This is a genomic window from Mesorhizobium sp. M8A.F.Ca.ET.202.01.1.1 (genome assembly GCF_004791595.1).
GTDB lineage: Bacteria > Pseudomonadota > Alphaproteobacteria > Rhizobiales > Rhizobiaceae > Mesorhizobium.
On record NZ_SRUN01000010.1, the window covers coordinates 223,840 to 279,993 of the forward strand.

General features: G+C 61.6%; 58 protein-coding genes, 1 tRNA gene and 3 pseudogenes (2 of these 62 cut by a window edge). 40 read left to right on the forward strand and 22 right to left on the reverse strand.

The window, feature by feature from the left end; translation table 11 throughout:
* The 16 genes from EN845_RS22075 to EN845_RS22150 all read left to right on the forward strand — a co-directional run.
* Positions 1-567: the end of a site-specific integrase gene (locus tag EN845_RS22075; RefSeq protein WP_127872416.1), read on the forward strand. The gene continues 672 nt to the left of window position 1, outside the view; the window shows 567 of its 1,239 coding nt (coding positions 673-1,239); the start codon falls outside the window, past its left edge; the stop codon is at positions 565-567.
* Positions 560-1,150, forward strand: a complete 591-nt coding sequence (locus tag EN845_RS22080; protein WP_127872415.1) for a hypothetical protein — start codon at positions 560-562, stop codon at positions 1,148-1,150. The genes EN845_RS22075 and EN845_RS22080 overlap by 8 nt, the downstream gene beginning before the upstream one ends.
* Before the next feature lie 81 nt (positions 1,151-1,231).
* A complete protein-coding gene (locus EN845_RS22085) occupies positions 1,232-1,429 on the forward strand; it encodes an AlpA family transcriptional regulator (RefSeq protein ID WP_127872414.1) in 198 nt (65 codons plus the stop codon).
* Entirely contained in the window at positions 1,426-1,608 is a 183-nt protein-coding gene (locus EN845_RS22090; RefSeq protein WP_127872413.1) for a hypothetical protein, read from the forward strand. Before EN845_RS22085 ends, EN845_RS22090 begins: the two co-directional genes overlap by 4 nt.
* Complete coding sequence (locus tag EN845_RS22095; RefSeq protein ID WP_127872412.1) at positions 1,605-1,946, forward strand: hypothetical protein; 342 nt, start codon at positions 1,605-1,607, stop codon at positions 1,944-1,946. The genes EN845_RS22090 and EN845_RS22095 overlap by 4 nt, the downstream gene beginning before the upstream one ends.
* Positions 1,943-2,398 (forward strand): hypothetical protein, encoded by a 456-nt coding sequence (locus EN845_RS22100; RefSeq protein ID WP_127872411.1) that lies wholly within the window; start codon positions 1,943-1,945, stop codon positions 2,396-2,398. Before EN845_RS22095 ends, EN845_RS22100 begins: the two co-directional genes overlap by 4 nt.
* Positions 2,399-2,477: 79 nt before the next feature.
* The gene (locus tag EN845_RS22105) at positions 2,478-2,831 is read left to right on the forward strand and encodes a hypothetical protein (RefSeq protein ID WP_127872410.1); all 354 of its coding nucleotides are present in this window, start codon (positions 2,478-2,480) and stop codon (positions 2,829-2,831) included.
* 193 nt (positions 2,832-3,024) lie between these two features.
* Positions 3,025-3,630 carry a hypothetical protein gene (locus tag EN845_RS35545; protein WP_189522884.1) on the forward strand — a complete coding sequence of 202 codons (606 nt, stop codon included), beginning with the start codon at positions 3,025-3,027 and terminating at the stop codon, positions 3,628-3,630.
* A 1-nt stretch (position 3,631) separates the two neighbouring features.
* Positions 3,632-4,213, forward strand: a complete 582-nt coding sequence (locus EN845_RS22115) for a hypothetical protein (protein WP_127872409.1) — start codon at positions 3,632-3,634, stop codon at positions 4,211-4,213.
* Positions 4,210-4,398: a hypothetical protein gene (locus tag EN845_RS22120; protein WP_127872408.1), complete on the forward strand. Its 189-nt coding sequence runs from the start codon at positions 4,210-4,212 to the stop codon at positions 4,396-4,398. Before EN845_RS22115 ends, EN845_RS22120 begins: the two co-directional genes overlap by 4 nt.
* A 2-nt stretch (positions 4,399-4,400) precedes the next feature.
* Positions 4,401-4,889 carry a hypothetical protein gene (locus tag EN845_RS22125; RefSeq protein WP_127872407.1) on the forward strand — a complete coding sequence of 163 codons (489 nt, stop codon included), beginning with the start codon at positions 4,401-4,403 and terminating at the stop codon, positions 4,887-4,889.
* Positions 4,886-5,626 carry a hypothetical protein gene (locus EN845_RS22130; RefSeq protein WP_127872406.1) on the forward strand — a complete coding sequence of 247 codons (741 nt, stop codon included), beginning with the start codon at positions 4,886-4,888 and terminating at the stop codon, positions 5,624-5,626. The genes EN845_RS22125 and EN845_RS22130 overlap by 4 nt, the downstream gene beginning before the upstream one ends.
* A gap of 202 nt (positions 5,627-5,828) precedes the next feature.
* The gene (locus EN845_RS22135) at positions 5,829-8,216 is read left to right on the forward strand and encodes a phage tail tip lysozyme (protein ID WP_127872404.1); all 2,388 of its coding nucleotides are present in this window, start codon (positions 5,829-5,831) and stop codon (positions 8,214-8,216) included.
* The gene (locus EN845_RS22140) at positions 8,213-8,398 is read left to right on the forward strand and encodes a hypothetical protein (RefSeq protein WP_127872403.1); all 186 of its coding nucleotides are present in this window, start codon (positions 8,213-8,215) and stop codon (positions 8,396-8,398) included. Before EN845_RS22135 ends, EN845_RS22140 begins: the two co-directional genes overlap by 4 nt.
* A gap of 70 nt (positions 8,399-8,468) precedes the next feature.
* Positions 8,469-10,670, forward strand: a complete 2,202-nt coding sequence (locus EN845_RS22145) for a hypothetical protein (protein WP_127872402.1) — start codon at positions 8,469-8,471, stop codon at positions 10,668-10,670.
* Between the two features lie 314 nt (positions 10,671-10,984).
* On the forward strand, positions 10,985-11,791 hold the full coding sequence (locus EN845_RS22150; protein WP_127872401.1) for a hypothetical protein: 807 nt from the start codon (positions 10,985-10,987) through the stop codon (positions 11,789-11,791).
* 127 nt (positions 11,792-11,918) lie between these two features.
* On the opposite strand, the gene EN845_RS22155 is transcribed toward EN845_RS22150, so the two are convergent.
* Positions 11,919-12,008, reverse strand: a tRNA-Ser gene (locus EN845_RS22155).
* Positions 12,009-12,274: 266 nt separating this feature from the next.
* On the opposite strand from EN845_RS22155, the gene EN845_RS22160 reads away from it, so the two are divergent.
* The 4 genes from EN845_RS22160 (at position 12,275) to EN845_RS22175 (ending at position 16,563) form a co-directional block, all read left to right on the forward strand.
* Complete coding sequence (locus EN845_RS22160) at positions 12,275-13,498, forward strand: septal ring lytic transglycosylase RlpA family protein (protein WP_127872400.1); 1,224 nt, start codon at positions 12,275-12,277, stop codon at positions 13,496-13,498.
* Between the two features lie 94 nt (positions 13,499-13,592).
* Complete coding sequence (locus EN845_RS22165; RefSeq protein WP_167531438.1) at positions 13,593-14,756, forward strand: D-alanyl-D-alanine carboxypeptidase family protein; 1,164 nt, start codon at positions 13,593-13,595, stop codon at positions 14,754-14,756.
* Between the two features lie 80 nt (positions 14,757-14,836).
* Positions 14,837-15,511: a dTMP kinase gene (gene tmk / locus EN845_RS22170; protein WP_127872398.1), complete on the forward strand. Its 675-nt coding sequence runs from the start codon at positions 14,837-14,839 to the stop codon at positions 15,509-15,511.
* Positions 15,508-16,563, forward strand: a complete 1,056-nt coding sequence (locus tag EN845_RS22175) for a DNA polymerase III subunit delta' (protein WP_127872397.1) — start codon at positions 15,508-15,510, stop codon at positions 16,561-16,563. The genes tmk and EN845_RS22175 overlap by 4 nt, the downstream gene beginning before the upstream one ends.
* A gap of 61 nt (positions 16,564-16,624) precedes the next feature.
* Here the strand turns inward: EN845_RS22175 and EN845_RS22180 are convergent, their stop codons facing one another.
* Both EN845_RS22180 and EN845_RS22185 read right to left on the reverse strand, forming a co-directional pair.
* The gene (locus tag EN845_RS22180; protein ID WP_127872396.1) at positions 16,625-17,488 is read right to left on the reverse strand and encodes a hypothetical protein; all 864 of its coding nucleotides are present in this window, start codon (positions 17,486-17,488) and stop codon (positions 16,625-16,627) included.
* Entirely contained in the window at positions 17,485-18,531 is a 1,047-nt protein-coding gene (locus EN845_RS22185) for an aminotransferase class I/II-fold pyridoxal phosphate-dependent enzyme (RefSeq protein ID WP_127872395.1), read from the reverse strand. The genes EN845_RS22180 and EN845_RS22185 overlap by 4 nt, the downstream gene beginning before the upstream one ends.
* A gap of 409 nt (positions 18,532-18,940) precedes the next feature.
* Here EN845_RS22185 and metG point away from each other — a divergent pair, with 409 nt between their 5' ends.
* Genes metG through EN845_RS22200 form a run of 3 tightly spaced genes read left to right on the forward strand, consistent with a single transcriptional unit; the run spans position 18,941 to position 22,109 of the window.
* Positions 18,941-20,494: a methionine--tRNA ligase gene (metG, locus tag EN845_RS22190; protein WP_127872394.1), complete on the forward strand. Its 1,554-nt coding sequence runs from the start codon at positions 18,941-18,943 to the stop codon at positions 20,492-20,494.
* Positions 20,494-21,294 carry a TatD family hydrolase gene (locus EN845_RS22195; protein WP_127872393.1) on the forward strand — a complete coding sequence of 267 codons (801 nt, stop codon included), beginning with the start codon at positions 20,494-20,496 and terminating at the stop codon, positions 21,292-21,294. Before metG ends, EN845_RS22195 begins: the two co-directional genes overlap by 1 nt.
* The gene (locus tag EN845_RS22200; RefSeq protein WP_127872392.1) at positions 21,291-22,109 is read left to right on the forward strand and encodes an MBL fold metallo-hydrolase; all 819 of its coding nucleotides are present in this window, start codon (positions 21,291-21,293) and stop codon (positions 22,107-22,109) included. Before EN845_RS22195 ends, EN845_RS22200 begins: the two co-directional genes overlap by 4 nt.
* A 25-nt stretch (positions 22,110-22,134) precedes the next feature.
* On the opposite strand, the gene EN845_RS22205 is transcribed toward EN845_RS22200, so the two are convergent.
* Positions 22,135-22,884, reverse strand: a complete 750-nt coding sequence (locus EN845_RS22205) for a GNAT family N-acetyltransferase (RefSeq protein WP_127872391.1) — start codon at positions 22,882-22,884, stop codon at positions 22,135-22,137.
* Between the two features lie 171 nt (positions 22,885-23,055).
* Positions 23,056-23,715, reverse strand: coding sequence for a DUF1629 domain-containing protein (locus EN845_RS22210; RefSeq protein ID WP_127872390.1), 660 nt, complete (start codon positions 23,713-23,715; stop codon positions 23,056-23,058).
* 332 nt (positions 23,716-24,047) lie between these two features.
* On the opposite strand from EN845_RS22210, the pseudogene EN845_RS22215 reads away from it, so the two are divergent.
* Positions 24,048-24,206, forward strand: a pseudogene (locus EN845_RS22215) (agmatinase); the annotation flags it as partial.
* On the opposite strand, the pseudogene EN845_RS22220 reads toward EN845_RS22215, so the two are convergent.
* Positions 24,173-24,250: pseudogene (locus tag EN845_RS22220) on the reverse strand (PhnA domain-containing protein); the annotation flags it as partial. The pseudogenes EN845_RS22215 and EN845_RS22220 sit on opposite strands and share 34 nt — an antisense overlap.
* Before the next feature lie 309 nt (positions 24,251-24,559).
* Here EN845_RS22220 and EN845_RS22225 point away from each other — a divergent pair.
* Both EN845_RS22225 and EN845_RS22230 read left to right on the forward strand, forming a co-directional pair.
* Entirely contained in the window at positions 24,560-24,832 is a 273-nt protein-coding gene (locus EN845_RS22225) for a helix-turn-helix transcriptional regulator (protein WP_127280787.1), read from the forward strand.
* Between the two features lie 137 nt (positions 24,833-24,969).
* Positions 24,970-25,710: pseudogene (locus EN845_RS22230) on the forward strand (YoaK family protein); the annotation flags it as partial.
* 76 nt (positions 25,711-25,786) lie between these two features.
* Here EN845_RS22230 and EN845_RS22235 read toward each other — a convergent pair.
* Positions 25,787-26,512, reverse strand: coding sequence for a fused MFS/spermidine synthase (locus EN845_RS22235; RefSeq protein WP_127872388.1), 726 nt, complete (start codon positions 26,510-26,512; stop codon positions 25,787-25,789).
* Positions 26,513-26,806: 294 nt separating this feature from the next.
* Here EN845_RS22235 and EN845_RS22240 point away from each other — a divergent pair, with 294 nt between their 5' ends.
* The 10 genes from EN845_RS22240 to EN845_RS22285 all read left to right on the forward strand — a co-directional run bounded on the left by EN845_RS22240 (position 26,807) and on the right by EN845_RS22285 (position 37,015).
* Entirely contained in the window at positions 26,807-27,121 is a 315-nt protein-coding gene (locus EN845_RS22240) for a helix-turn-helix transcriptional regulator (RefSeq protein WP_127872387.1), read from the forward strand.
* Positions 27,121-29,139: a hydrogenase 4 subunit B gene (gene hyfB / locus EN845_RS22245; protein WP_127872562.1), complete on the forward strand. Its 2,019-nt coding sequence runs from the start codon at positions 27,121-27,123 to the stop codon at positions 29,137-29,139. The genes EN845_RS22240 and hyfB overlap by 1 nt, the downstream gene beginning before the upstream one ends.
* The gene (locus tag EN845_RS22250) at positions 29,130-30,086 is read left to right on the forward strand and encodes an NADH-quinone oxidoreductase subunit H (protein ID WP_127278786.1); all 957 of its coding nucleotides are present in this window, start codon (positions 29,130-29,132) and stop codon (positions 30,084-30,086) included. The genes hyfB and EN845_RS22250 overlap by 10 nt, the downstream gene beginning before the upstream one ends.
* A complete protein-coding gene (locus EN845_RS22255) occupies positions 30,086-30,748 on the forward strand; it encodes a hydrogenase-4 component E (protein ID WP_127872386.1) in 663 nt (220 codons plus the stop codon). The genes EN845_RS22250 and EN845_RS22255 overlap by 1 nt, the downstream gene beginning before the upstream one ends.
* A complete protein-coding gene (locus EN845_RS22260) occupies positions 30,745-32,196 on the forward strand; it encodes a hydrogenase 4 subunit F (RefSeq protein WP_127278784.1) in 1,452 nt (483 codons plus the stop codon). The genes EN845_RS22255 and EN845_RS22260 overlap by 4 nt, the downstream gene beginning before the upstream one ends.
* A 10-nt stretch (positions 32,197-32,206) precedes the next feature.
* A complete protein-coding gene (locus EN845_RS22265) occupies positions 32,207-33,724 on the forward strand; it encodes an NADH-quinone oxidoreductase subunit C (protein WP_127872385.1) in 1,518 nt (505 codons plus the stop codon).
* Between the two features lie 12 nt (positions 33,725-33,736).
* On the forward strand, positions 33,737-34,276 hold the full coding sequence (locus tag EN845_RS22270) for an NADH-quinone oxidoreductase subunit B family protein (RefSeq protein ID WP_127872384.1): 540 nt from the start codon (positions 33,737-33,739) through the stop codon (positions 34,274-34,276).
* Between the two features lie 617 nt (positions 34,277-34,893).
* Positions 34,894-35,184 carry a DUF983 domain-containing protein gene (locus tag EN845_RS22275; RefSeq protein ID WP_135894015.1) on the forward strand — a complete coding sequence of 97 codons (291 nt, stop codon included), beginning with the start codon at positions 34,894-34,896 and terminating at the stop codon, positions 35,182-35,184.
* A gap of 94 nt (positions 35,185-35,278) precedes the next feature.
* A complete protein-coding gene (locus EN845_RS22280; protein WP_127872382.1) occupies positions 35,279-35,551 on the forward strand; it encodes a helix-turn-helix transcriptional regulator in 273 nt (90 codons plus the stop codon).
* A gap of 552 nt (positions 35,552-36,103) precedes the next feature.
* The gene (locus tag EN845_RS22285; protein WP_127872381.1) at positions 36,104-37,015 is read left to right on the forward strand and encodes an agmatinase; all 912 of its coding nucleotides are present in this window, start codon (positions 36,104-36,106) and stop codon (positions 37,013-37,015) included.
* A 49-nt stretch (positions 37,016-37,064) separates the two neighbouring features.
* Here EN845_RS22285 and EN845_RS22290 read toward each other — a convergent pair whose 3' ends face one another.
* From EN845_RS22290 to EN845_RS22310, 5 genes are all read right to left on the reverse strand, one after another.
* Complete coding sequence (locus EN845_RS22290; protein ID WP_127280957.1) at positions 37,065-37,949, reverse strand: aldose 1-epimerase family protein; 885 nt, start codon at positions 37,947-37,949, stop codon at positions 37,065-37,067.
* 192 nt (positions 37,950-38,141) lie between these two features.
* Positions 38,142-38,858: a Bax inhibitor-1/YccA family protein gene (locus EN845_RS22295; protein ID WP_127872380.1), complete on the reverse strand. Its 717-nt coding sequence runs from the start codon at positions 38,856-38,858 to the stop codon at positions 38,142-38,144.
* Between the two features lie 24 nt (positions 38,859-38,882).
* Complete coding sequence (locus EN845_RS22300; RefSeq protein ID WP_127872379.1) at positions 38,883-39,656, reverse strand: anti-sigma factor; 774 nt, start codon at positions 39,654-39,656, stop codon at positions 38,883-38,885.
* Entirely contained in the window at positions 39,653-40,171 is a 519-nt protein-coding gene (locus tag EN845_RS22305) for a sigma-70 family RNA polymerase sigma factor (protein ID WP_245511781.1), read from the reverse strand. Before EN845_RS22305 ends, EN845_RS22300 begins: the two co-directional genes overlap by 4 nt.
* 102 nt (positions 40,172-40,273) lie before the next feature.
* On the reverse strand, positions 40,274-40,885 hold the full coding sequence (locus EN845_RS22310; protein ID WP_127872377.1) for a histidine phosphatase family protein: 612 nt from the start codon (positions 40,883-40,885) through the stop codon (positions 40,274-40,276).
* Between the two features lie 129 nt (positions 40,886-41,014).
* Between EN845_RS22310 and EN845_RS22315 the strand changes: the two genes are divergently transcribed.
* Complete coding sequence (locus EN845_RS22315) at positions 41,015-42,199, forward strand: amino acid aminotransferase (RefSeq protein ID WP_127872561.1); 1,185 nt, start codon at positions 41,015-41,017, stop codon at positions 42,197-42,199.
* A gap of 89 nt (positions 42,200-42,288) precedes the next feature.
* Entirely contained in the window at positions 42,289-43,113 is an 825-nt protein-coding gene (mazG, locus tag EN845_RS22320; protein ID WP_127872376.1) for a nucleoside triphosphate pyrophosphohydrolase, read from the forward strand.
* A 62-nt stretch (positions 43,114-43,175) separates the two neighbouring features.
* Here mazG and hflX read toward each other — a convergent pair whose 3' ends face one another.
* The 8 genes from hflX to dusB form a co-directional block, all read right to left on the reverse strand.
* Positions 43,176-44,564, reverse strand: coding sequence for a GTPase HflX (hflX, locus tag EN845_RS22325; RefSeq protein WP_127872375.1), 1,389 nt, complete (start codon positions 44,562-44,564; stop codon positions 43,176-43,178).
* Positions 44,565-44,810 (reverse strand): RNA chaperone Hfq, encoded by a 246-nt coding sequence (gene hfq, locus EN845_RS22330; RefSeq protein WP_006202172.1) that lies wholly within the window; start codon positions 44,808-44,810, stop codon positions 44,565-44,567. It lies immediately after the preceding gene.
* Between the two features lie 144 nt (positions 44,811-44,954).
* Positions 44,955-45,818 carry a D-amino-acid transaminase gene (locus EN845_RS22335; protein WP_127279996.1) on the reverse strand — a complete coding sequence of 288 codons (864 nt, stop codon included), beginning with the start codon at positions 45,816-45,818 and terminating at the stop codon, positions 44,955-44,957.
* Between the two features lie 96 nt (positions 45,819-45,914).
* A complete protein-coding gene (locus EN845_RS22340) occupies positions 45,915-47,276 on the reverse strand; it encodes a sigma-54 dependent transcriptional regulator (protein ID WP_015317919.1) in 1,362 nt (453 codons plus the stop codon).
* Entirely contained in the window at positions 47,266-49,551 is a 2,286-nt protein-coding gene (locus EN845_RS22345; RefSeq protein ID WP_167531435.1) for a PAS domain-containing sensor histidine kinase, read from the reverse strand. Before EN845_RS22345 ends, EN845_RS22340 begins: the two co-directional genes overlap by 11 nt.
* A 129-nt stretch (positions 49,552-49,680) precedes the next feature.
* Positions 49,681-51,141, reverse strand: a complete 1,461-nt coding sequence (ntrC, locus tag EN845_RS22350; protein WP_027142746.1) for a nitrogen regulation protein NR(I) — start codon at positions 51,139-51,141, stop codon at positions 49,681-49,683.
* Positions 51,138-52,280 carry a nitrogen regulation protein NR(II) gene (locus tag EN845_RS22355; RefSeq protein ID WP_127872374.1) on the reverse strand — a complete coding sequence of 381 codons (1,143 nt, stop codon included), beginning with the start codon at positions 52,278-52,280 and terminating at the stop codon, positions 51,138-51,140. Before EN845_RS22355 ends, ntrC begins: the two co-directional genes overlap by 4 nt.
* The gene (gene dusB, locus EN845_RS22360; RefSeq protein WP_127872373.1) at positions 52,277-53,305 is read right to left on the reverse strand and encodes a tRNA dihydrouridine synthase DusB; all 1,029 of its coding nucleotides are present in this window, start codon (positions 53,303-53,305) and stop codon (positions 52,277-52,279) included. Before dusB ends, EN845_RS22355 begins: the two co-directional genes overlap by 4 nt.
* Before the next feature lie 141 nt (positions 53,306-53,446).
* On the opposite strand from dusB, the gene EN845_RS22365 reads away from it, so the two are divergent.
* The gene (locus EN845_RS22365) at positions 53,447-54,676 is read left to right on the forward strand and encodes a bifunctional 2-C-methyl-D-erythritol 4-phosphate cytidylyltransferase/2-C-methyl-D-erythritol 2,4-cyclodiphosphate synthase (RefSeq protein WP_127872372.1); all 1,230 of its coding nucleotides are present in this window, start codon (positions 53,447-53,449) and stop codon (positions 54,674-54,676) included.
* Complete coding sequence (locus EN845_RS22370; RefSeq protein ID WP_127872371.1) at positions 54,673-55,164, forward strand: CinA family protein; 492 nt, start codon at positions 54,673-54,675, stop codon at positions 55,162-55,164. Before EN845_RS22365 ends, EN845_RS22370 begins: the two co-directional genes overlap by 4 nt.
* Before the next feature lie 37 nt (positions 55,165-55,201).
* Here the strand turns inward: EN845_RS22370 and EN845_RS22375 are convergent, their stop codons facing one another.
* Together EN845_RS22375 and EN845_RS22380 are read right to left on the reverse strand one after the other, a co-directional pair.
* Positions 55,202-55,987, reverse strand: coding sequence for a putative phage abortive infection protein (locus EN845_RS22375; protein ID WP_127872370.1), 786 nt, complete (start codon positions 55,985-55,987; stop codon positions 55,202-55,204).
* A gap of 144 nt (positions 55,988-56,131) precedes the next feature.
* Positions 56,132-56,154 carry the end of a type II toxin-antitoxin system RatA family toxin gene (locus EN845_RS22380; protein WP_127872369.1) on the reverse strand. It continues 436 nt past the right edge of the window, so 23 of the gene's 459 nt are visible here — the last part of the coding sequence; its start codon lies off the right edge, out of view; its stop codon occupies positions 56,132-56,134.

The following is a 56,154-nucleotide window of genomic DNA, read 5'->3' on the forward strand; positions in this document are numbered from 1 at the left end:
TTCGTGGCCACCGTCAAAGGAATGGAAGGCGTCAGCCCCCGAGCCCTCGAATTCGCCATTCTCACGGCCACCAGGACGGGCGAGGTAATCGGCGCCCGCTGGTCTGAGATCGATAGCGAAAACGCTCTGTGGACCATCCCTGCCAGCCGCATGAAGGCAAAGCGGGAACACCGGGTTCCCTTATCGAAGCGCGCGCTCGAAATCCTCGCTGGCCTGCCGCGCGAAAAGGATGCCGAGTTCGTTTTCATCGGCGACAAGAAAGGCCAGTCACTTTCGAACATGGCGCTGCTGATGACGCTCCGCCGCATGAAGCGCGACGATCTCACCGTTCACGGCTTCCGCAGCACGTTCCGCGACTGGGCGGCAGAGCAGACCGCCTATCCGAACGAGCTGCTTGAAATGGCGCTGGCCCACGTCGTCAGCGACAAGACAGAAGCCGCGTATCGTCGCGGCGACATGATGGAGAAGCGCCGCCGACTGATGCAGGATTGGGCGGACTTCTGCGCAACGGAAAAGTTTTCCGCTGCGTCCAACGTGACGCCCATCAGGAGCGGCGCCAATGTCTGATGCGCAGCAACAGTTACAGGATCGTGTCATCGATCTGTGCAATGACCTCATTGGACTGGAAGGGCTGTGCCCTGTCGAGGGTCACAAAGATGAACTCGGCCGAGAAAAGGCCTTTGCGGCGCTCAATGCGGTGATCTCCTTTCTGCGCGACATCGGCACCGAGCCGGCTTGGCGCGAACCCTTGCTGCAGCTATCGGCGGCGCTGGACGATGCAAAGTACGGGCGGGCCAATCCGATCACCAAACCCGTTCCAATGCTTCCGGGCACCCCGAACAAGCTTGTGATGGATCGCGCTGACGAGGGTATGGCGGTAGCAGCCGTGGATATCCTGATCACTCATTGTGGGAAAAAGACCGACGAGGCTCTAACCGCCGTTGCCAAGAGGCTCGGTTACAGGAAGGAGGCACTTCGCGCGACGCGAAAGAACCTCAGGGCGCCGAAGGCCAAGGGGCGGCCAGACAAGGCATCAAAAGAGGCTGTGGCCGCCTACAGGTATTGGTTCCAGGAACTTGCGCGACGCGGGAAGTCGCCCGCCATGTTCGTTGAAGCGATGCTAGAAACGCGGGGGTTCAAAAAGGAGTAACCCAGACGGCGAGTTACTCCTGAGCCTCTGATTTCCTGTGAGTGCCAGCAAGTTCTAGCTGGCTTCCAACAGGAGATCATTATGGTTCAGACGATCCTCCGCCGCGACGAGGTAGAGCGTGTCACCGGGCTCCCCCGGTCCACCATCTACGCCAAAATCGCCAGCGGCGAATTTCCGAAAAGCATCAAGCTCGGCGCCCGCTCTGTCGGGTGGCTGGAGAGTGACATCGCCGCATGGCAGCGGTCCCGTATCGAAGCTCGCGACGGGGTGGCTGCATGACCATCGATCATCAGAACACCGCCGCTATCGAGCTTGCCGGTGAGTGGCTGTCCAAGACTTCTCGCGACCGCATCAGCAGGCCGATCGTGCCCACGTTGAAAGAGCGGTTCGGATTGTCCAGCGAGGAAGCCATCGCCGCGATTCGTGAAGCCAACCTCCGGCGTCAGCGTGCAGCATGAGCTACGTTGAAAATGGAGCCGGCGCCCCGATGATTGAGCCCATCGGAAGCGCCGGAAAGGACAACGTTTCACACCGCAAATCTAACCGCTCTCGCTGGCACGCGCAAGAGAAGTGGGCCGCCAATCATCCATTGGAGACTTGGGCCCACTACTGCTTGAACGTCGCAATCCGGCGCGGCCTGGTCGAACGCGAGCCCTGCGAAGTCTGCGGCGATCCCCAGACCGATGGCCACCATAACGAAGGCTATCAGAAGCCCCTGGCGGTCGCCTGGCTGTGCCGGCGGCACCACAAGGCTGAGCATCGCCGGCTGAAAATGAAATGCGAGGCGGTAGGATGAGAAAGAAAGCCGTCCGCCAGTTTCACAAGGTCAGCCCGGACGTATGGCGCTCCAGGCGTTTCCTGGCCCTCCAGAGCGACGAGCGCGAGGTTTGGTTCTATCTGGCCACTGGCCCGCACCAGACTAGCGCCGGCTGCTGCAAGCTGCCTCCCGCCTATGCCGTGGCCGATCTCGGCAACGACTGGACCAAGGAGCGCTTTCTGGCCTGCATCAAGGTGCTGGTGGACGGCGACCTTATCGCCCACGATCCCGATACGGACGAGATCTATGTTTGTCGGTGGTACAAGACCTCGCCACCGATGAACGGCAGTCACGCCGCCGGCATTTACAATCACATCGTGAGGCTCGAAAGCGCCGAGGTGCAGGAGCGGGTTGAGCGTGAATTCGCCGAGACGGAATACGGCGACATGTACATTACGAACCCGTCAATCACCAAGGATCGCCCGTTCTGATGGGACACCGTGCGCACACTGTGTCGAGAGCCTGTCGACATAAGCAGAAGCAGATACAGAAATCAGAAGCAGATTCCAGATGAAGAACCACAAGCAAATCAGAACCAAAAGGCAGACCCCCTGCGGGGCCGCTCTGGAGGGGAAGAACCGGGCTGCTCTCAATGCCTTGAACGAGGTGACGGCAATCCATGGCTTTCGTCAGTTCGGAGTCGAATGGCCAGGATGCGATGTAGTGCTGGTCTCTCAATGGCGACAGCAGTTCTACGCTCACTGCATCGGCAATGCTCCAGAGGCGAAGAAGAAGGCTTTCCAGAGGGCACGTGAAGCACTTCAAGCTGTTGGCCTCGTAGCCATTCACGACGAACACGCTTGGCGATGTCCCGACAGTCCCGGGAAAAATGGGGCTCAAGGATACCTCAAGGATGGCGCCTGACTCGTGCCAAAGCAGCCGATCATTTTTGTTGGCGGCTCTCGATGCCTTCGCAACCGTGCGCCGATCGCTGATTGCAGCCTGTCAGCGGAGCATTTATCCGCCGTTGTCCCTTGATCCACAAGGCGTTGCAATTTGGTTCTTGGATTTACGTACAAACGCGCGTACATTCGAGCGACTGATTTGGAGTCAAAACATGCCCGCAGAAGCCTCTGTGAAAGCCGCACGAAAGCCCCAAGCTCGTACCCGCATCACGAACGGCAAATCCACCGTGGCCGCTGATGGCCGCACGATCTGGGTACGCCGCCTCCGTGACCTGATCGAGGCTCATGAGCAGGATCTTGGCGGGACGGACAATCTCAACCAGGCGCAGCGCTCTCTGGTACGGCGTGCCGCTACGCTCTCGGTTGAACTGGAGCGCATGGAGGCCACATTCGCCACGGCCGGCCAGATCAGCTCCGAAGACCTGGACAGCTACCAGAGGGCCAGCAACACCCTTCGCCGGCATCTGGAGAAGCTAGGACTACAGGAACCGGGTCAGAAGCGGGTGGACGCATCGGACAAGCCCATGATGGATGGGATCAGGATTGCGGACGACATAAGGCTGCACGGCCTGTGCATTGGTGACAGGGCGGCCAGGTACGACTTCGCCCGCCGCATCGCCTATGCCGTGGCCGAGGCCAAGAAGACAGGCGAGCCTGTATCCCCAGAGACCGCCGATCTTGCCATCCAGCTAGGCCTCGCGGTCTATGCCGACACGGATGAGGCGCAGGCCAATGACAACAGCCAGGGGGTTATCTGATATGATGGACCTCGCCCGCCGCCGTGCCGCAGCAGAGACCCGTATCCTTGCCCTTCAGCAGGCCCGTGGTGTGGCATTGCTTGACGGTAAGAGCTTCGACAACCGGGAGCTTACCGCCCTGGAGACCGAACTGGACGCGATCGGTGCCGCCGAGGGTGAGGAAGCCCGACGCTCCAGAGAGGCCGCTATTGCCGCTGAGAAAGCCCGCCTTGCTGGTCTGAGGGAGAAGCTGACCAAACGCAACGAGGAGCGCTTGGAGGCTGCCGCAAAGGCGGAGCAGGCCGCCCGCGACTTCACCGAACAGTGCAAGCTCTGGATTGCTGCCAACCATGACTGTGCCGATACCGTCCGCAAGCTGAACCAGAAGGGCGGCGCCGGCATCATCGACAAGAACGAGACCGAGTTGCGGATTAGCCAGATGCTTGCCTGTGTCCTGAAGCCCCTGACGGGCATGGGCCGGAAGCTTGGCCTTGTCACCCTTCCTGACGCTGTGCCTTCCCGCTTCGGCGGCAAATGGGCCGAGACGGAACGCACCATCACCGAACCCGAGATCATCCTCGCCCTGAAAGGAGCCGAGCAATGAGAAACCCGCTTGAACCGATTTGCGACGGCAAGGCCGCGCTGGAAAGCAGCACCCTGTGTGAGCCGGGCACGGACACACCAATCATGTGGCTGTGCCGTCCCGATGGCGAACGCCTCGAACTCATGCACGGGAGGGAGGCGGCCGAAGCCCGCGCCGCCGCCTTGGTCGAAAAAGGAGTCCTCTGAAAATGGCAAAGACCGAAATTTCTACAGAAATCCCCGCGGCCCCGCGTCTGGCGCCCGTCATCGATCCGGCTCGGGTCGAGCTTCAGCATTCCGGCCAAGTATGGCGGGAATATCTGGTGCGCGTCCCATCTGACTTCGTTGCCGATGATCTGAAGGAGCCCGGTGTGTGGCGCAAGCTGCAAAATGGCAGCCGCAACGCGCTGCGCAAGTTCGACCGCGTGACAGTCGTTGCGTATGACGAAACTTGGCTTGCAGAGGCCATCGTAGCGTCCGCCGACGCCAAAGGCGCGGTGCTGGCAAAACCCCGGATCACGACGATGCCGGCACGTTTCGACAAGCTTTTCGAGGATGACAAGTATCGGGTCGCCTGGAACGGCTTTGGCTACGTCGTTGAGCGCAAGAGCGACGGTCACGTCATGACGCAGGCGACGGCAAATGCCGAACTGGCAACGCGCCTCCTGACCCAGCTCTATCCGGCGAGGGTCGCATGAGCAACGAAATCGTCATTTCCGAGAATCCTGGCGCAGCTGGAGCAGGCTCTGCGACGGGTGAAGGCCTTACGGGTGGGGCTGCGCGGGTGGGATTTGCCTCTCTACCCGCCGACCCCACCCGTAAAGCTGAAATCGAAGCCGTCATGCGCAGCGACTTCGCTCGCTACGAATCCGAAGGCCTGGATCAGGAATATGCGGCTCTGCTCCAGGGCGAGATCGAGGCGGCCAATCCCGACGCCGGCAAGCCTACCGCACCGATGCCGGCCGATGCCTCCCGCGCGACCCTGTGCAGCTCTGTGGAAGGCCAGCGGCTCGTTTACGACTGGTCCCGTGACGGTGCCTTCCAGACCCGCCTGGCGAACGTCCAGAAGGATGTTGGCGAGATCGTGCGGGAAGCCGGCAACAACCGCCGCCAGCGTGCCTTCATGGAGCGCTTTACCCAGGAAGTACCGGCGGCGGTAGAGGTGGCCTTGATGGACGAGTTTGCCACCGGGGCGCCGTGGTCTACGCCCGCCTCATCGGGTGAAATCGATCTGTTCGCCACCACGCCGGCCGGCAAGATCATGGTGCAGCATTGGGGAGCCGAAGCGGCTGAGAAGGTTGGCGTTCTCCGCCAGCGTGCCGCACGTCTGACTGACATGCTGGACGAGGATTCGGCGGCCGATCTGTGGGCCTGGTTTGAAAACCTCGATACCCACGTGATCACCAAGATCTACCGCAAGATGGCGGGAGGCTGACATCGCGAAACTCCCAACGGCCTTAGACCTCAGTGGCCCAGAAAATCTGCGCTCCGGCAGAACGATCGCGCAAATTGACACGAGCGGCATCGGTCGCGGCCTGGAAAACCTCGGGGCTGCTATCCAGTCGATCGGCGCTGAGCGCAAGAAACAGGATGCTCTGCTGGGTGGAACGACCGCTGACGGTATCGCCACCAAGCAATTGAACGACTTCGAGCGCACCTTCGATTCCCAGACGGACTACGCCAATTTTCAGAATCGATTTGAGGATGGCGCCGCAAAGATCGGCTTCGATGCCGCGCAGCATATTGGCGATCCGCAGTCGCGGGCGACATGGCTGGCGGACTTCAACAACCGTGCGTTGTCTGCCCGCAATCGTGTCCTGAACCTTTCCGAAGGGCGGCAGAAGGAACAGCGCCTGGTCAATTACAAGACCGGTCTCCAGGCGTACCAGTCTGTGATTGCGGACCCGGACGCCAGCGAGGAAGCCCGCACCCATGCCCGGCAGAACGCGGAAGCCTCGATTGCTGCTGCGAAGCAGATGGGAGACCTCTCTCCCTCAGAAGCCCAGGACTGGCACGAAAGCGTGATCAACGGCGGCGACTTCGTCTATGGTCAGCGGGAGATCGAGAAAGACCCGGGTGTCATCACTGGTAAGCTCCCGGTCAGCGTTGCAGGGAGGACAAGTGCGGCGCTCTCGTTCTTCATGGGGCGTGGCTACACCAAGGAACAGGCCGCCGGCATTGTCGGCAATCTGCTGGCGGAGAGTTCCCTGAACCCCGGCGCCCGGAACGGTGGCGACGGCACGGACGGTTCCGATTCGATCGGTATTGGCCAATGGAATTCCAGCCGGGCGGTGGCCCTGAAACAGTTTTCTGCCGATCATGGCGCCGACTGGCGGGATTACGGCATTCAGCTTGCCTTTGTGGACCATGAGCTGAACACCAGTGAGAAGGGTGCGGCAGGGCTGATCAAGAACGCCACCGACGTGAAGTCGGCCGCCGAAGGCGCGATCATGTACGAGCGCCCGGCAGGGTCCGACAAGGGGCCGCAGAACGCTCTGCACTACGACAAACGCCTTCGCTACGCCGCACAGGCCGCTGGCGAATCCGTGAAGCCGGAATGGTTCACGTCCCTGCCGGCAGACAAGCAGCTTCAGTTGGAGAAGTACGCCGCCGCTGAGCAGGACCGCCAGAACGTCCAGGCGCGCGGCTCGCTGGATATTGCCGTCCAGAATGCTCCGGCCGCGATCATGACCACTGGCGCCTATTCCGGGCCGTTGCCGACCGTGGAGCAATTCCAAGGGGCCTATCCCCAGGACGGCGCGCAGCGCTACAGCGCCTTTAAGCAAAGCCTCGATGTGGCGCAGTCGGCGCACGATTTTCAAACCATGTCCACCGCGGACATCGTTGCTGCTGTTGCCTCGTCCCGGCCAACGTCTTCGGGCAATGACGCGGCCTTGCAGCAAGAGAAGTACCAGACCCTTTCGCAGGCGGCCGATAATGTCATCGCCGCACGCAAGGCAGACCCGTTCACGGTCACGCAGCAGGCCTTCCCGCGCCTTCGAGACGCATGGCAGGCAGCAGCGGCCAGCCAGAACCCCGCCGACATGCAGGCGGCTCTTTCCGAGACCGCGCAGGCTCAGCAATCGCTCGGGATCGCCCAGCCCGCTCTCTTGCCTTCCACGGTGGCCGACACAGCGGCGGCGGCGTTCAAGAACGAGTCACTTCCCGACGCGGCGCGGTTCGCTCCTGCCGCCGGCCTGTTGATGGCTACGAATGACACCAAGCAGCGGCAGCAAATCTTTGATCAGCTCGTCAAGGCAGGAATGCCGCCCGAGGCGGAGGGCGCCGCCATGGCGCTTGCGCGCGGCGATGAAGGTGCCGCGCGTCGCCTGTTCCAGGCTGCTTTCGTTGATGTCTCGAAGCTGCCCGGTTCCAACCCGACGACGCCTGAAAAGATCGGCACCGAAGTTCAGTCGCAACTCTTCGACCAGGGCAAGGTTGGCGATCTGTTCTATGGCCTCTCGTTCGGCACGGCCGAGAATTACGAGCATGCCACCAGGGCAACCAAGCTGCTCAGCAATGCCGTCATGGTCCGCATGCGCAATGGCGCAACGCTGGAGCAAGCTGTGACCGATGCCGGCCGCGATCTGTTCGGCAATGTCGCGCCGATAATCACCAACCACGCCGAGATACTGTTGCCGACAGACCAAGATCCTCAGCCGGTCGTGGGTGCTTTGTCCGACTTGCTGCCGGAGGTGAAGTCCGCGCTCCAGAAGCAGGCGGAAATTCCGGACGCTGTGCCGGCATCGGACGGCAGTCGGGCGACCGTCAAGGCCGCCTTGGAAAACCACGTCGAGAATGTTCTTCTTCAGGGCAAATGGCGCAACGGCCCGGAAGACGGGACCTATGTGTTCATGGATTCCTACACGGGCCAGGCGATCGGCGATGCCACCGGCAATCCGGTCGTGTTCCGAATTCACCCGGTTATGCGTCCGGCGCCAACGCCATCGATCACCGATCTGGGTCTGCCCTTCGGAGAGCAGAGAGACCTTATCAGCAGCATGCGGAGGACGCAGGGACAATGACCGAATTTGAGCAATTGCTGGAAGACATCAAGGCCATGAGTGACGAGGTGATCGTTGTGCAGGCGCGCGGTCTCAAAGCGAAATGGGCTGACTTCGGAATCGATCCCGAGTCCGAAACCGCAACCAGCATCCTGGAGGCGTACAGGACCGAAATTAAACGTCGGGGGCTTCACCTCGACTGAGCCGATCCGCGCCTTCGGCAAGCGCGCCTGGAACGTCGGATGACGTCCCATCCCTTAGATGGAGCCTACTTTGACCAGCATCACAACTGCCCGCCTTGACGGGCTTTCGTCCAGCACCGCGATCAAAGGCCCATGCAAGGTCGCGACAACCGCAAACATCATCCTGACCCATGAGCAGACCATCGATGGCGTGTCTGTCGTCACGGGTGACAGGGTGCTCGTCAAGAACCAGACGACCGCCACCGACAACGGCATCTACATCGCTGACACGGGAGTATGGCGGCGTTCGGCAGATTTCGCCAAGACCCGCGATGTGCGGCAGGGCAGTCTCGTTCTTGTCGCGGAAGGGTCCGCCAATTCGGGCCTTTGGCAGGTCGCGACCGCAGACCCCATCTCGATAGGCACGACCGAGATATCATTCTCGTTTGGCCCGGCTAAGTTTGCGGGCTCCCTGCCGAGCCGGTCGTTGATCAAGATGCTCGTTCCTCAGCCAGGTATGTCGGTGATCCTGACGGAAGCGGGGCGCACTGGCCCGTTCATCTGGACGACCGGGGATTTCACTGCGCTTGCAGCCCTCGACACACTGGAGGGTGTGGTTATCAAGGCGAATAGCGTTGCCCTGACTGTCGGCGCATGGGTTAGAGATTACGACATCGCCAGACCCGAGATGTGGGGCGCTGTCGGTGCAGCCGCCTCAGCCCCTAACTCTTCCGTGCCTGACGAATACGCCGCCCTTCAATGCATGCTGAACGTGGTGGGCTACACTGGCGGCGCCATCGAGATAACGCCCGGCCGGGCGTTCAAGACGAACACCCGCCTATATGCTCGGATCACGCGCCAGCAAGCGGCACTGAAGACGTTGGCGGCCGACCTCTACATAAGCGACAAATCAAGCTTCAAGCTCTACTCGGACGGCTCTGGCAAGCTGATTGCCGGCGCGGCCATGACAGGCTTGATCACCTTCCAATACAATTCCGCTGCCGTTGGCGGTGTCACCAACAGTCGCGGACCCGATCAATCGGAGGTATGCGGCCTGGTGCTGGACTGCAACGGCCTCGCGGTGGACGCCATCATTTCGGACTACACGTTTGGGGTGAACATCCACGACAACACGATCTTTGATTACACTCGGGCGGCCTGCACTTGGACCGGATACGGCGGCTCCCACGTCGCGCACAACGTCTTCAAAGGGCCGGTCGGTGTGGGCATCTACGCGATGGGTGGCGGCGACATCTACATTGGAGAGAATCAGTATTTCTTCCCGCTGACCGGCGGTCGCGCCGTCTTTGTTCAGGACAGTGCCAACGTGGTGGTTGCCGGCGGGACGGTGAACTCGGAAAGCATCTCCGGGTGCATCGCCGTGGAAATCGAGGCGACCTCGGGGCATTCGGTGCGTCAGGTCGTGGTGCGCGACATGGAATGGTCCGGGCTTCAGGTAGGCGTCTATGCACATACTGCGTCCGCTTCCGAGCGCATCTATGGGCTTGTCATCGACAGCAACCATGCAACTTCCGGCTCTGGCTTTGACAGGCCAGTGATCAATCCCGGCGCCATCTGCCTGCTTCAACGCTGTGATGAGGTCTCCCTCAACAACAACATGGCCAACAGTCGAAACCTGTCAGTAGCCAGCGACGGAGCCTACAGCCTGAGCGAATGCCGTGATGTGGTGGTCAAAGGCGCGATCATTGCGAATTACAGCGGTGAAGCTGCTTACATCCAGGGCTGCGACAATGTGCAGTGGGTGGGGGGATCGGTTCGTGATGTTGGTCAAGCTGGTGCCGGCGGCGCTATCTTCGATCTCGACGGCTCGACAAACTGCAACATCAACCCGGCGCGCGTTGTCCAGACTTCAGGCTCCTATGCCCAGATTGGCATCATCGAGCGGGCCGGCAGTTCTGGAAATACCAGCCTCAGCGTCGACTGGGTGGGTGTGAGCACGCCGTGGCAGAAGACGGGCTCCACCAATGGAGTATTCCGTCGCTTCAAGCGTCCGTTCGCAGAGGTGAAGTTCTTCAAATCTGGATCAACACTGACCCAGTTCGGCGCTTCAGCCAACATCGCTTCGCTGACGAGCGCGGGAACGGGCCTCGTGGACGTTGCTTTCACGACCGCTCATCCCGACGCAAGCAGTTATCGCGTCACCGCGACAGGAGCGAGCTGCAAAGTCTATGTGCAGACACTTACGACCACTGGCTTCCGCGTTGTGATGCTGGATCTGGCCGACAGTCCGGTTGACCAGGGTTGCATGCTTGAAGTGGTGTCGATGCTCTAGGCCAATAGCTCCGCCCCGCGAAGGGCGCGCTTGAAAAATTAACCGAATAAGAGCAACGTGTCCGTGGGCTTGAACACCCGGACCAGTGACGACCGAAAATCGTTGGCGCGATCTAAGTCGTTTTCCCGCTTGCGGGATGACGCGCAGCTTGGCGGCTGCCGCGAACGGCCTTTCTATAGGCCGGGGGCGGTGGTGCTGTCCAGCGGGAAACCGTAAAAGCCATCGGCCTGTCTCACTGGCAGGTGTTCAACCCCCGGCTTTGGCGCCGTCCGCCATGTGGGCCTTGAACAGTCCTTTACCAGTGAGAAACCATCATGAACATCTTGCCAGGATTTCCCCAGCTTCGCCGTCTGTGCGGGTCGCTGCTGCCGCCCGACTCAGTAACCATCGAACAGCGCGCAACGACCCCAACAATCGAAGAAGCAGGGAATGCGATCATGAACCAACAGCTCAGCCGCAGAGCAGCATTTGCAGCGACCACGGCGCTTGCCGCAACGGTGGTACCATTCGAAGCTAGCGCTGCTGACCTCGTCGAAGCCCCGGTGGACAAAGTGAACAGGCTTGCACGGGAATTGTCCTTAGCTATGGATGACTGGATGGCCGATCTTGGTGGCGCCAAAGACCAGTTTGTTGCCGAGATATACCCATCTAAAGCACGAGAATTCGCGATCGGATTCCGGCACAACTTGGGCGGCTGGTCCCCCGACGAAGAACTGATCGCTTTGGCGCGCGAATTCAAGCTCGCGGAGGCAACATGGAAGACCGTCTGGGAGGAATGCGAACGGACCCTGGACGATTTTGAGAGTCGCAATGGTGACCCGCGAGATCACTGCCCGATAAAGGATTTCCCAGAGTACTGGCAAAAGCGGCATGCTGAGTGCGAGCCAAGCATTGAAGCATCGGCCGATATGGCGGAGGTCTGCGACGGCATAAGAAAACGCCTGCATGCAATCCCAGCCAAGACAATTGCCGGCATCGCTGCAAAGGCTGAGACGCTCCAATTTGATACCAGCTTGTATCCAAAAGAGCCTGAGCGGCCCATCAATGAGTGGGACTGGGATGTAGAGTGCCTCCACCTGTTCGTGGAGGAGGTGAGCGCAATGGCGGCCAGAGGCTTCTGACCGTCTGGACAAATTTGTCCGCACGGAGGCCCGGCAGCTTCGGCTTCCGGGCCTTTTCTATGGCTGTTCGCAATCCTGTACGTACGACCAGTAAAACGGAAGAAAATGTAAGTATTTCAATGGCATGTGGCGGAGGGAGTGGGATTCGAACCCACGGTGAACTTGCGCCCACGCCGGTTTTCAAGACCGGTGCCTTAAACCGCTCGGCCATCCCTCCGGTGACTGCCGGCCACTGCTCTAGTGTGCCCGGCAAAGGCCTGTCAACCGGCTTGCGTGAAGCGGCGCTTCTCCAAGCCCCGGGACAGGACAAGCAGCGTCACAATCTTGCCCGGTTCCGGCCACAATCGGTTAATACCGTGATAAACAATTCCTGCGCACAAAGGATCGGGGTCCGAGACGTCGTTGGCATTGTCGAGTGAGCGCGTGGCTCTCTGATGGTCGGACACGATGTTGTTGGTCGAGACTTTAGGGGGGCAATCAAGAATGCAGGCTGTGACGCACCCGCGTCTTCGTCGCGTTGCCACGGTTGCGTTGCTTGCGGCGTCGGCTGCATTGCTTGCCGCTTGCGCGTCGCAGCCCGAGCCGAAGGGCATGGTCTACAAGAAGACCCGCTCCAAGGAATATTTCGCCGAGACCGAATATGGGGTGAAGGCCAGTCCGCGCGCTGCCTTCATGCGGCGCGGCGGCGGCCGCGACCAGCTCGGCAAGCCGTATCAGGTGCGCGGCAAGTGGTATTATCCCAAGGAAGAGAAGCGCTACGCCAAGGTCGGCCTGGCTTCGTGGTATGGCGACGCCTTCCATGGAAGGCTGACCGCCAACGGCGAAGTCTACGACACGGCGCAACTAACGGCGGCGCATCCGACGATGCCGCTGCCCAGCTATGCCCGCGTCACCAACCTCGAAACCGGCAGTTCGGTCATCGTGCGCGTCAATGACCGCGGCCCATACCATGAGGGCCGCATCATCGACGTCTCGGAGCGTGCCGCGCAGATGCTCGACTACGACAAGGTCGGCACCGCGAAGGTGAAGGTCGAATATGTCGGCCGCGCGCCGCTCGACGGCAATGACGACCAGTACCTGATGGCCTCCTACCATCCCGGCAACCGCATACCGGATCCATCGGATGGCTTGCCGACCGGCGTCATGGTGGCCATGAACGGACCGTCGCCGAGCCTTCCGGCGGGTGCTGCCGCCGTGCCGTTTCCAGGTCAGCTGACCGATTCCGCGACCCCGGTCCAGGCGCAGATGTCCGCGCAGTCGCCGGCCTTCGGCGATCTGGCGCTGCCCGATTTCGGACCGATCGTGCCGGAACGTCCCGAGATCGGCTTGCCGCCGCAATCGCCGTTCGCCATGGCCTCGCTGTCCTATGCGGATGAACGCGTCCATCGCGCGGATGTCTTTGCCGCGCTGGACGACAGCGGCATGTCGCCCGCCGACATCCTGCGGTCCTGGAAAAAGACCGATCGCCAAGCGGCGCCGTCCAGCTCCGACTATGTCGCCGCCGGCACGTTCGACGATGCCACCGAGGCCAAACGTGTGGCCTCGGCGCTAAAGTCCTTCGGCAGAATAGAAATCCAGCGCTCCGATCTCGACGGCAATGACTGGTATGCGGTCAACCTCTATCCGGACGGCCATGGCGACCTGGACGAGTTGCTGAAGGCGGCATGGTCCCACGGCGCGCCCGACGCGCTGGTCGTGCGCGACTGATCCGAGAGCCGGCGTGCCGCCGGCAGTTGATCCCTCGCCGAAAAAGCCCGATAGTTTCGGCACGCCGGAGGGGCCGGCCAACGGGTCGCTTTTCATGCAATTTCGCTTGCTACAGCCTTTCGCCGGGTTTGTTCTCCTTGGCCTGCTGCTTATGCTTTCGCCGGCCCAAGCGCAGCTTTTCGAAACCAAGGCCGCACAGGCCTTCATGATCGATGCCGACACCGGCACGGTGCTGTTTTCGAAAGATGCCGACAAACCCATTCCGCCGGCCTCGATGGCCAAGCTGATGACGATGGAAGTGGTTTTCAACGCCCTCAAGTCCGGGCGCCTGAAACTCGACGATACGTTCGTGGTCAGCGAGAACGCCTGGCGCAAAGGTGGCGCGCCGTCGGGGACCTCGACGATGTTCGCCAAGCTCAAATCGGCGATCCGGCTCGAGGACCTGATCCAGGGGGTGACCGTGCAGGCCGCGAATGACGGCTGCATCGTCATCGCCGAAGGCATGGCCGGGTCGGAGGATAATTTTGCCGAAGAGATGACCGAACGCGCGCGCCAGATCGGCCTCAAGACTTCGACTTTCGTCAATTCGACCGGCCTGCCGGCCGATGGCCAGCAGACAAATGTGCGCGAACTGGCGCAGCTCGCGCTCCATCTGCGGCGCGAATACCCCGATTTCTATCGCTACTATGGCCTGAAGGATTTCACCTGGAACAAGATCTCGCAGAGAAACCGCAACCCGCTGCTGGCGATGGACATCGGCGCCGACGGCCTGGCTGTCGGCGCAAGCGAGACATCCGGCTTCGGCATCGTCGCTTCGGTCAGCCACGATGGCAAGCGGGTGATCGCTGCAATGAGCGGGCTGGCCAATGACAAGGAGCGTGCCGAAGAGGCGCGCAAACTGCTCGATTGGGGCGTTCGTTCGTTCGAGAAGACCGAGATCTTCGCCAAGGACGAGGTGGTCGGAGAGGCCCAGGTCTTTGGCGGTGCGAAATCCGGTGTGACGCTGAAGGCAAAAGGTCCGATCGACATCTTCCTGCCGATCACCAACCGCGACAAGCTGACGGCGAGAATCGTCTACACCGGGCCGGTCGCCGCTCCGGTGGAGGAGGGGCAACCGGTGGGCGCCCTGCGCGTCTGGATCGGCGACACGCTGAGCCAGGAGACACCGTTGTTCGCCGCCGAAACGATCGGCGTCGGCACGTTGCCGCAACGCGCGCTCGATGCCGTCAAGGAACTGGCTATCGGCTGGCTTCGATAACACCGACGGCATGGACGTTTTCCCGAACGCGGACTATCTAGAGCGCAACAATCCACTCGAACACGAACAAAGGCCCTCGGTTGGCGCGCGGATTTTTCATCACCTTCGAAGGCGGCGAAGGCGCAGGCAAGTCGACACAGATCGAGCGGCTGGCCACAAAGATGCGCGCCAAGAAGTATGACGTCCTGCGCACGCGTGAACCGGGCGGCTCGCCGGGCGCCGAAGCGGTCCGTCATGTGCTGCTGTCGGGCGCCGCCGAACCGTTCGGGCCGAAGATGGAAGCGCTGCTCTTCGCCGCCGCGCGCTCCGACCATGTCGAGCAGGTCATCCGTCCGGCCGTCGAGCGCGGCTCCATCGTGCTTTGTGACCGCTTCCTGGATTCCTCGCGTGTCTATCAGGGCGTTACGGGCGGGATCGATCCGGCGTTCATGGCCATGCTGGAACAGGTCGCCATCAACGGCATGATGCCCGACATGACGTTGATCTTCGATATCGACCCGGCCGAGGGTTTGAAGCGCGCGACCTTGCGGCGCGGCAGCGATGCCGCCGCCGACCGCTTCGAAAAAGAGACGCTGGCCATCCACCAGGCCCGCCGCGAAGCGTTCCTGGCGATCGCCGCGGCAGAGCCGGAGCGCTGCATCGTCGTCGATGCGTCCGCCGATCCGGATACGGTGGAGGACGTCGTCACCGCGGCCGTGTTCGCGGCACTGGAGGCAAGGGCGCCCGAGCGCAACAGGCAGGTCGCACCGGTATGATCTTCGAACGCATCGCGCCGGAACAGCACGATACGCTGGATGGTGTGCCGGAACCCTCCGAAACGCCGCGTCTGGTCGGGCACGGGCAGGCCGCCGCCATGCTGGCTGCCGCCTATCGGGCGGGAAAGCTGCCGCATGCGCTGATCTTCGCCGGACCTGTCGGAATCGGCAAGGCGACGCTTGCCTTCCACCTTGCCCATCATCTTTTGAAGCACCCGGCCTTCGACCAGGCACCCGGCAACCTGGCGGTTCCCGATCCGGCATCGCCGCTGTTTCGCCAGATCGCCACCGGGGCGCATCCCGGGGTGCTGCACCTGACCCGCCCCTTGAACGACAAGACCAAGAGCTTCAAGACCGTCGTCACCGTCGACGAAATCCGCAAGGTCAGCCGCTTCCTGTCGCTGACGTCGCACGACGGCAGCTACCGGGTGGTGATCGTCGATCCGGCCGACGACATGAATGCCAATGCGGCCAATGCCTTGCTGAAGAATCTTGAGGAACCGCCGGCACGAACCCTGTTCATTCTCATCGTCCATGCGCCGGGCAGTCTGCTGCCGACGATCCGCTCGCGCTGCCAGGTGGTGCGGCTGACACCGCTCGACGCCAACGAGCTGATGGCGGTGCTGGAGACCGCGGAACCGCCGCCGCCGGACGATCCGGCCGCGCGAGCCGCGCTGGTCGAGCGGGCAGGGGGAAGCGCCCGCAGCGCGATCCTGTTGACGCAATATGGCGGGTTGGAGATCGCACAGACGCTCGATGGCCTGGTGGCGAAGGGAAAGAGCGATATTGGCGGCGCCTATCGCCTGGCTGAAGCCGTCGCGGGCCGAGATCAGGCGATCCAGTTCGACATCTTCAACCGCCGGGCACTGGACCTTCTGTCGGACGCGGCAAGCCAGGCGGCGCTGGCCGGCGACCTTGCTCGGGCCAAAACACTGTCGGACAGCTGGCATGAGGCGCTGGACGCCATATCGGAGACCGATACCTACAATCTCGACAAGAAGCAGCATGCCTTGACCATGATCGATCGACTGAATTCGGCGATGCGCGTGTGACGGTCATCTGGGGCGGCAATCGCCAGCCGCTGGCAGCTGTTGGAGGATCGCGGCCGGCTATTCAGGCCGTCATCCGCGCCGGCTTGCTCGCGGCACCATTGAGCGCGGCATCATATTTGGCGCGATTGGCCCAATAGATCGTGGCGAACAGCAGCGCCTGGTCGCGGAAAGGAATGTGGTCTACAGCATCGCTGGCGGCCTCGGCTTCGATCCAGTCGATATGGAAGTCGGCGGCCCCCTTCCTGTCGCCGCCATGTGCCATCTGCTGGAACCGATGCATATGGTCCTCGATGTCGGGATAGCGGTCGGCCCAGACAATCGACCATTGCCGGTTCTGCATGGTGAATTTGCGGATCCAGCGCTCGCTCAGGTCCATGTCGCCTTCGGGCTTTGAGTACATGACGTTTCGCCGCGCTTCGAGCAGCGTGTTGGTGGCGACGACTTCGTTCTCGCGCCATAGAAGCCGCATGGCCGGATCATTGAGAAACCGGTCCGCATAAATGGGATGCGGAAACGCGCTTTCCCTCAGTCCATCGATCTTGAAATAGACCAGCAGTTCGGAAGCCACGCTCGCTTCGAGCTCGTTGCGCTCCATCTTGCCGTGGAACGCCTCGAACCCGATGCCCGGTATGAAGGGCATGTGCGCGGCGTGCCAGATTTCATGCAGAATGTAGAGATCCTCGACGGCCGGAGCGGCATAGTCGTCCCGGCGCATCGTCAGCCCCCACCAGGTGCAGAAGTGCGCGCGTTCCAGGCGGTCGTTGGTGGTCTCGCAGGTGAAGCGCGGCAGGCGGGCGTACTGATCGACGACGTCGTGAATGTAGCCGCCCTCGCGATGCGAGGATCGGAATACATCCGTTTTCCAGTGCGCCAGGCAGTGGGCATGGACGTCATCGCGGGTGACCAGCGGGATTAGATGCTTCATGAAACCGGTCCAGGAGGGGCCATGCCGATCCGCTCCGCCATGCCTGGCGTGAGACACAAGCGGGGCCGAGCACCGATCGCGCCAGGGGCGCGGGTAAGGTAGGAGGCCATGTCCGAATCCCCGTCCGCCCCTGCCGATGCCTGGGCAAGAATGAAGACGTCCGCCGGCACCAGGGCGAGGCCGAGAGCCTGGCCGGCATGTTCCGCAGCGCTATGTTGAACCGCTGTGTAGCGGCGCGCCATGGCGAACACGTCGAACCGCTCCATCAGCCGGATTCCCAGTTGCAGCGACGTCAGGTTCTTGAACCATTGATTGCCGAACAGGCCGAGATTCTCCGATCGGCAAAACACACCGCCTATGCGGTCGTAATAGGTGCCGAACGGTTTGGACAGGCTGATCACCACGGCACTCACGCAAGGGGCGTCGGCGAGGATCGTTTCCGGCGGTGGCTCGGCGGTTGCCCCGACATAGGTCAAATCCAAGACGACCTGGGCCGGGTTCGCGCGTCCGCTGAGCCGGCGAAGAAATGCGTTGGCTTCGGGCCATAACATGCCGTCAATGGCCGAGGGTTGGCTGAGGCACAGCAGATGCTGGGGGTCGATGGTGTCGGCGATGTCGCGCCAGTCATGGCGGTCATATTCCGTCACCGGAATGCCGCAGGCTTCAGCATAGGCTCTGTAGCCCTCATACTCGCCACGAAAGATTGCAAGGCGAGGGGGGAATCCGTCGAGGCGCGCGCGGTTCCCGTAATCGGCAATCAGGTGAAAAAGCGGCTCGCTTGCACCCGCGGTCGGATAGCTGAATGGAAAGTCAGCCGTGTTCAACGGCGCCATCGGCTTCGCCCAACCGAGCCAGGTGTCGAAGAACCGTTTGTGCAGCGCGTTCTGCTTTCCGGTCCAGGCATGGCGAAACTGATCGAGATAGGCCGCACGGACCGGATCAGGGCCATTTCCGGTATTGTTGCCGAGCAATTCGGCCTTTACCGCCTCGATCTCGGAGGTGACGAGGGCGTAGACGGTTTTGCTCGCGCCGGCCTGGCGCAAGCGCAGATCGAGATTCGGTCGCGGATCATATTGTGTGGTCGTGGCCATGCAGGTCTGCCTTTGCCCGTCACGACCCTAAGGGAACGTTGCCCGACTTTGCAACGGCTTGCCGCTGGACCATGGTGATGAATGCGCAGGTCAGGCAGGCGGTCTGGACTTGGCATGAGGCCTTGGACGTTATATTTGAGACCGACACCCCGCAATCTCGACAAGAAGCAGCACGTCCTGACCATGACCGACCGCCTGAATTCTGCAATGCGAATGTGACGGCCTTTTTTGGTGCATGCCGTTGCCCCCGGAAACCGGGGCGACTTTTGGGCGGCATGCATTGGTCTCGGGATGGCAATCGCCATTCCGATGCGATATCCACCGCCACGGCTCCCATTCAGACATTCATGACGGTTCATTCATGTCACGCGACACATTCTACATCACGACCGCGATTTCCTATCCTAACGGCAAGCCGCATATCGGCCATGCCTACGAGTTGATCGCCACGGACGCGCTTGCCCGCTTCCAGCGGCTTGACGGCAAGCAGGTCTTCTTCCTCACCGGCACCGACGAGCACGGCATCAAGATGCTGCAGACGGCCAAGCGCGAAGGCATTTCGGCGCGCGAACTGGCCGACCGCAACTCGGCCGAGTTCAAGCGCATGGCGACCGCGCTCAACGCCTCCAACGACGATTTCATCCGCACCACCGAGGAGCGGCATTACGCGGCTTCGCAGGCGATCTGGAAGGCGATGGCCGCCAATGGCGACGTCTACAAAGGCGGCTATGCCGGCTGGTACTCGGTGCGCGACGAAGCCTATTACGGCGAGGAGGAGACCGAGGTCCGTCCCGACAATGTCCGCTACGGGCCGCAGGGAACGCCGGTCGAATGGGTCGAGGAAGAGAGCTACTTTTTCCGGCTGTCGGCCTATCAGGACAAGCTCATTGCGCTTTACGAAGGCCAGCCCGACTTCATTGGCCCGGCCGAGCGACGCAACGAGGTGATGAGCTTCGTCAAGTCGGGACTGAAGGACCTGTCGATCTCGCGCACCACATTCGACTGGGGCGTGCCGGTACCTGGCGACGAAAAGCATGTCATGTATGTGTGGGTCGACGCGCTGACCAACTACATCACCGGCGTCGGCTATCCCGATGAAAAGGCTGATAATTGGCGTTTTTGGCCGGCCGATGCGCACATCATCGGCAAGGACATTGTGCGCTTCCACGCGGTTTATTGGCCGGCCTTTTTGATGTCGGCCGGCATTCCGCTGCCGAAGCGTGTCTTCGGCCACGGCTTCCTGTTCAACCGCGGCGAGAAGATGTCGAAGTCGGTCGGCAACGTCATCGACCCGTTCACCATGGTCGAGCATTACGGCCTCGACCAGGTGCGCTACTTCTTCCTGCGCGAAGTGCCGTTCGGGCAGGACGGCAGCTACAGCCATGAAGCGATCGTCAATCGCACCAATGCGGATCTGGCCAATGGTCTCGGCAATCTGGCGCAGCGCTCGCTGTCGATGATCGCCAAGAATTGCGGCGGCGTGGTGCCGAAGCGCGGCGATATGGCGGAAGCCGACAAGGTGATCCTGGATCAGGCGATCGACGCCCTCGTCACCGCGCGCAAGGCAATGGCTGAGCAAGGCATCCATCTGGCACTGGCGGCGATCTTCGGCGTGGTTGCGGAAGCGGACCGGTATTTCGCCGGGCAGGAACCCTGGGCGCTCAAGAAAACCAATCCGGAGCGCATGGAAACGGTGCTGTGGACGACGGCCGAAGTGGTCCGGCGCGTGGCGGTTCTATGCCAGCCCTTCATTCCGGGCTCGGCCGGCAAGCTGCTCGACCTCCTGGCGGTGCCGGCGGACAGTCGCGATTTCGTGCATGTCCACGCCGACCATGCGCTTGTGTCCGGCACGCAGCTGCCTGCGCCGGAGGGCGTGTTTCCGCGCTATGTCGAACAGACGGACGCGAACGCCTGATGCTCGTAGACAGCCATTGTCATCTGGACTTTCCGGACTTTGCCGAGGAGCGGGCGGCCATTGTCGCCCGCGCCAAGGCGGCCGGTATCGGCCGCATGGTGACGATCTCCACGCGCGTGAAGCGGTTTCAGCAAATCCTTGAGATCGCGGAGACTTTCGACGAAGTCTATTGCTCTGTCGGTACCCATCCGCACAATGCCGCCGAGGAGCTCGACGTCACCACGGCCGACCTTGTCCGCCTGTCTGCTCACCCGAAGGTGGTGGCGATCGGTGAAGCGGGGCTCGATTTTTTCTACGACAAGGCACCTCGCGAGGCGCAGGCGCAGGGTTTTCGCGCTCATATCGCCGCAGCCCGCGAGACCGGGCTGCCTCTCGTCATCCACTCGCGCGATGCCGACGATGACATGGCCGCCATTCTCGAGGACGAGACGGGGAAGGGCGCCTTCCCGTTCATCCTGCATTGCTTTTCGTCGGGACGGCGGCTCGCCGAAATTGGCGTGTCGTTAGGCGGCTATGTGTCGTTCTCGGGCATCCTGACTTTCAAGAACTCAGCCGAATTGCGCGCCATCGCCGCCGATGTGCCGCATGACCGGCTGCTGGTCGAGACGGACGCGCCATATCTGGCGCCGGTACCGTTTCGCGGCAAGCGAAATGAGCCGGCCTATGTCGCGCAGACCGCCAAGGTGCTGGCTGAAACAATTGGCATCAGCGAGGCTGAAATCGCAGCGTTGACGACCAACAATTTCTTTCGGCTGTTTCGAAAAATGCCACGCCCGGACCAGCGGGCGCCTGAGGCATGAGCGACCGGCTGCGCCTGACCATTCTCGGCTGTGGATCGTCGCCAGGCACGCCACGCATCACCGGCGACTGGGGCAATTGCGACCCCACCAATCCCAGGAACCGGCGCATGCGCACGGCCGCGCTTGTCGAGCGCATTGCCGCCGATGGCGGCCGCACCACGGTCGTCATCGACACCGGGCCGGATTTCCGCGAGCAGATGCTGATGGCTTCAGTCAGGCGCATCGATGGCGTGATCTACACGCATCCGCACGCCGACCACATCCACGGCATCGACGATTTGCGCGGCTATGTGCTGGAACAACGGCATCGCATCGCCATCCATGCCGACGAGCCGACCATGCTGCGGCTGCGCGAGGCGTTCGGCTATTGCTTCGAGACGCCGCCAGGCAGTTCCTATCCGCCGATCGTCGACGCCCACATCATCGACCATGCCAGGCCGGTTGTGATCGAAGGAGAGGGGGGTGCCCTCACCTTCGAGCCGCTGCCCCAGATCCATGGCGACATCATTTCGCTGGGTTTCCGCATCGGCGGGCTCGCCTACTGTCCCGATATCAGCGATTTTCCCGATGCCACCGTCGAGCGGCTGCGCGGCCTCGATGTGCTGATAATCGACGCGCTGCAATACAAGACCCACCCGAGCCACATATCGCTTGGCCAGGCGCTTGAATGGATCGAACGGCTGGCGCCCAAACACGCCGTCCTGACGCATATGCACGTGCCGCTGGATTATGCCACGGTGATGACTGAGACGCCGGAGACCGTGGTGCCGGCCTACGACGGCATGGTGATCGAAACTCCTTATGAATCAGCGTGATGAACACGCTTGTTTATTCCGCTGTTCACTTCTTCGGCTGGAATATCAGCAGCGTGCCGATGCGCTCGTAGCCCATGCCAGGATACAGCAGCGCCCCGGTGTGGGTCGCCGTCAGCACCGAGCACCTCGACCCATGGGCACGATCATCGCCCAGCATTTTCGACAGCAGAGCCTGACCAATCCCGCGACGTCGGTGTGAAGGGTCGACATACATGTCCGCGCACCACGTGGCTCCCGTGGCACCCACGCTGCGCACGCGGCCAACGATATCGTCGCCATCGACCGCCACATATTGGCGGAACGGCGCGCCGTCGCCGAGCAGATCGTCGGCGATCGGACGCCTGCGCATGATCTTTCCCAATTGCGCTGCGCGTTCGACTGTCTGCACGCGTTCGATCGAGACTATGGCCGGCGGGCTGGGAATCTGGCGCAATCGCTGGATGAAAAAGCCTTCCGTCCGAAGCAGCCGGTAGCCGAGAGCCTTGTATGCGGTTCGCGTCGGCTCATCGGGTTCGTCGTTCGCGATCACGACGGAAATGGCGAAACCCGGCCGCGCATGCCGCCGCACGACCGCGTCGGCTTTGGGGACGGCAACGTCGTGGACGACCCATTCCTCGCTGCGGTAATCGCGAGGATTCTTGCGCACGGCATCGCGCATCAGCCACAATGGCCCGACCCGGATGGCCTCGTAGGGAAAGGTGCGGCTCTTGTCGGTGCTGTACCCATGCACGAACACCTCGATCGCGGATTCCAGCTCACGCTTGGCTGTTGTCATCCGCGCAGCGTAGCGTTGGCCATCCACTCAAGGCAACACGGATTGATGGTTCAAGCCTATGAAAATCAACCGCAATTTCCAACTGCGGGCCTATGCATCAGTTCCATAATCTATCTTATGCGACTTTCGTCGCAACGTGAAAGCGTCTCGAATCCATCTCGCAGCCCTGCCTTACAGACCTGCCTTCCGACGCAGACCGGCCCAAAAACTTCTGAGCGAATTCGCGGATGAGACAGGTGCACGCTCCACGCCGCGGTATTCGATCCTGTCGCGACCGACCGTTTCGTCATTCCAGACCAACTCAAAGGCGATGCCTTTGAGCCCGAGTTCTCCGATCTGACGCACGATGGTGTCTTGCAGATAGATATCGGATACTCGCACGCCATCGGCACGCTCCGGCAATTTGAATATCTCGGCCCCGCCGATAGCCTCCGCCCGAAGGACGAGGTTTTCGATCGTCATGATGCCGCCATCGTCAAAGCGGACGATTCTTGAACGCTCTTCGTCCAGCGCATCGACCACAGTGGTGACGTTGAAGAGCCATATGGGCTCGTCACCACGAAGCGACAGGAATTCGCCATACCGTTCGAGAATCGGCCGTAGCGACTTCAACGCCGTGGCCCTCAGAATGAGCACATGCTCGCCAAGCCAGGGAAAATCCGAATATAACCGGGGTGTTCCGTCTTCTTGCTCGTGCAGGAATTTCATCCGGGGCGAACGCCATCGCTTCTGGCTCCGGCCGCCGAGGGTCGCGAATAGCCGGTAGTCGTCGGTTTGTTCGGGAAGAACCCATTCCTGCCCCTCCACTACACTCGGAACATAGATCTTCACCCGACCTCCCGACCCTCGCACGCTTCCAGGCAGTGAAGCCCCCCTAACGCTGCGCACAGCGGCCTCGCAGCGGATTTTCGAGCACGCCGCCGATACCGACGCGTCGATCGAGACTATACATCCGTTTTGCGGACCGCCCGCACCCAACATATCACCGTAGATGACGCGGCGGTGCCGCGCGATGCTCTGTTCCTGTATCCGGGTCGGATCAGCGCACCTCCGCCGGTCGCAGGATGCGATGGATCTGGATGCGCTCGATGGAATCCGACATACAAAGCAACTACCTGCCCCAATCCGTTCATCACGCGTCGGCGGGACTGAAGGCCATCAGAATGACCACTCGATCTTCCTTTCTAGGCTTGCCCGATCGCCTCGCCGATGGCACGGTGCCCCGCGCAGTGATCTTCGGTGCTGGTCACGGCAGCACCTATCCCGGCAAAGACAGCAGCGGTCACGCCTTGACCTTGAGATCCTTAATGAGCGTCACGGAATCTCCGTCACTCAGAGGTGTGCCGTTGCTGTCTTTGACCTTCATGGTTTCACTTCCTGCCTTTGTGCATTCAGCCCGTTGAGGAGATCGGCGAGTTCCTCGGCATCGGGTCGGTTCATTCCAACGATGGTCCGACTCCCCATCTCGGCGGGCCGCCCGGTCCGAGCATCATTGACGGCCCAGGTGCCAGTCGGCTCCTGAAAAGGTTCGTAACGATGAGTCATTGGCACAGGATAGTCGCCAAGGCTCTCCCTGCCAAGATCAAATCATTATTTTTTCGCCCTGTATTGATGTTTTATGCATCAATGATACGATAGAGGATATCATTTCTCATACCAAGACGATGATTCCTCGATGATCACGGCTTCCCAGCTTCGCGCCGCTCGCGCCCTTCTCAACATCGACCAGAAAACCCTGGCGGAAATGGCAGGCGTCTCGCTGCCAACGATCCAACGAATGGAGGCCAGCCAAGGGAATGTGCGAGGCGTTGTCGACAGTTTGATGAAAGTGATCAACGCGCTGAACCGCGCCGGCGTTGAACTTCTCAGCGAACATATGCGCAGCGACGATGGTGGTCGTGGCGTGAGGTTCCGGCATCCGGACACGCTATTGGGCAAGCCGAACTAGACCATACAAAGTGGACCTCCGGCGCCCGCGCAATCACCGTCTTTCGTCTCCTTTTCCTTCCAGAAACACCCAATGAGCCTCTCCCTGCACGTCAACTTGTGGTTCCGCTTTTCCACACGGAAAGGCAGGGTTCGCCCATGATCCTCTATCTGCGTCGGCTTGCCGGGAAGGAACGGAGCGACAGGACCGATCGACATCTCGCCCGTTTCCTGACCTTTGTCGCGGGGGCGGCCAATGCTGGAGGATTTCTGGCGGTCCAGCAGTATACGTCCCATATGTCAGGCATCGTTTCGTTGATGGCTGATCACTTGGCACTCGGCAACGTCGAGCTCGCGCTTTCCGGATTAGGAGCCTTGCTGTCGTTTGTCTCTGGCGCGGCCTGTTCAGCGATGCTGATCAATTGGGGGCGACGGCAGCATCTGCAGAGCGAATATGCGTTTCCGCTTGTCCTGGAAGCCATCTTGCTGATCTGTTTCGGCCTTCTCGGCGGCCATCTCGCGCGTCATGAAGCGCTTTTTGTACCAATGACGGTGATGCTGCTTTGCTTCATCATGGGGTTGCAGAACGCCATCATTACAAAGCTATCGGAAGCCAGAATCCGGACGACGCATATCACTGGCCTGGTGACGGACATGGGCATCGAACTCGGCAAGCTGCTTTATTGGAACATCTCAAGAAGTGACTCGGACGAGCTGTTCGTGAAGGCAGATCGAAGAAAGCTGAGACTGCTTGCATCGCTTGTCGCATTGTTCTTTGTCGGCGGTGTCATCGGCGCTGTGGGTTTCAAGCACATTGGCTTTGCAGCGACGCTGTTTCTCGCAGCCATTCTCCTCGTGCTGGCCTCCATGCCAGTCCTGGAAGATATCTCCGTTCGCATGAAGCAACTCTGGCAGTAGCTCAGCGGAGTTTTTGCACCTGCCCGGTCACACCCCAAGGATTACGCTGTCTGTTGCGCTAGCGCCAAGGCCTGAACACCAATTGGCTGAGGTCATTTGCGATCTCGTCGGCTCCGACCGCTGGCGGTATCAACAATATTGGCTGGACGAGGTCCCGCACCTTACCCGCCATGACGAGCGCGTTGCGATCCGGAATACCGCGCGTGTCGAGCAGTCTCACGTTCTCCCATATATTACTGAGTTTGGCAGCAACACGATCCGGCATGATGTCAAGGTCGTGTCGAGCATGAACGTTCCCGATCAGAATACCGGACGAGCTGAGACGCGTCTGCGCCAAGCCGAAGAATGTCTCGGCACACAAGTGGTCTGGAATGCGCCTCCCGGAATATGCGTCCAGAACAATCGCATCGTAGCGATGACGGCCGGCGCGCAGAAAATCCCGCCCGTCGGAGATGCAACAGCAAACTCCATGGGGTAGTCCAAAATATTTCTGGGCGATCTGGAAAGCCTTCGGGTTGATGTCGACGATCGTGACACGCACGCCAACCCTATCCAGCATCGTCCCCAGGCTGCCGCCGCCACAACCGATCATCAAGACATCGGACGCCTGCGCTTGCGCGAGGAGGCCAAAGATCGCGTGGATGTAGGGCACGACGCTGACGCCATTCGGATCGCACTCACTTTGATAGCAGCCACCTTGGCGATAAATGAACGAACCGGAGTCCTTGGCCCGCAGAACCTCGATGTTGCCGAAATCGGTATGATATTTCGCAACCCGGATCATGCCTTGTCACCACAGCTGAGTTCCTAAGTCCGCTGTACCGCCAGTTTCACGAACTTTCTTTCTGTCAGCACTCACCCGGAGCCCAGGGATTCCTCCGTCATCGCAGCAGGCTCCGCTTCCAGCTGCAGGGCAACCCAATCGGCGAGGCTCAGCGCCTCCCAACTCGTATCTCCCAGTTTTCTACAACTTCGAGACAGATGCGTCACGCATCATTATTTGAATGCGCCGCATTTTAATATATGCTGCAGCGCTTAGAGATAATACGTCAAAGCTGATCGAAAAGGGGATGCGACCGTGATAACTGCTCCACAGTTGCGTGCCGCGAGGGCGCTCCTTGGCATCGACCAGCGCAGGCTTGCCGAATTATCAGGCCTTTCGGTGCCGACAATTCAACGTATGGAAGCCAGTGAGTCGATTATCCGAGGCAACGTCGATTCCCTCATGAAGCTGATTGGGGCTCTTGACCTTGCCGGCGTGGAATTGATTGCTGAAGGCGCCTCCAGCCAAATCGGTGGGCGCGGCGTGCGACTGAAAGCAGATTTTGATCCCGCCAAAATTCTGGGCGGGATCGATACGGACGCCAAACTCCCCGTGAGGAGCGTGGCGTGATTTCGAGCGCCGCGGTCCTCCTGTGGGGCGTTGCTGCGCTCTTGGGGACCGCGGTGCTTGCGGTTTCGGAAAGCCGTAGATCTGGCTCGGGAACACGCCTGATCTACGGCTTGACGCTAGGCATATCGGCGGCCGTGCTCCTGGTTCTCGCGAGCCGCATCGCCAATGATCCCGTCACCCCGTCGACTGCCGCGCTGCCTCTTGGGTTGCCATGGATTGGCGCTCATTTCCGCTTGGATGCGCTCTCGACTTTCTTCCTTGCCGTCGTCAATTTCGGCGGCGCCATGGCCAGTCTTTACGGCCTCGGCTACGGCAGGCACGAGTCCGCGCCGCATCGCGTGCTGCCGTTCTTCCCGGCCTTCCTTGCCGCAATGAACCTTGTCGTGATGGCAGACGACGCCTTCACCTTTCTGCTGTCCTGGGAATTCATGTCGCTCGCCTCCTGGGCGCTCGTCATGGCGCACCATCGCGAACAGGACAATGCGCGGGCGGGCTACATCTATCTCGTGATGGCGAGTTTCGGAACGCTCGCACTGCTGCTTGCGTTCGGTCTCCTGTCAGGCCCTGGCGGGAACTACACGTTCGAAGCGATGCGTGCCGCCTCCCCCACCCCGCTCGCCACCGCTTTCGTCCTGGCTCTTATGCTGCTGGGCGCAGGCTCCAAGGCTGGCCTTGTACCGCTGCACGTTTGGCTGCCACTCGCTCACCCGGCCGCGCCGAGCCACGTCTCGGCTCTGATGAGCGGCGTCATGACCAAGGTCGCCGTCTATGGCTTCATACGCGTTATTTTCGACCTCCTCGGCGAGCCGGCATGGTGGTCAGGCGTTGTTGTGCTTTTCCTCGGCGGCCTGACGGCGGTTCTCGGCATCCTCTACGCGCTGATGGAAAAGGACCTGAAGCGGCTGCTTGCCTATAGCACCATTGAAAATGTCGGCGTCATCTTCGTGAGCCTTGGCCTTGCGCTAGCATTCAGGGCGAATGCCATGCCATCGGCCGCGGCGCTGGCGCTCACCGCCGCGCTGTTCCACGTCCTCAACCATTCCTTCTTCAAGAGCCTGCTGTTTTTTGGCGCGGGCGCCGTGCTGACGGCAACCGGTGAGCGTGACATGGAGAAGCTGGGCGGCCTCATCCATCGCATGCCCCTTACAAGTTTTGCCTTTCTCGTCGGCTGCGTCGCGATCTCGGCTCTTCCACCCTTCAACGGGTTCGTCTCCGAATGGCTAGCCTTCCAGGCCATATTGCAGAGCCCCGACCTGCCACAATGGGGACTGAAGGTCATGGTGCCCGCCGTCGGTGGTCTGCTGGCACTCTCGGCGGCACTGGCCGCGGCCTGCTTCGTGAAGGCGTTCGGGATCACATTCCTCGGCAGGCCGCGCTCGGCCGCGGTGGAACCGGCGCACGAGGTCGACCGCTACTCGCTGACTGCAATGTTCAGCCTCGCGGCCCTGTGTCTGCTTGCCGGCATCGTTCCAGGTCTTGTAATAGACGGCCTATCATCGGTGACTCTCCCGCTGATTGGCAGCCGGATGCCGGTGCAGATGGCGCAGCCCTGGCTGTCGATCGTGCCGATTGCGACAAGCCGCAGTTCCTACAACGGCCTGCTGGTGTTTCTGTTCATCGCGTTTTCAGCATCCGCAGCAGCATATGTCATCCACCGTTTCGCGTCGCATGCAATCCGTCGGGGTCCTGCCTGGGGTTGTGGCTTCGCGGATGTGACCCCAAGCTCGCAATACACGGCCGTCAGCTTCGCACAGCCTATCCGCCGCGTCTTCGGCACGTTCGCTTTCCGTGCGAGGGAAACCGTCGAAATGCCGCCCCCCGGCCAAACCGGTCCGGCTCGCCTGGATGTCGAAATGCATGATGTGATCTGGGAGACGCTGTATCTGCCCATCGGCAAGGCCCTCGACTTCGCGACCGACCACCTGAACCATCTCCAGTTCCTGACGATCAGGCGCTACCTGACCCTCGTCTTTCTCTTTCTCGTTGTCTTGCTCCTGGTGCTCGCACTATGGCCCTGATCCTTGAGTTGGCCGTTCAGGGCGCACAGATGATCCTGGTGCTTTTACTGGCGCCACTCCTGACTGGCTTCGTGCGCAAGGTGAAGGCGAGACTTCTGCGGCGCCAGGGTCCCTCTCTCGTCCAGCCCTATCGCGACCTCCTACGGCTCATGCGCAAGGAGGTCGTCCTGGCGGATAACGCCTCCTGGCTGTTTCGCGTGACGCCCTATCTGATCTTCGCCACGACCTGGGTCGCGGCTGCGCTCATCCCGACATTCGCTACCGGGCTCACCTTCAGTTGGACTGCGGATCTCATAGCCATCGTTGCACTGCTTGGGAGCGCTCGGTTCTTCCTGGCGCTGGCGGGGATGGACGTCGGCACCAGCTTTGGCGGCATAGGTTCGAGCCGCGAGGTCATGATCGCTTCCCTGGCCGAGCCCGCAATGCTTCTGATCGTATTCAGCCTGGCGCTTGTTGCCGGAGCGACGCAGCTGTCCACGGTCGCCGCCTTCATGGGCTCGCCGCAAGTTGGGCTGCGGGTATCGCTCGGGATGTCCCTCATCGCCCTGGTGATGGTGGCGGTCGCCGAAAACGCCCGCATACCAGTGGACAACCCATCGACCCATCTGGAACTCACCATGGTTCACGAGGCGATGGTGCTGGAATATTCAGGTCGCCATCTGGCGATGATCGAGTTCGCGGCCTTCCTCAAGCTCCTGCTCTATATGTCGCTGATTTGCTGCGTCTTCCTACCTTGGGGACAGGCGACCGCCGAGGCAGGACCGGAATCCCTTGCTCCAGGTGTCGTTGCCTATATCGGCAAGCTTGCCGTCTGCGGCATTCTGCTCGCCGTGTTTGAGACTGCCATCGCCAAGATGCGCGTCTTCCGCGTCCCGGATTTTTTGGGCGCCGCACTCATGTTGGCGCTGCTCGGCACGCTCCTGCTGTTCGTCTCGCGGAGTCTGTGATGAACGGTCTCACCTTCGACATCGCTCATTTGCTCGCCGGCGGCCTGGTGCTGGTCAGCTTCATGATGCTCTATCAGGATCGACTTTTCGCGCTGATCAACGTCTTTGCGCTGCATGCCGTCGTGCTTGCGCTGTCGGTAGCCTGGCAGGCATACATTCAGGACGCCCATCATCTCTACGTCACCGCGGCGATCGCTCTCGTTTTCAAGGCGATCGTCATTCCCGTCGGGCTTCATCGCATCATCCAGCGGCTCGGTATCCATCGCGACATCGAGACAGCCGTTGGGATCGGTCCGACGATGCTTGCGGGAATAGGCCTGGTGGCCCTGTCCATGGTGTTGATGCTGCGCGTCACGCCCGAAGCTGACCCCCTCGCCCGCGAGGACCTGGCCTTCGCGCTGTCCATCATACTGCTGGGCCTTCTGGTGATGGTCACCCGCCGGAATGCCGTGAGCCAGGTTGTCGGATTCATGTCGCTCGAGAACGGTCTGGTCCTTGCCGCCACGGGGGCAAAGGGCATGCCGCTGGTCGTCGAGATAAGTGTCGCCTTCTCGATCCTGATCGCCTTCATCGTCATCGGGGTTTTCCTGTTCCGTATACGCGAACGGTTCGACTCGGTGGATGTCGGCGCGCTCGACGATTACAGGGGAGAACACCGTTGACCGCGTTATCCCTCGATGCGGTGGCTGCCGTTTTGCTGATACCGGCCAGCGCGGCCGCACTTCTGGCGTCGCTGCCGAACTACCGGATATCGGCGGGCCTCAATGTCGGCGCGAGCTTGCTGACCTTGCTCGCCGCGGTGTCGCTCTTCGTCACGGATCGGCCGCTGCCGGGCCAATACTTGCTCGTCGACGATCTCAATATCGTCTTCATCGTGCTCAACGCATTCGTCGGTTTCACGACGAGTGTCTTCAGCGCCTCCTACATTGCGCACGAGCTCGAGACAGGGCGGCTGACCGTACCAAACTTGCGATTTTATCACGCTATGTACCAGATCATGATGTTCGGCATGAACCTGGCGTTCGTGTCGAACAATATCGGCCTGATGTGGGTGGCGGTGGAGCTTGCCACACTGACCACCGTGCTCATGGTCGGGATCTACCGCACGCACGAAGCGCTGGAAGCCGCCTGGAAATATTTCATTCTGGGAAGCGTCGGCATCGCGCTTGCGCTCTTCGGTACCATCCTCGTCTATATGGCCGCCCAGCCGGTTGTCGGCGAGGGCACGAATGCCATGGTCTGGACGGTGCTCATCGAGCATGCGGCGCGCTTCGACCCGGCCTTGCTGAATGTCGCCTTCGTTTTCCTGCTGCTCGGCTACGGTACGAAGGTTGGCCTTGCGCCCTTGCATGCCTGGCTGCCGGATGCGCACGCGGAAGGCCCGACGCCGATTTCCGCGGTGCTGTCAGGCCTGCTGTTGAACGTCGCGCTCTATGCCGTGCTGCGCTTCAAGCTGCTGCTTGCGGCTAGCCCCGAAGCGATCGCGCCTGGGCCATTGATGATCACGATGGGGCTGACGTCGCTTGTTTTCGCGGCCTTCATGCTCTACCGCCGCCGCGACATCAAACGTCTGTTCGCGTACTCTTCGATCGAGCACATGGGCATCATCGTGTTCGCTTTCGGCATGGGTGGCCCGCTCGCCAATTTTGCCGGTCTGCTGCACATGGTCATGCACAGCCTGACCAAGTCGGCGATCTTTTTTACGGTAGGCCACATTGCCCAGGTCAAGGGAACACAGAACATAGCAGAGATCCGGGGGCTGACAGAGACGCATCCGGGGCTTGGCTGGGCGCTCGTCATCGGGGTTGTTGCCATTGCCGGCCTTCCTCCGCTCGGCATCTTCATGAGCGAATTCCTGGTCGTGAGTTCGACATTTGCCAGACACCCCCTCCTGGCGATGCCGTTGGTGTTCGGGATTCTGCTCGCTTTCGGAGCCCTGCTGCTTCGACTGACCGGCGTCGCTTTCGGCGAACCGCGCGGCAGCACCGCACCCGCCGAGGCGTCCTACATACCGATGTATTCCCACTTGGCGCTGGTGTTTGCCGCCGGCATCTACCTGCCGCCATCGCTGGTCACATGGTTCCAGCATGTCGCAAGTATCCTGGGATGAGAAAAGAGCCATGCCCGAGCTGATCGATCTCATACTTGATGGCCGACGTGTAAAAAAACATTTCCCTTGGCCACGCGCCGTGGCGACCCCCCAAATATGGGGCTTTGCTATTGAAAAGCTGGTCGTGGGTCACTGGAGCTTGCTCGGTCTTTGGGGTGAGCCAAGCGTCGTCCACATGGCGCTTCTTGACGAAACGGCCGGGAACATCGGCGTTATCAGCCTGAAATGCCCGGACGGCCGCTACCCATCGGTCGGTCGGCTGCATCCGCCGGCATTGCGTCTCGAACGTGCGGCCGCTGACCTTTTCGGCCTCTTGCCACAAGGCGCGCCTGATACGCGACCGTGGCTTGATCATGGCCACTGGGGTGTCAGCTATCCATTGAATACCCACGTCCGGACGTCTGCTGCAACGGTGTCCCCGTACCCTTTCCTGTCAGCCGAGGGGGAAAGCCTGCATCAGATTCCGGTCGGGCCCGTGCATGCCGGCATCATCGAGCCAGGGCATTTTCGATTTACAGCGAGCGGCGAAACGGTCGTCCGGCTGGAGGAGCGCCTCGGATACACGCACAAGGGCATAGAAGGCTTGATGGCGGGGTCCGATATCGACCGTGCAGCCAAACTGGCGGGCAGGACCTCTGGCGACAGCACCGTGGCGTATTCACTGGCTTTTGCCCGCGCGGTCGAAACGGCGCTGGGTGTCGAGATTCCCTCACGAGCAACCTGGTTGAGAGCGCTCATGGCCGAGCTGGAGCGTCTGGCCAACCATCTGGGCGACATCGGCGCCATCTGCAATGATGCCGCCTTCGCCCTCATGCATGCCCACTGCGGAGTGCTGCGTGAGCGCGTGTTGCGGGCTAGCGATAATGCCTTCGGCCATCGTTTGATGCGCGACCGCATCGTGCCGGGAGGGGTGGCAAGCTTCCTCAGCGATGAGGGGGCGACAGCGGTCAGGTCTCTGATCGCAGAGATCAGGCGGCGGTTTCCCGCACTGGTCGAACTCTACGACAACACGGCTTCGCTCCAGGATCGGACAGTCGCAACTGGCCGGCTGAAGGTGGAGCTTGCTCGACAATATCGTGCTGGAGGGTATGTCGGGCGGGCCTCCGGCCGGGACTTCGATGCCCGCCGCAATGTCGCCTATCCACCCTATGACAAGCTCGCCTTCGATGTGCCTGTCCTCCAGGAGGGCGATGTGAACGCCCGTGTCTGGATTCGTATCCACGAGGTTGAACAGAGCCTATCCCTGGTCGAGCAAATCCTGGCACAACTGCCAGATGGGCCGATCCGTGTCGACTTCGCGCAGACAGGCGGGCCGCATGAAGGCATGGCGCTTATCGAAGGTTTCCGGGGCGACATTCTGGCCTGGCTGCGCATCGGCAAGGGCGGCTTGGTGGAGCGCTGTCACCTGCGTGATCCGTCGTGGTTTCAATGGCCGCTTCTTGAGGCTGCGATCGAGGGAAACATCGTCGCCGACTTCCCGCTGTGCAACAAATCGTTCAACTGCTCCTATTCCGGCCACGATCTCTGAAGGCACGTCGTCATGCGCAAGCTTCTCTTCGAAAGCCTGATACGCCCCCCTCTCACCGAGCGTCCACCGGTGGCACGCGAATCGGCAGTCGAGGAATTGGCGCGTGCCCTCAACGGGTCCGCTCGCAAAAGGCTGGGGAGAAGCCTGGCGATTCGGGCTGTCGACGCCGGTTCCTGCAACGGTTGCGAACTCGAGATGCATGCGCTCAACAACGCTTTCTACGACATCGAGCGTTTTGGGATCCGGTTCGTCGCATCGCCGCGCCATGCCGATGTGCTGCTCGTCACGGGTCCGGTCACAAAAAACATGCGCGAGGCATTGAAGCGGACATACGACGCAACTCCTAATCCCAAATGGGTGGTCGCGCTCGGAGATTGCGCCAAGAACGGCGGCTGTTTCGCCGGCGGCTATGCCGTGATGCGCGGAGTGTCGGAGGCGCTGCCCGTCGACCTGCATATTCCAGGCTGCCCGCCGCCGCCCATCGAAATTCTGAAAGGCCTGCTCGCCTTGCTTGAGGGAGTGAGTTCAAAGGCTGGCGTTGCTCGAAGTTGACTATCGATGTGGAGGGCTCTTCCGCCACAAGGGGAGCAAAAGCCTCCAGGCCTAAAATGGCATCCCGACTAACCAGGTTCGATGTGAAAACGGAGCCTTGAACGATCGCAGCGTGAAGCAGAAGCAGGGCAAACTGGTCGACGGGCTGCCGCAGATTGCAAGGGAGCAGGCCGAGATCAGGAAGTGATGAGCGCGCTGGACTGCATCAGCCAAGCGGGCAGGAACCATCACCCGACGAGCAGCTAGCTTCCGGTGTTCCTCACGGAACCGATGCCCTCCGCCGTGAACAGTCGGCGAGATAGCCGCGGCAGGCTTGAGTGCAACGCTCAGGCGTCCTAGTGGGCCTTACGAGTTGGCCGATCATCTGAAATGACAGTCCGCAAGGCGCGCATGGTCAGACAGTGTCCATCTGATGGCGCAGCAGCCCCGCAACCTAACGCTGGACCCGTGCAGCATCATGTCAGACAGTGTATATCTAGGTGTTGAACCATTGAGTGTCATGTATTATACATTATCATTGATGGACAAAAGGAAGCGACATATTTGCACGGCCGGCTCTGCCAGTCGCCCTTTCACGAGGCTTGGTGGGCCGATGCCCTAACTGTGGTCAGGGGAAATTGTATCGCACCTACCTGAAGCAGGTGGAGCGTTGCGCAGTTTGTGGAGAACACTTTGGTGACATAGAATCTGACGATGCGGCGCCTTGGTTCACTATCCTCATTGCGGGCGTCTTTGCAGCCCCCTTGTATTTCTTGTTCCAAGGGCTTCTTCTGTCATACTTCGCCGTCACAATGGTATTGATCTCTCTTATTATTGTAGCGCTGATACTGCTTTTGTTACCCCGCATAAAAGGCGCTTTGATCAGCGCGTTCTGGTTTTCGCGGCTTAAAAACGACGAGCCGGGATGATCCCTTTACTGATCACAATTGCCGTCTTTCCATACGCCGTCGCGTTGGTCGATGACTGTTTCAATGCGGAGCAGCGTAGCCTGGAGACCAAAATGTGATTAGCGCTTCGCAGATTCGCGCAGCCCGGGCATTGCTTGGAATCGACCAGAAAAGCCTAGCTGAGCGTGCCGGCATTTCCCTGTCAGCCATCCAACGAATGGAGGCCGGCGAGAGCGATCTACCCGGCGCGTTTGACATGCAGAAGAACGTCGTAATCGCCCTCAGAGCAGCAGGGGTCGAGCTGATTGGCGATCATGAGCGCAGTGGCGGCGGAGGCCGAGGCGTGCGCCTGGCGCATCCTGTCGGTCTGGCAGGCCGGACGCATTGATTGCCCCGACGGCGTCGTAAGGACGACACCGATCAATCGGCGAGGTCTCGACCTGAGAAGCAGGAAAGATGAACACGTATCATCCAATGGGCCAATGAAGCGACGATACACAGAACATCAGGAGCCAACTGGTAGCTGGTCGGTCGGTTTGTTCGGGAAGAACTCATTCCTGCCCCTCCACTACACTCGGAACATAGATCTTCACCCGACCTCCTGACCCTCGTCCGCTCCAGGCAGTGAAGCCCACTAATGCCGCTCACCTCCTGAGGTCTTCGGCCTCGCAGCGGATTTTTCGAACACGCCGCCGATACCGGCGCGTCGATCGAGACAATACATCCGTTTTGCGGACCGCCCGCACCCAACATATCACTGTAGATGACGCGGCGGTGCCGCGCGATGCTCTCCATGTGTGTTCCTATATCCGGATCGGATCAGCGCAGCTTCGAGCAGGATGCGATGGATCTGGATGCGCTCGATGGAATCCGGCATACAAAGCAACCACCCTGCTCCAATCCACTCATCATGCGTCGGCGGGACTGAAGGCGATCAGAAATGACCACTCGATCTTCCTTTCTAGGCTTGCCCGATCGCCTCGCCGATGGCACGGCGCCCCGCGCGGTAATCTTCGGAGCTGGTCACGGCAGCACCTATCCCGGCAAAGACAGCAGCGGTCATGCCTTGGCCGCCGAGGCCATCCGCTTTGCGAGCCAGGGTGATGCCGCGCTCGTCAAGCACTGGGATTTCGATCTCGGCGGCCCGCTGTTCGACGGCAGGCCGATCTGCTGCGTCGACGCCGGCGACATCCTGACCATCATGCATGACAATGCCGGCAACCGTGCCCGGATCGAGGCGAAGACGCGCGAGATCCTGTCATCGCCGGCCGTGCCCATCCTGCTCGGCGGCGACGATTCCGTGGTCAGTCCCTTCCTCGCCGGCTTCGCGGATCACGGGCCTGTCTGGATCCTGCAGATCGACGCCCATATCGACTGGCGTGACGAAGTGCATGGCGAGCGCTACGGCTACTCCAGCCCGATGCGCCGGGCGAGCGAGATGGCGCATGTCGCCGGCATGGTGCAGGTCGGATTGCGCAGCGTCGGCAGCGCACGCCTCGCGGAAATCGAAGCGGCGCGGCACTATGGCAGCCGTTTCGTCACCGCCCGCGAGGTTCACGCCCTGGGTGTCGAAGCCGCCCTGCGCCATATTCCGGAAGGCGCGCGGGTCGTCGTCACCTTCGACTGCGACAGTCTCGACCCAGGCATCATGCCTGGCGTGGCCGCGCGTACGCCCGGCGGCCTCACCTATACGCAGATCATCGATCTCATCGCAGGCCTCGGCAAGCGGGCGAGGATCGCCGGATTCGATCTTGTGGAGCTCTATCCGCCAGCCGACATTGACGGCCTGTCGGCCCTCACCGCCGCGCGCCTTCTCATCAATGTGATCGGCGCCGTGGTCCGGCAGGTTTGAACCTCGACCTGAGGTCGAATACGGCTCCGGTCCGCGGCTTGCAGGAACCTTACCGAGGCCCCTGCTCCAGCCTGATCCGGTAACTCAGCGAACGCTTCGCGCCCGGCGCGATCAGCATCAGGCCCGGCTTGTCGGTGAACTCGCCATCGAAATCCAGCGGGCTGGCAATGCCGTGCCAAGGCTCGATGCACAGGAACGGTGCGCCGCCAGGTTTGGACCAAATGCCCAGTTCTTGAAATCCCTGCCATGAGACCTCGATCGCCGGACCGCGATCGGCGCTGTAGCGAACGCTGCTGCTGGCCGGCTGGTCCAGGATCACGGCGTCCCCATCAAACAGCCGTTCGGACAGCTCGAGGATATTGCCTTTGACAGGCGTTGGCTGCGGCGTCGCGGTGAGCAGGCCATCCTTCAGCCGGCGGATCGGAGCGCGCTCTGCTTCGGCGAACGTCAGGCGATAGGCGTCCTTGGCTACATCGGGCAGAAGCGGCCAGTTGAATGCCGGATGCGCCCCGATCGAGGCCGGCAACGGGTCGTCGCCAGTGTTGGTGACCTCTAATCCTATGTCGAGCTGCCCCTCGCCCAGCGTATAGGTCACGGCCAGGCGAAATGCGAACGGGTAGTGCGTTCGGGTTTCCATGTCATCGGTGAGCACCAGCGTGCAGGACCGGGGCCCCCTCTCCGCCCACGCAAAAGGCTTATCGCGCGCGAAGCCGTGCTGCGTCATCGGATAGGTCTGGCCGCGATGGCGCAGCTGATCGCCCTTCAGCCGGCCGACGATCGGAAACAGCACCGGCGAATGGCGTCGCCAGGCCGGTCCGGCCTGCCACAGGAACTCAAATCCTCGTGCATCCCGCAGCGAAACCAGTTCCGCGCCATCCGCGACGATGGTTGCCGATATGCCGTCACCGTCGAGCGTCAGGCTGTCCTGTCCCATATGTCCCTCGCGGTTTGTCTGGTGTGGCCAGCAGGCTAGCAAATGGCCGGGCTCGAACTCAAGGCCGCCGACCCATTTGCATTTATGAACATCGACGGCGCCGCGGGCCAAGCGTCGTCTCGAATGAAAAAGTGGCCGGAGGTTTCCCTCCGGCCACGGCAGAATGCCAGATGTTGCCTGCTACGGTTCGGACTATTCCCGCTCGCCGGTGAAATTCAGCAGCAGCTGGAAGATGTTGATGAAATTCAGATAGAGCGAGAACGCACCGAAGACGGCGAGCTTCTGCCGCGACTCCGCATCGAAATTCTCCGCATACTGCTCCTTGATCGTCTGCGTATCCCAGGCGGTCAGGCCGATGAACACGGCGATGCCGATCACCGAGATGGCGAACTGCAGCGCGGTCGAGCCGAGGAAAATGTTGACGATGCTGGCGATCACCACGCCGATCAAGCCCATGATCAGGAAGGACGAGAACTGCGTCAGGTCGCGCCTGGTCGTGTAGCCGTAGAGGCTGGTGGCGCCGAACATGGTGGCGGCGATGAAGAAGGTGCGCGCGATGCTGGTTCCGGTGAAGACCAGGAACACCGAGGCCAGCGACAGGCCCATGACGGCACAGAAGGCCCAGAACATTGCCTGCGCGCTTGCCGCCGACATGGTCTGCATCTTGAACGAGAACAGCAGCACGAAAGCGAGCGGCGCCAGCATCACCACCCATTTCAGCGGGCTGGAAAAGATCGGCACGTAGAGAGCCGGCGTCGACGACACCAGCAAGGCGACAAGGCCCGTGACCACCAGGCCGAGGCCCATGTAATTGTAAACGCGCAGCATGTGCTGGCGCAGGCCCTCGTCGTAGACGGCTCCGGTCCGGGCGCCTGTGCCCACGCGGTATCCAAGATTGGGCGCATTCATTTTCAGGTCTCCTTTGTGGATCGGTCAGTAAAGCGTTCTGGCGAGCGTTTCGGCGGCGCGGTCGAGATCATGAACCTCGCTCTTCGCGACAACCGCGTAGGCGACATCGCCGATCTGGAAGTAAGCCGAGGAGATGTCGCCGGAGGGCGCGACGGTCGGTTTGACCACATCGAAAGTGCCCGGCCGGATTGCGAACAGCGACACCAGGCCCATCTCCTTCGTTTCAACAGCAATCTCGACACTCGGGCCGAAGCGCGACGGATAGATCTGCACGTCGCGGACTTTCCAGTCCGTCGGCAGGGATGGCATGACAATGGCGGTGGCGGCGCGGATCTCGCCGGCATTGTAATTGGGCGCCTCGGTCTGCGAGGGCATGTTCTCGCGCAGCAGCGTCGTCCTATGTGCCTGTACCGCCTCGTCGACATAGGCGGGCGGCTGCGGCGAAGCGACGACCTTTGTCACCGATATCGGCCCGATGATGCCGTTGGCCAGCCAGCCGGCGGCAACGAAAGCAGCAACCGCCGCCGCGCGTTGCAGCACGCCGAAGATACGGCCCCGGCCAAGTCCCCTCTCCAGCCGCCGTGCGGCATCGGCCGTTGCTGGCCGCGCCATGCCACCGGAGCCAGCCAACGCCACGCGCAGTTCGTCGCGGGTGCGCAGATCGGACATCACGCGCGCGGCCGCCGCCGGACGCGCGGCCAGGAAAGCCTCGACCTCGATGCGGCGGGTGACGTCGAGCTGGTCGTCGACATAGGCGTCGAGATCGGCGTCCGTAACCGGGTCGACAAGAGCGGTCATGAGTCGCCTCCCACGATCCTGAGATGATTTTTGCCACGGGCGGGCGCCTCTTCCATCTGGCGCAAAGCCGCGCGCGCCCTGCCGATACGCGACATCAGCGTGCCCAGCGGCACGCCGCTGGCATTTGCCGCCTGCTGGTAGGAGAGGCCCTCGATGGCGACCAGATGCAACGCCGAGCGCTGCTCTTCCGGCAGGCTGAAAAAGGCTTCGCGCACCTGCGCCAGGCGCACGGAATGTTCCTGCGGCGCCGGCGTGCTGCCGTCGGCCAGATATCCGGCCTGTTCCAGCCGCGCCGCTTCCGAACGGCGCGAACGCACGCGGTCGATGAAGGTGTTGTGGACGATCGACAGCAGCCATGCCCGCAGGTTTCCTCCCGAGCGGAAGGTGCCGCGCCGCTCATAGGCGCGCACCAGCGCGTCATGCACGAGATCCTCGGCCTCGACGCCGTCGCGCGTCAGCGAGCGCGCATAGCGCCGCAGCGACCCGAGCTGTCCTATGATGTCAAAGCGTGGCATCGACGGTTTCATGCCCTGTTTACGGAGCATGTGGGGCCTTTAATCCCGCTGGCGCCATTTTTTCTTCGTTGGAGGATATGTCGGCGGCTGCCCTCACCTCGCTCAGTTGTCGTAGGCGCCCCCTGGTCCAAAGTGTTTTGCCGGTTTGGGAAGCGTTACGCCGCAGGCGCGGAGCATCCACCTGTGGCCATCGCTGCGAAAATCCGTGATGCTCAGCGGCTCGACGTCGATCTTCCAACTGGCGGCAAGCGGCGCGCCGAGAACATGCAGGATCGCGGCGCGGATGACGCTGGCATGCGTTACTGCGATCGTGTGGCCACGTTCGGCGATCAATCGATCCATCAATCCAGCCGCCCTTTGGGCAACCTCGGCCAGCGATTCGCCACCATGCGGGGCCGCATTCGGATCCGTGCGCCAGGCGCCGATCTCGTCGGGCTGTCGCGCCTCCACCTCGTCAAGGCTCTTGCCTGCCCATCGTCCGTAGTTCTGGTCCGCCAGCGTCGGATCGACAGATGCATCCAGCGATAGCGCCTGCGCGGTCTGACGGGCGCGAAGCGCCGGCGCTGTCCACACACGGTCGGCGCGACGCAGCGTCCCGCGCATCGCGTTTGCCAATGTCAGCGATCGTGGCTCCAGCGGTTCATCCGAAGGAAACGATCCTTTCCGGGTCGCCGCCGTGGCGCCGGCGCAGATCATAGTCAGACGGACGAGCATGGAGCATGCTTTCTCTGAAGTGGGTGGAAGCTGTACCAACAGTGCCGCCTTTCATGCCGGCGCACCGAAACCGCTGGTGAAACGTAGCCAATTTGCGTATCACTCCGCCGCGCCAACGGAACCATAATGATGTTCGAAGACCTGCAGCCAGCTCCCGCCGACAAGATTCTTGCGCTGATCGGCCTCTATCGCGCCGATCCACGCCCTGGCAAGGTCGACCTCGGCGTCGGCGTCTACAAGGATCGCGACGGCAAGACGCCGGTCATGCGCGCCGTGCGCGAGGCCGAGAAGCGGTTGCTGCAGGGACAGGATACCAAGACCTATCTCGGCCTTGCGGGCGATACCACTTTCAACACGGTGATGGCCAAGCTCGCCTTCGGTCCGGGTGCCGACCTGTCGCGTATCCGGGCAGCACAGGCGCCTGGCGGCTCCGGCGCGCTGCGGCTGGTGGCGGAACTGCTCAAGCGCACACGGTCGGACGCGACGGTCTGGGTCTCCGACCCGACCTGGCCGAACCATATGCCGGTGATGCGTGCCGCCGGCCTGCAGATCCGCGAATATCCCTATTTCGATGCGGCCTCGGGCGCGGTTCGTTTCGACGATATGCTGGCCGCGCTACGGGGCGCCAACAACGGCGACGTGGTGCTGCTGCATGGCTGCTGCCATAACCCGACCGGCGCCAATCTCGACGCGGCTCAGTGGGAGGCCGTCACGGATCTGGTCGTCGAGCGCGGCCTGCTGCCATTTGTCGACATCGCCTATCAGGGCTTTGGCGACGGCCTCGAGGCGGACGCACTCGGTTTGCGACTGTTGGCCGCGAAGGTGCCGGAAATGGTCGTGGCGTCGAGCTGTTCGAAGAATTTCGCCGTCTACCGCGACCGTGTCGGGGCGGCGATGGTGCTGGCCAGGGACGGCGCGCAGGCCGACGTGGCGATGAGCCAGATGCTGTCGGCGGCGCGCGCCATGTATTCGATGCCGCCGGACCATGGCGCGGCCGCGGTGCGCATCGTGCTGGAAGACGCCGCGCTGCGTGCCGACTGGGAAGCCGAGCTCGAAGAGATGCGCCTGCGTATGCTGCGGCTTCGGGTCGCGTTCGCCGAGGCGTTGCGCCGGCAATCCAATTCCGATCGCTTCGACTTCGTTGCCAGCCATCGCGGCATGTTCTCCCGGCTTGGCCTCACGGAAGCGCAGGTCGAACGGCTGCGCGCCGAGCACGCCGTCTACATGGTCGGTGACAGCCGCATCAACGTGGCCGGCCTGCCCGAGGACGGCATGGATGACCTCGCCAAGGCGATCGTTTCCGTGCTGGACTGATGAAACGGGTACGGTGCAGCTGTGGACAAAGTCCCCTCGCCGGCTGACAGCGTTGGCCGCGCGGCGGTCGGCGCGATAGCATCCGCCGCATGACACCATCGAAAGATATTTCACGCCTGATCGAGATCATGGCGGCGTTGCGCGCGCCGAAGACCGGCTGTCCGTGGGACATCGAGCAGGATTTCTCGACCATAGCCCCTTATACGATCGAGGAGGCCTATGAGGTGGCGGACGCCATCGCGCGCGGCGATCTCGACGACCTGCGCGACGAACTCGGCGACCTCCTGCTGCAGGTCGTCTACCACGCGCAGATGGCGCAGGAGGCCGGAGAGTTCGCGTTTGGCGACGTGGTCCAGGCCATCACCACCAAGATGATCCGCCGCCATCCGCATGTCTTTGGCGACGAGAAGGCTCGCAGCGCCGGCATGGCCAAGGGCATGTGGGAGAAGATCAAGGCGCAGGAGAAGGCCGAGAAGCGGCAAGCCCGCCTCGCGCGTGGCCTCGACCCCGAGGATAATGGCAAAGGCTTCCTGGACAGTGTTCCAGTCGCCCTGCCCGCCTTGACGCGAGCGCTGAAACTTCAGGAAAAGGCTGCCCGTGTCGGCTTCGACTGGAGCGAGGCCGTTCCCATCCTGGACAAGATCGAGGAAGAGATCGGGGAGTTGCGCGAGGCTCTGGCCAAGGGCGAAACGGCTGACATCAAGGACGAGTTCGGCGACACGCTGTTTGCCGTCGTCAATCTCGGCCGTCACTTGAAGCTCGACTCGGAAGCGGCGCTTGCCGGCACCAACGAGAAATTCCGCTCACGCTTCCACTACGTCGAGCAGGCCGTGGAGAAATCCGGCGGCACGCTGGAGGAAGCGACCCTGGAGGAAATGGAAGCGCTCTGGCAGGAAGCGAAAACCGCGACGTAAGCCTATAGCTCGGCAATGCCGGGCGAAAAACCGCGATACACTTTTCCTGGAGTTGCTGCGCGTTAGCCGTTGTTTTTGCGCCGCAATCGGCTTTCGATCTCTTCGCGAGCGCTTTGCGTGGCCTTCAGTGAAATGGTGGCGCTGCCGTCGTCATTGTCGGTCCGCGAAACGACGTCACCATTGCGATAAAGCCAATCGACCAAGCCAAACTGGGCCGGCTCGATCGTCACCGTCAGGTCTTGCAGCTCGCCGGCCATTCGCGTTTCGATGACCGCTTTCAGTACATCGATGCCTTCGCCTGATACCGCCGATACGGCGATTGGCGGTTCCTTGCTGCCGTCGGCGCCGTCGGCAAGCAGCCGGTGCCTGTTGCCTTCGTCCAGAAGGTCGATCTTGTTCCAGACTTCGATGACGCGCTTGGCGTCGCCGGCATCGACGCCGAGGTCGGCGAGGATGCGCTCGACATCCTCGGCCTGAGCCGCCGTATCGGGATCGGAAATGTCACGCAGATGGAGAACGAGGTCGGCCTCGACCACTTCTTCCAGCGTGGCGCGGAAAGCCGCGATCAGATGCGTCGGAAGGTCCGAAATGAAGCCCACCGTGTCGGAAAGTATAATCGGCGTGCCATGCGGCAGGCGTACGCGGCGCAATGTCGGATCAAGCGTGGCAAACAGCATGTCCTGCGCCAGCACCCCTGCCCCGGTCAGCTTGTTGAACAGCGTCGACTTGCCGGCGTTGGTGTAGCCGACGATCGCCACCACCGGAAACGGCACCTTCTTGCGCTTGGCGCGATGCAGGTCGCGGGTGCGGCGCACGGTTTCCAGCTCGTGCTTCAGCTTTATGATCTTTTCCTGCAACTGACGCCGATCGGATTCGATCTGCGTTTCACCGGGGCCGCCGAGGAAGCCGGCACCGCCACGCTGGCGCTCCAGGTGGGTCCAGCTGCGTACCAGGCGGCCCTTCTGGTAGTTGAGATGGGCAAGCTCGACCTGCAGCGTGCCTTCCTTGGTGCGCGCCCGCTCGCCGAAAATCTCCAGGATGAGCCCGGTGCGATCCAGCACCTTGGCGTTGAATTCCTTCTCGAGATTGCGCTGCTGCACCGGCGTCAGCGGATGGTCGACGATGACCACTTCCGCATGGCCCTCCTTGACGATTTCGGCGAATTCCTCGACCTTGCCGCTGCCCAGCAATGTCGCCGGACGCGGGTCGTTGACGGTCACGACGGCCGTATGGATCAGATCAAGGTCGATGGCGCGGGCAAGGCCGACTGCTTCGTCGTGGCGCGCCTCGGCCGAGCGCGTCAGCCGGGGACGGCTCGTGTCATCGTCATTACGCGGTTGGCGGGTAAGCACCGGTACGATGACAACGGCCCGGGTCGGGGCTTCGGCCGCCCCGGGATGATGCGCTGGTTTTCCGCGAACCGTGCCGTCCGCGTCCTTCTCACGTGCCAATCAGGCGCCCTGGCTTTCCTCGCCATCGAACATCTGAACCGGCTGGCTCGGCATGATCGTGGAAATGGCGTGCTTGTAGACGAGCTGGGAGTGGCCGTCGCGGCGCAACAGGACGCAGAAATTGTCGAAGGAAGTGACCACGCCGGTCAGCTTCACGCCGTTGATGAGAAAGATGGTGAGCGGGTTCTTGCTCTTGCGAACTGAGTTCAGGAACAGGTCCTGAAGGTTTTGCGATCGTTCCGCCATTGTTTTTGTCTTTCGCCGATCCCCTTCGGTTTGCAGCCAATGCGCCAAATTAGCGGGCACATGTCAAGCGCGCAAACACCATCTTGCCGTCAGTAACGACAAGCAGAACGAGATATATTGATGTTCATTCCACCTGTGCGGTTATCAGGCTGGACTTTTTTCCGCAATGTCAAAAAAGGCTTGCCGCAACGAAAGTGTTATTGAGCCGGGGTGTCCATTGGCTATGGGATCACCGTCGATGGCCACGATTGGCATGGCAATAGTCGTCGCCGAACTGATGAATGCTTCGCGAGCCGCCTTGGCCTCGGCGACGGAAAATCCACGCTCCTCGATCTTCAGGCCGAGCTTTGCGGCGACTTCGAACATGGTGGTGCGCGTGATGCCGCGCAGAATGCCATGTTCGGCCGGCCTGGTGACCAGAACGCCGTCCCTGGTAACGATCCAGGCATTCGACGAGCCGCCTTCCTTGACGTTGCCATCCGTGTCCACGAACCAGGCTTCCTGGGCGCCGGATTCCTTGGCCTTCTGCTTGGCCAATACATTGGGCAGCAGCCCGACGGTCTTGATGTCGACACGGTCCCAGCGGTTCTCCGGCACGGTAATGACCGCGATACCGGTCTCGGCTCGTTTCGTGCCGGCGGCAGGATCCGCCTTCCTGGCTGTCACCACCAAAGCCGGCTTCGTGTCCGCCGACGGAAAAACGAAATCGCGGCTGGCGACACCGCGCGTCACCTGAACATAGACCAGACCGTCGACGACATGATTGCGGTTGACCACCTCGCGCAGGATCAGCGGCAACACATTGCGTGTCACCGGCCAGGCGATCGACAGCTCGGTCAGCGAGCGGTTCAGGCGGGCAAGGTGGCGCGGCATGTCGACGATGAAGCCGCGCGCCACCTCGCAGACCTCGTAGACGCCGTCGGCGAACTGATAGCCGCGATCCTCGATATGCACGGAAGCGTCAGCATGAGCGACGTAGCGCCCGTTGACATAGGCAATGCGCGGCATTGGCGACCCCTGGAAAATTCTCGGGCTTTCTTATGCGATTCCGCCGCCGCCGTAACCGGCAAATGCTTGGCCCAGGCGCGGCTGATGGACGCCGCGTCAGACGCCCAGCGACTTCAGCTTGCGATGCAAGGCGGAACGCTCCATGCCGATGAACTCGGCCGTCTTCGAAATGTTGCCACCGAAACGGTTGATCTGGGCTATCAGATAGTCCTTTTCGAACTGTTCGCGCGCCTCGCGCAGCGGCAGCGCCATGATGTGCTGGTCCGACTGGTTCGGCGTGCGCGGCATGACATCGCCGATTTCGGACGGCAGCAGATCGGCGGTGATCGGCGCGTCGACGTCCTCGCCGCGCGCCAGGATCATCAGCCGCTCGACATTGTTGCGGAGCTGGCGCACGTTGCCCGGCCAGTTGTGCGCCTGCAGCACGGCCAGCGCGTCATCGCCGATACGGCGCGGCTTGATGCCGGCCTGGCGGGCGATCTGCTTCATGAAATTGTCGACGAGATAGGGGATGTCCTCGCGCCGCTCGGCCAGCCCCGGCACCATGACCGGAACCACGGCGAGCCGGTGGTAAAGATCCTCGCGGAAACGCCCGTCGGCGATCATTGCCTCCAGGTTCTGCGAGGTCGAGGAAATGATGCGGACATCGACCTTGACCCGCTTCGTGCCGCCCACCCGCTCGAACTGCTGTTCGACCAGCACGCGCAAGATCTTGTTCTGCGTCTCGCGTGGCATGTCGGCCACTTCGTCGATGTAGAGAATGCCGCGATGGGCCTCCTCCAACGCTCCCACCTTGCGCTCGACCCCGTTCGATTCGGTGCCGAACAATTCGATCTCCATGCGCTCGGGCGTGATGTTGGCGGCGCTCAGCGTCACGAACGGCCCGCCCTTGCGGGTCGACAGCGTATGGATGGCGCGCGCCGCCAGTTCCTTGCCCGAACCGGAGGGGCCAACGATCATCACGCGGCTGTTGGTCGGCGCGACGCGCTCGATGGTCTGGCGCAACTGGCTCATCGCCGACGACATGCCGATCAGGTCGAAGGTCTCGCCGCTGCGCAGCTTGAGGTCGGAAACCTCGCGGCGCAATTTCGAGGTCTCGAGCGCGCGTTCGGCAATGAGGATCAGCCTGTCGGCCTTGAACGGCTTCTCGATGAAGTCATAAGCGCCGCGACGGATGGCGGAAACCGCCGTTTCGATGTTGCCATGGCCTGAAATCATCACCACGGGCAGGTTGGGGTGCATGGTCTTGATCTCGTCGAGCAACGCCAACCCGTCCAGGCGCGAACCCTGCAGCCAGATGTCCAGGAAGATCAGCCTCGGCGCTCGATCGGCGATGGCCGCCAGGGCGCTGTCGGCATCGAATGCCGTACGGGTTTCATGACCCTCGTCACTCAGGATGCCCGCGACGAGTTCACGGATGTCTTCCTCGTCATCGACGATGAGAATATCAGACGCCATTACCGACCTTTTCAGTTTCTCTTTCGTGGTCCGCCCTGCTTTCGCCGCGCGGCGGCGCGCCGGTCGCGGGCGGCAGGACGATGCTGATCATCGCGCCGCGCCCGCCATGGAAATCCGCGGGCGCGTCATGGAGTTCCAGCCTGCCGCCATGGTCCTCCACGATCTTCTTGACGATAGCGAGACCAAGCCCAGTGCCCTTTTCACGTGTGGTCATATAGGGCTCCAGCAAGCGTTGGCGATTCTCGCGCGGCAGGCCTTTGCCATTGTCGATGACGTCGATGCGAATCGCGCCATTCTGGCGGCCGGCTTGAATCCGGATTATGCCGTGCGAACCGTCCTTCTGTTCCAGCCCGTCGATCGCCTCGGCGGCATTCTTGATCACATTGCCGAAGGCCTGAGCCATCAACCGGCTGTCGAAAGTGCCCTTGAGCGGTTCGTTGCCGAATATCCGCTCGAAGGTGATGTCGGCACGGCTGACTTCGACCAGGAAAGAGGCCTCGCGCAGCGATTCGCGCAGGTCGATGGCTTTCATCTCGGGCTTTGGCATGCGCGCGAAGGCCGAGAACTCGTCGACCATGCGGCCGATGTCCTCCACCTGCCGGATGATGGTGTCGGTACACTGGTCGAAAACTTCGCGGTCTTCGGTGATGACCTTGCCGTAGCGGCGCTTGATACGCTCGGCGGAAAGCTGGATCGGGGTCAGCGGGTTCTTGATCTCGTGGGCGATGCGCCGCGCCACATCTGCCCAGGCGGACGAACGCTGGGCCTGAACCAGATCGGTGATGTCGTCCACCGTCACGACATAGGATTTTTCCTCCGAGCCGTCATCGCCTGCCTCGATGGTGACCTGCACGTTAAAGGTCCGCTCGGCGCCGGCTCGATAGAAAGTCACCTGCTCGCGATAGACAGGTTTGCCGGACTTGCGGCCGATCTCGAAGACACGGCCGACATGCGGGAGGACCGCGGAAAGGTTTTGCCCGAGCGCCGCGCTGGCGGAAATGGCCAGCATCGATTCGGCAGAACGGTTGACGATGGTGATGATGCCGTAAGGGTCGACGCCAATGACGCCGGCGGTGACACCGGCAAGCACGGCTTCGGAAAAACGCCGCCTCTCGTCGATCAGGTCCTTCGCCGACAGAATCTCGTTGCGCTGTGATTTGAGCTCCAGCAGCATCTTGTTGAACGTATCGCCAAGCGAGGCGACATCGCCATCGGATGGCCGCACCGGCACCGCAACGTCGAGATTGCCGGTCGCGACTTCGTCGGCAGCGCCGATCAGCTGACGGATTGGCCGCACCAGCCGGTCGGCAACAGCGATGCCGGTCCAGATCGCCGACAGGATGATGATCAAGGTGAGTGACAAATAGGGCAGCGCAAATGCCACTTGCGAGGTGCGCCTGTTATCCTCGAGATTGCGATACTCGTCGGTGTTGGACCTGACGATCTGCCGCGCCTTGATCACCTCGGGGTCGACAAGTCGGATAGTGTAGAGATAGAGGCCCTCGATCTCCCGCAGCTTGACGATGGCGCCCATGATGTTGCGCGTGCGCGGCTCGATCAGCACCGGCTTGCCGTCTGTGGCGGTGGCAACCGCTCCTTCCGGCGGTTCCGGCATGGCAAAATCGGCATCGGTCTTGGCGCTCATGACGAAGGAGCCGTCGGGCTTGATCAGCGCGGCATGCGCCAACGAGCGGCCCACGGCTTCCTTGTTCATGAGGTCGAGAAAGCCGGTGCGATCGAGGCCGTAGAGCGTGCGGGACGAATCGAGATCATAGGCCATCGACAGCGTCGTGCCCTGCAGATTGCGGGCGTTCTCCTGCACATAGGCGTCGGCGATCGACAGTGAAGAATTGACGATCGTCTTGGTGCGAATCTCGAACCAGCGATCAAGGCCGATATCGAGCGTTATCGAGGCGATGATCGCCACCATGATGGCGGGAATGGCGGCAACCAGCGCGAACATGGCAACGATGCGCACATGCAGCCGAGAAGCCGCCTTGCCATGGCGGCGCGCCATGACGATGCGATGCACCTCCCGCCCGACCAACGCGATGAGAACGAGCACGAAGGCGGCGTTGAGCGCGATCAGCGCCCAGGTCGTCTTGGCGTCAGGCGCAATCGGCGTCGCTCCGACCAGGATGGCGAACGAGATAGCCGCCATGACCAGGGCACCGACGACCGCCACCACGCCGGGCAGCGCCAGCAGCCGGCGCCCGTCGCGCGCGCCAGGTTCGCTGAAAAGCGGTTTGTTGAGTACAGGTGCCTGCGGAGCCATGTCGCCGTCTAGAGCCAGTGATTGCGTCGGATCTATGCAATGCATTGTGGCGATTATGCAACAAGTGTGACAGCAGCGGGACTCTTTCCCCGTTCGGTCCCCTGAAAAGATCGTGTGCTTGGCGCGGGCTCAGGTCTGGCGGGAGGACTTGTAGACGTTGACGCCCAACTCGCGAATCTTCTTGCGCAGGGTATTGCGGTTGAGGCCCAAAAGCTCCGCGGCCTTGATCTGGTTGCCGCGGGTTGCCGTCATCGAAGCCAGCACCAAGGGATATTCGACCTCGGACAGAATGCGCTCGTAGAGACCGGCAGGCGGCAATTCGCCTGCAAAGGAGGCGAAATAGCGCTGCAGGAAGTGCTCCACCGCCTGGCCGATGGAAAGATCGTCGGGAATGAGGTTGCCGGCGCCCGGTACCACCGGGCGCTCGCCTGTCTTGAGTTCCGCCTCGATGATCTCGGCGGAGATCTCGTCCTGCGAATAAAGCGCGGCGAGCCTGCGAACGAGGTTTTCCAGCTCGCGCACATTGCCTGGCCAGGGATAGCGCTTCATCAGCTCGATGCCGCCGGAAGAGATGCGCTTGGTCTGCAGCCCCTCCATCTCGCCAAGCTTGAAGAAATGGCGCACCAGGTCGGGCACATCCTCGGAGCGTTCGCGCAGCGCCGGCAACCTGAGCGGCACGACGTTGAGACGGTAGAAGAGGTCCTCGCGGAAGAGGCCCTGGTTGATCAGCGTGCGCAGGTCCTTGTTGGTTGCGGCAACGATGCGCACATCGGTCTTGATCGGCGTGCGGCCGCCGACCGTCGTGTACTCGCCCTGCTGCAGGACGCGCAGCAGGCGCGTCTGCGCCTCCATCGGCATGTCGCCGATCTCGTCGAGGAACAGCGTGCCGCCCTCTGCCTGCTCGAAGCGGCCGGTCGAGCGGTTCTGCGCGCCGGTGAAGGCGCCCTTCTCGTGGCCGAACAATTCCGATTCGATGAGATCGCGCGGGATCGCCGCCATGTTGATGGCAACGAATGGACCGCCACGACGGCGTCCATATTCATGCAGCGCGCGCGCCACCAGTTCCTTGCCGGTGCCCGATTCGCCCGAGATCATCACCGTCAGGTCGGTCTGCATCATGCGCGCCAGCATGCGGTAGATGTCCTGCATGGCCGCCGAACGGCCGACCAGCGGCATCGTTTCGGGCTGCTCTTCCTGCCGGGCATCGATCTTGGGCCGCCGGGGCTCGGACAGCGCGCGGTTGACGATGTTGAGGAGTTCGGTCAGGTCGAAAGGCTTCGGCAGATATTCGTAGGCACCGGTTTCGGAAGCGCGGATCGCCGTCATGAAGGTGTTCTGGGCGCTCATGACGATGACAGGCAGTTCCGGCCGCGCCTTCTTGATGCGTGGCAGCATGTCGAAGGCGTTCTCGTCCGGCATCACGACGTCGGTGATGACGAGGTCACCCTCGCCAGCCGCCACCCAGCGCCACAGGGTCGAGGCGTTGGAAGTGACGCGCACCTCGTGACCGACACGCGAAAGGGCCTGATTGAGCACGGTGCGGATCGCCGCATCGTCATCGGCGACGAGAATGTTGCCGCGAACGGTCATTTGCGATCTCCTTCGCCGTCTTGATCGGCGCCTAGCGCCGTTTCCTTCCAGGCCGGCATCAGCACCCGGAACGTCGTTGCGCGCGGCGTCGAATCGCACTCGATGATGCCGCCATGTTCACCGACGATCTTGGCGACCAGCGCAAGCCCCAGCCCCGAGCCGTTCGGCTTGGTGGTGATGAAGGGATCGAACAGGATCGGCAGGATATCTTCCGAGACGCCCGAACCATTGTCGCGCACGCAGAACTCCAGCGGCAGCGATACGCGGTCCTGCGTGCCGGGAACCGAAACGCGAATGCCGGGCCGAAAGGCGGTGGACAGCACGATCTCGCCGTGGGGATCGCTACCGATCGCCTCGGCGGCGTTCTTGACCAGGTTGAGGAACACCTGGATCAGTTGATCGCGATTGGCGAACACTGGAGGCAATGATGGATCATAGTCCTCCAATATCTTGATTTTCTTCGCGAAACCGTTCTTTGCGATTGCTTTCACGTGATCGAGCACGACGTGGATGTTGACGGGATAGCGATCGATCGGCCGCTCGTCGGAAAACACCTCCATTCGATCGACCAGCGACACGATGCGGTCCGTCTCGTCGGTGATCAGCCGCGTCAGCGCGCGATCCTCATCGGAGGCGGACAGTTCGAGCAGCTGGGCCGCCCCCCTGATACCGGACAGCGGGTTCTTGATCTCATGCGCCAGCATCGCCGCCAGGCCGGTCACCGAGCGCGCCGCGCCGCGATGCGTCATCTGCCGGTCGATCTTGTCGGCCATCGACCGCTCCTGGAACATGACAACGACGGAGCCCGGAAATTCCGGCACCGGCGCGACGTAGAGATCGACGACCTTTTCGATGCCGAGGCGCGGTGACGAGACGTCGACCCGATACTCGTTGACGGGCGCGCGGCGCTCGCGCACCTGGTCGACCAGCGTCAGCAATGGGCTGCCGAAAGGTATGAGTTTGGACAAGGTGTTGCGCGCCAGCATGGTCGCGCTGGAGCGAAAGAAATCCTCGGCATCGGCGTTGGCGAAGATGATGAACCCTTCCTCGCTGATCATGATCACCGGGCGACGGATCGTATTCAGCACGATCTGGGCGGCATCCGCTATTTCGGTGCCTTGGCCAGCAGTGGCGGTCATGCGGCGCTCCGCAGGTTCATGGTTTGCGGATCGCGCGAAAACACATCGCGCAGCAAGGAAATGACGCGAGCGGGTTCGAACGCGGTAATTATCGCTTTTCTACTGTCGCCGGCGACACCCCCGGCATGTCGATCGAGATACCAGCCCAGATGCTTGCGCGCCTGGCGCAGGCCGCTCTCGATGCCGTAAAGCGCCAGCATGTCCTGGTAATGAGCAATGATATAGTCGGAGAGCGCTTGGCGGGTCTCGGGAACGCCGGGCGAAAATGTCCCAGCGGCGGCCGTAGCGATGCTGCCGGCGACCCACGGCGCGCCATAGTGGGCGCGGCCGACCATCACCGCGTCGGCGCCGGACTGTTCGAGAATGACCGAGGCTTCAGCCGGGGAGCAGACATCGCCATTGGCGACGACTGGGATGGAAACGGCCTCCTTGACGCTAGCGATGGCACGCCAGTCCGCCTTGCCCTGGTAGAACTGGCAGCGTGTGCGGCCATGGACCGTGACCATCCTGACGCCCGCCTGCTCGGCACGGCGCGCAAGGACGGGAGCATTGAGTGCCGCCTCGTCCCAACCCAGCCGCATCTTGACCGTCACCGGCACCTTGACGGCGCCGACCACGGCCTCGATCAGCGAGAGCGCGTGGTCGAGGTCCAGCATCAATGCCGAGCCGGCATAGCCGCCGGTGACCTTCTTGGCCGGGCAGCCCATGTTGATGTCGATGATGTCGGCGCCCTCGCCGGCGGCGATTCGAGCGCCTTCGGCCATATGCATCGCCTCTCGGCCGGCAAGCTGAACCATATGGACGGGCAGGCCGGAATGACGTATGCGCAGGTCGCAGCCAGCCCTGCCCTTGGCGAGTTCGCCACTGGCAACCATTTCGGATACGACCAGGCCGGCGCCGTGTGAATGGGCGCGCTGCCTGAACGCCTCATCCGTAATCCCGGACATCGGCGCGAGGAAGACGCGGTTGCGGATTCTCACGCCGCCGACGTCGAGAGGCGCGGCCAATCTGATCAAGTTAACCATGCACAAAAACCAAGCATGTCCATTCGTTGCACATTCTCTAGCCAGATCGAGAGAAATGTGCAACGCGGAATGACGCCACATTGAGGCGCAATTGGGAAAATGCTGGCCTTCGGCCTTGGCCGCGACTAGGACCAGACTTGGATGATTGGCGCAACTGAAAATCAGGCTTCGGATCCGGGTGGTAAAGTCGCGGTGGTTATCGTCGCGGCCGGTCGCGGCGCGCGCGCCGGACAGACCGATGGCCCGAAGCAATATCAACGAATTGGCGGGCGCGCCGTCATCGCGCGCGTCATCGATATTTTTCTCGCGCACCCGCTCATCGGCCGGATCGTCGTGGCCATTCATGCGGAGGACCGCGAGCTTTTTCGGCAAGCCGTGGGCACCGATGCCGATCGGGTGACGGCAATCGCCGGAGGCGCGACCCGGCAGGATTCGGTTCGGCTCGGGCTGCAGGCGCTGAGAAGCTACGCGCCCGACAAGGTCCTCATTCACGACGCCGCGCGCCCCTTTGTCGACATGGATCTGATCGACCGCACCATCGCGGCGATCGGCGAACGCGAGGGCGCGCTTCCCGCCCTGCCCGTCGCCGACACGCTGAAACGCGAATCGGCCACCGGCACCGTCGGCGAAACAGTCCCCAGGAGCGGGCTGCACGCGGCGCAAACGCCGCAAGGCTTTCCCTTCCTCGCGATCATGACCATGCATGAGGAAGCCTACAACAGAGGCAAGACCGACTTTACCGACGACGCATCGATCGCCGAATGGATGCAAATGCCGGTAAAGCTCGTTCCCGGCTCGCCGGACAATGTCAAACTCACCTGGGCACGGGACATCGCCATGGCACACCAGCGGCTTTCCAGCGAACGGATGCACTTCCCCGACATCCGGACCGGCAACGGCTACGACGTCCATGCCTTCGAGCCCGGCGATCACGTCACGCTCTGCGGCGTGGCCATCCCGCATGACAGGAAATTGTCGGGCCATTCCGACGCCGATGTCGGCCTGCACGCCCTGACCGACGCGCTGCTGGCGACGTGCGGCGCCGGCGACATCGGCACGCACTTTCCTCCGTCGGATGCGCAGTGGAAAGGCGCCGCGTCGCGAATATTCGTCGAACATGCGGCAAGGCTTGTGCGCGAGCGCGGCGGGCGCATCGCCAATGCCGATATCACGCTGATCTGCGAGGCACCGCGCGTCGGCCCGCACCGCGAGGCGATGACGTCAGTCCTTTCGCAGATGCTGGGCATTTCCGCCGACCGCATCTCGGTCAAGGCGACGACCAACGAGAAGCTCGGATTTGTCGGCCGCGAGGAAGGCATAGCGGCGATCGCCACCGCCAGCGTGGTGTTTCCCGGCGAGGTTCCGGAATGACCAACAGCGAACTGGCAATCGCCCTGTTTGAGGCCTGCCGCGAGCGCGGCATCATGCTGGCGACGGCGGAAAGCTGCACCGGCGGCATGATCATTGCCGCGCTGACCGACATTGCCGGCTCCTCCGCCGTGGTCGATCGCGGCTTCATCACCTATTCCAATGAGGCCAAGATGGACATGCTCGGCGTTCGCGTCACCACGCTCAACAGGCATGGCGCGGTGTCCCGCGAGACGGCGATCGAGATGGCAGCCGGTGCGCTTGCCCGATCGCGCGCAGGGTTGACCCTGGCGGTTACCGGGGTTGCGGGACCTGGCGGCGGTTCGGCAGAAAAACCGGTCGGCCTGGTGTGGTTCGGCGTCGGCCTGGCAGGCCAAACGGTGACCGCCGAACGCCAACTGTTTGCCGACAAGGGCCGTGCTTTCATCCGTGGCGAAACGGTCAGGCACGCGCTGGAGTTGGGTTTGAAGACCTTAGGGGGAGCAGAGTAGGCACGACCAAGACTGTAGATTGCAATCAGCCGATCCGCTAATCAGGACGATCTTCAAACGCCTGCTGAGAATAACATTTTGTAAGATAGTTACGACCAAATTCGTCAGGGAGATATTTCAGAAGTCGAAACTCAGTGATCAAATTTGCGAGGTCCTTCGAAACAGGGTTGAGCCCATTGTAGCCGGCTAACGCGACTTCATGGGATGAGAGCTGGCTACGAAATAGGTTGGCGTAACTTCGTTTTTCAGCAACGGTAAGTTGTTTGTCATTCCTGATACGGAACAAGATTGTATATAGTAGCCGAAAATATGGTCCGGTCGTGCTTTCGTAGCGATCAATAACAACCGCCCTGTAGACATTGCTTACATAATCAGACGTTATTTTTTTACTATCAACACCTTCTAACTGCCATAACATTTCGAAATTCGCCCTGCGTATTGCCTCTATACCTTCACAGAGAGGGTTTTTTCCAATGAGATTCTTCGATGCCACATACCCTCCCCCATACTTAAATTGAACAACATCGCGAGCTTCTCGAAACAATTTCAGAATTTCAAAATACGTGCTCTCAAAGCGCTGAATATGTTGGTCGCGCTGCGCCTCATTAATTTGGCGCTGCTGTAACCGAAGGGTGTAAAAGACAGCTGCAAAAGCAAGTGTCGACATTAACGCGTTGAGCGCACCAAAGCTGTCGCCCCATTGGCCAACCAAAGTGGCCTCCCATGGGATTAGCATCCTCCGAGCCAGAAATGGATGCAGCGCCCAAACTAACCATAGAATGAAAGCGCCGATTGCGACGTTGCGTACAGTTTTGTCTTCCATTGCCTCCCCCGGCAGGCTGGAAACTTCATGCCACGCAACTCACCGACACTTTAACCGTCGCGGAAATGCGTTGGACAGTTGTGGGCCACTTTATCGCAATATTGTCAAGTTCGCCCCAACATCGAAAGCTTGGGTTGACTAACCTCAGCCTGACGGCGCAACCCCAT

Excerpts from the sequence above, each read along its gene's own strand:
- EN845_RS22080 (WP_127872415.1), top strand. The coding sequence starts at position 560 with ATGTCTGATGCGCAGCAACAGTTACAGGATCGTGTCATCGATCTGTGC.
- EN845_RS22085 (WP_127872414.1), top strand. The coding sequence starts at position 1,232 with ATGGTTCAGACGATCCTCCGCCGCGACGAGGTAGAGCGTGTCACCGGG.
- EN845_RS22090 (WP_127872413.1), top strand. The coding sequence starts at position 1,426 with ATGACCATCGATCATCAGAACACCGCCGCTATCGAGCTTGCCGGTGAG.
- EN845_RS22095 (WP_127872412.1), top strand. The coding sequence starts at position 1,605 with ATGAGCTACGTTGAAAATGGAGCCGGCGCCCCGATGATTGAGCCCATC.
- EN845_RS22100 (WP_127872411.1), top strand. The coding sequence starts at position 1,943 with ATGAGAAAGAAAGCCGTCCGCCAGTTTCACAAGGTCAGCCCGGACGTA.
- EN845_RS22105 (WP_127872410.1), top strand. The coding sequence starts at position 2,478 with ATGAAGAACCACAAGCAAATCAGAACCAAAAGGCAGACCCCCTGCGGG.
- EN845_RS35545 (WP_189522884.1), top strand. The coding sequence starts at position 3,025 with ATGCCCGCAGAAGCCTCTGTGAAAGCCGCACGAAAGCCCCAAGCTCGT.
- EN845_RS22115 (WP_127872409.1), top strand. The coding sequence starts at position 3,632 with ATGATGGACCTCGCCCGCCGCCGTGCCGCAGCAGAGACCCGTATCCTT.
- EN845_RS22120 (WP_127872408.1), top strand. The coding sequence starts at position 4,210 with ATGAGAAACCCGCTTGAACCGATTTGCGACGGCAAGGCCGCGCTGGAA.
- EN845_RS22125 (WP_127872407.1), top strand. The coding sequence starts at position 4,401 with ATGGCAAAGACCGAAATTTCTACAGAAATCCCCGCGGCCCCGCGTCTG.
- EN845_RS22130 (WP_127872406.1), top strand. The coding sequence starts at position 4,886 with ATGAGCAACGAAATCGTCATTTCCGAGAATCCTGGCGCAGCTGGAGCA.
- EN845_RS22140 (WP_127872403.1), top strand. The coding sequence starts at position 8,213 with ATGACCGAATTTGAGCAATTGCTGGAAGACATCAAGGCCATGAGTGAC.
- EN845_RS22150 (WP_127872401.1), top strand. The coding sequence starts at position 10,985 with ATGAACATCTTGCCAGGATTTCCCCAGCTTCGCCGTCTGTGCGGGTCG.
- EN845_RS22160 (WP_127872400.1), top strand. The coding sequence starts at position 12,275 with ATGCAGGCTGTGACGCACCCGCGTCTTCGTCGCGTTGCCACGGTTGCG.
- EN845_RS22165 (WP_167531438.1), top strand. The coding sequence starts at position 13,593 with ATGCAATTTCGCTTGCTACAGCCTTTCGCCGGGTTTGTTCTCCTTGGC.
- EN845_RS22175 (WP_127872397.1), top strand. The coding sequence starts at position 15,508 with ATGATCTTCGAACGCATCGCGCCGGAACAGCACGATACGCTGGATGGT.
- EN845_RS22180 (WP_127872396.1), bottom strand. The coding sequence starts at position 17,488 with ATGAAGCATCTAATCCCGCTGGTCACCCGCGATGACGTCCATGCCCAC.
- metG (WP_127872394.1), top strand. The coding sequence starts at position 18,941 with ATGTCACGCGACACATTCTACATCACGACCGCGATTTCCTATCCTAAC.
- EN845_RS22195 (WP_127872393.1), top strand. The coding sequence starts at position 20,494 with ATGCTCGTAGACAGCCATTGTCATCTGGACTTTCCGGACTTTGCCGAG.
- EN845_RS22200 (WP_127872392.1), top strand. The coding sequence starts at position 21,291 with ATGAGCGACCGGCTGCGCCTGACCATTCTCGGCTGTGGATCGTCGCCA.
- EN845_RS22205 (WP_127872391.1), bottom strand. The coding sequence starts at position 22,884 with ATGACAACAGCCAAGCGTGAGCTGGAATCCGCGATCGAGGTGTTCGTG.
- EN845_RS22225 (WP_127280787.1), top strand. The coding sequence starts at position 24,560 with ATGATCACGGCTTCCCAGCTTCGCGCCGCTCGCGCCCTTCTCAACATC.
- EN845_RS22235 (WP_127872388.1), bottom strand. The coding sequence starts at position 26,512 with ATGATCCGGGTTGCGAAATATCATACCGATTTCGGCAACATCGAGGTT.
- EN845_RS22250 (WP_127278786.1), top strand. The coding sequence starts at position 29,130 with ATGGCCCTGATCCTTGAGTTGGCCGTTCAGGGCGCACAGATGATCCTG.
- EN845_RS22255 (WP_127872386.1), top strand. The coding sequence starts at position 30,086 with ATGAACGGTCTCACCTTCGACATCGCTCATTTGCTCGCCGGCGGCCTG.
- EN845_RS22265 (WP_127872385.1), top strand. The coding sequence starts at position 32,207 with ATGCCCGAGCTGATCGATCTCATACTTGATGGCCGACGTGTAAAAAAA.
- EN845_RS22270 (WP_127872384.1), top strand. The coding sequence starts at position 33,737 with ATGCGCAAGCTTCTCTTCGAAAGCCTGATACGCCCCCCTCTCACCGAG.
- EN845_RS22285 (WP_127872381.1), top strand. The coding sequence starts at position 36,104 with ATGACCACTCGATCTTCCTTTCTAGGCTTGCCCGATCGCCTCGCCGAT.
- EN845_RS22290 (WP_127280957.1), bottom strand. The coding sequence starts at position 37,949 with ATGGGACAGGACAGCCTGACGCTCGACGGTGACGGCATATCGGCAACC.
- EN845_RS22295 (WP_127872380.1), bottom strand. The coding sequence starts at position 38,858 with ATGAATGCGCCCAATCTTGGATACCGCGTGGGCACAGGCGCCCGGACC.
- EN845_RS22300 (WP_127872379.1), bottom strand. The coding sequence starts at position 39,656 with ATGACCGCTCTTGTCGACCCGGTTACGGACGCCGATCTCGACGCCTAT.
- EN845_RS22305 (WP_245511781.1), bottom strand. The coding sequence starts at position 40,171 with ATGCCACGCTTTGACATCATAGGACAGCTCGGGTCGCTGCGGCGCTAT.
- EN845_RS22310 (WP_127872377.1), bottom strand. The coding sequence starts at position 40,885 with ATGCTCGTCCGTCTGACTATGATCTGCGCCGGCGCCACGGCGGCGACC.
- EN845_RS22315 (WP_127872561.1), top strand. The coding sequence starts at position 41,015 with ATGTTCGAAGACCTGCAGCCAGCTCCCGCCGACAAGATTCTTGCGCTG.
- mazG (WP_127872376.1), top strand. The coding sequence starts at position 42,289 with ATGACACCATCGAAAGATATTTCACGCCTGATCGAGATCATGGCGGCG.
- hfq (WP_006202172.1), bottom strand. The coding sequence starts at position 44,810 with ATGGCGGAACGATCGCAAAACCTTCAGGACCTGTTCCTGAACTCAGTT.
- EN845_RS22335 (WP_127279996.1), bottom strand. The coding sequence starts at position 45,818 with ATGCCGCGCATTGCCTATGTCAACGGGCGCTACGTCGCTCATGCTGAC.
- EN845_RS22340 (WP_015317919.1), bottom strand. The coding sequence starts at position 47,276 with ATGGCGTCTGATATTCTCATCGTCGATGACGAGGAAGACATCCGTGAA.
- EN845_RS22345 (WP_167531435.1), bottom strand. The coding sequence starts at position 49,551 with ATGGCTCCGCAGGCACCTGTACTCAACAAACCGCTTTTCAGCGAACCT.
- ntrC (WP_027142746.1), bottom strand. The coding sequence starts at position 51,141 with ATGACCGTTCGCGGCAACATTCTCGTCGCCGATGACGATGCGGCGATC.
- EN845_RS22355 (WP_127872374.1), bottom strand. The coding sequence starts at position 52,280 with ATGACCGCCACTGCTGGCCAAGGCACCGAAATAGCGGATGCCGCCCAG.
- dusB (WP_127872373.1), bottom strand. The coding sequence starts at position 53,305 with ATGGTTAACTTGATCAGATTGGCCGCGCCTCTCGACGTCGGCGGCGTG.
- EN845_RS22365 (WP_127872372.1), top strand. The coding sequence starts at position 53,447 with ATGATTGGCGCAACTGAAAATCAGGCTTCGGATCCGGGTGGTAAAGTC.
- EN845_RS22370 (WP_127872371.1), top strand. The coding sequence starts at position 54,673 with ATGACCAACAGCGAACTGGCAATCGCCCTGTTTGAGGCCTGCCGCGAG.
- EN845_RS22375 (WP_127872370.1), bottom strand. The coding sequence starts at position 55,987 with ATGGAAGACAAAACTGTACGCAACGTCGCAATCGGCGCTTTCATTCTA.